This window comes from Winogradskyella sp. Asnod2-B02-A, assembly GCF_045063645.1.
GTDB lineage: Bacteria > Bacteroidota > Bacteroidia > Flavobacteriales > Flavobacteriaceae > Winogradskyella.
The window spans coordinates 1-57671 of the sequence record NZ_JBEFOG010000024.1 but is presented as its reverse complement, the minus strand read 5'-3'; the positions used below and the strand labels follow the sequence as shown (position 1 = coordinate 57671).

55 protein-coding genes (1 of these 55 running past the window's edge) are annotated in these 57671 nt (G+C 31.8%); 18 read left to right on the top strand and 37 right to left on the bottom strand.

What is annotated here, in order from left to right; all coding sequences use genetic code 11:
• The 9 genes from ACJJVO_RS00710 to ACJJVO_RS00670 all read right to left on the bottom strand — a co-directional run.
• On the bottom strand, positions 1-489 hold the 5' portion of the coding sequence (locus ACJJVO_RS00710) for an outer membrane protein (RefSeq protein ID WP_405569207.1). The gene continues 93 nt to the left of window position 1, outside the view; 489 of the gene's 582 nt are visible here — the first part of the coding sequence; it begins with the start codon at positions 487-489; the stop codon falls past the left edge of the window.
• Positions 490-493: 4 nt separating this feature from the next.
• Positions 494-1774: an adenylosuccinate synthase gene (locus ACJJVO_RS00705; RefSeq protein WP_405569204.1), complete on the bottom strand. Its 1281-nt coding sequence runs from the start codon at positions 1772-1774 to the stop codon at positions 494-496.
• Between the two features lie 12 nt (positions 1775-1786).
• Positions 1787-2239: a Fur family transcriptional regulator gene (locus tag ACJJVO_RS00700; protein WP_405569202.1), complete on the bottom strand. Its 453-nt coding sequence runs from the start codon at positions 2237-2239 to the stop codon at positions 1787-1789.
• 115 nt (positions 2240-2354) lie between these two features.
• Positions 2355-4562: a RelA/SpoT family protein gene (locus tag ACJJVO_RS00695; RefSeq protein ID WP_405569199.1), complete on the bottom strand. Its 2208-nt coding sequence runs from the start codon at positions 4560-4562 to the stop codon at positions 2355-2357.
• 100 nt (positions 4563-4662) lie between these two features.
• Positions 4663-5145, bottom strand: coding sequence for a DUF2628 domain-containing protein (locus tag ACJJVO_RS00690; RefSeq protein WP_405569198.1), 483 nt, complete (start codon positions 5143-5145; stop codon positions 4663-4665).
• A 229-nt stretch (positions 5146-5374) separates the two neighbouring features.
• On the bottom strand, positions 5375-6094 hold the full coding sequence (locus tag ACJJVO_RS00685; RefSeq protein WP_405569195.1) for a 3-ketoacyl-ACP reductase: 720 nt from the start codon (positions 6092-6094) through the stop codon (positions 5375-5377).
• A 144-nt stretch (positions 6095-6238) separates the two neighbouring features.
• A complete protein-coding gene (locus ACJJVO_RS00680) occupies positions 6239-6688 on the bottom strand; it encodes an SET domain-containing protein-lysine N-methyltransferase (protein ID WP_405569193.1) in 450 nt (149 codons plus the stop codon).
• A gap of 47 nt (positions 6689-6735) precedes the next feature.
• Positions 6736-7968: a M48 family metallopeptidase gene (locus ACJJVO_RS00675; protein ID WP_405569191.1), complete on the bottom strand. Its 1233-nt coding sequence runs from the start codon at positions 7966-7968 to the stop codon at positions 6736-6738.
• Between the two features lie 136 nt (positions 7969-8104).
• Positions 8105-8902, bottom strand: coding sequence for a TrmH family RNA methyltransferase (locus tag ACJJVO_RS00670; protein ID WP_405569188.1), 798 nt, complete (start codon positions 8900-8902; stop codon positions 8105-8107).
• 249 nt (positions 8903-9151) lie between these two features.
• Here ACJJVO_RS00670 and ACJJVO_RS00665 point away from each other — a divergent pair, with 249 nt between their 5' ends.
• The 3 genes from ACJJVO_RS00665 (at position 9152) to ACJJVO_RS00655 (ending at position 16057) form a co-directional block, all read left to right on the top strand.
• Positions 9152-13249 carry a T9SS type A sorting domain-containing protein gene (locus ACJJVO_RS00665; RefSeq protein ID WP_405569185.1) on the top strand — a complete coding sequence of 1366 codons (4098 nt, stop codon included), beginning with the start codon at positions 9152-9154 and terminating at the stop codon, positions 13247-13249.
• A 114-nt stretch (positions 13250-13363) separates the two neighbouring features.
• Complete coding sequence (locus ACJJVO_RS00660) at positions 13364-15154, top strand: T9SS type A sorting domain-containing protein (RefSeq protein ID WP_405569181.1); 1791 nt, start codon at positions 13364-13366, stop codon at positions 15152-15154.
• Between the two features lie 105 nt (positions 15155-15259).
• The gene (locus ACJJVO_RS00655) at positions 15260-16057 is read left to right on the top strand and encodes a DUF6503 family protein (RefSeq protein ID WP_405569178.1); all 798 of its coding nucleotides are present in this window, start codon (positions 15260-15262) and stop codon (positions 16055-16057) included.
• 137 nt (positions 16058-16194) lie between these two features.
• On the opposite strand, the gene ACJJVO_RS00650 is transcribed toward ACJJVO_RS00655, so the two are convergent.
• From ACJJVO_RS00650 to ACJJVO_RS00640, 3 genes are all read right to left on the bottom strand, one after another.
• Complete coding sequence (locus ACJJVO_RS00650) at positions 16195-17505, bottom strand: amidohydrolase family protein (protein WP_405569175.1); 1311 nt, start codon at positions 17503-17505, stop codon at positions 16195-16197.
• A gap of 12 nt (positions 17506-17517) precedes the next feature.
• Positions 17518-20490: an amidohydrolase family protein gene (locus tag ACJJVO_RS00645; protein WP_405569174.1), complete on the bottom strand. Its 2973-nt coding sequence runs from the start codon at positions 20488-20490 to the stop codon at positions 17518-17520.
• Positions 20491-20649: 159 nt separating this feature from the next.
• Complete coding sequence (locus tag ACJJVO_RS00640; protein WP_405569172.1) at positions 20650-21717, bottom strand: DUF3810 domain-containing protein; 1068 nt, start codon at positions 21715-21717, stop codon at positions 20650-20652.
• A gap of 145 nt (positions 21718-21862) precedes the next feature.
• On the opposite strand from ACJJVO_RS00640, the gene ACJJVO_RS00635 reads away from it, so the two are divergent.
• A complete protein-coding gene (locus ACJJVO_RS00635) occupies positions 21863-23326 on the top strand; it encodes an aminoacyl-histidine dipeptidase (protein ID WP_405569170.1) in 1464 nt (487 codons plus the stop codon).
• 127 nt (positions 23327-23453) lie between these two features.
• Here ACJJVO_RS00635 and ACJJVO_RS00630 read toward each other — a convergent pair whose 3' ends face one another.
• From ACJJVO_RS00630 to ACJJVO_RS00620, 3 genes are read right to left on the bottom strand one after another with little or no spacing between them, the layout of a single operon-like run.
• Positions 23454-24674: a peptidylprolyl isomerase gene (locus ACJJVO_RS00630; RefSeq protein ID WP_405569167.1), complete on the bottom strand. Its 1221-nt coding sequence runs from the start codon at positions 24672-24674 to the stop codon at positions 23454-23456.
• Positions 24667-25200, bottom strand: coding sequence for a gliding motility-associated peptidyl-prolyl isomerase GldI (gene gldI / locus ACJJVO_RS00625; RefSeq protein WP_405569165.1), 534 nt, complete (start codon positions 25198-25200; stop codon positions 24667-24669). Before gldI ends, ACJJVO_RS00630 begins: the two co-directional genes overlap by 8 nt.
• 11 nt (positions 25201-25211) lie before the next feature.
• Positions 25212-26246 (bottom strand): bifunctional oligoribonuclease/PAP phosphatase NrnA, encoded by a 1035-nt coding sequence (locus ACJJVO_RS00620; RefSeq protein WP_405569163.1) that lies wholly within the window; start codon positions 26244-26246, stop codon positions 25212-25214.
• Between the two features lie 88 nt (positions 26247-26334).
• On the opposite strand from ACJJVO_RS00620, the gene ACJJVO_RS00615 reads away from it, so the two are divergent.
• Positions 26335-26754 (top strand): nucleoside-diphosphate kinase, encoded by a 420-nt coding sequence (locus tag ACJJVO_RS00615; RefSeq protein WP_405569162.1) that lies wholly within the window; start codon positions 26335-26337, stop codon positions 26752-26754.
• A 52-nt stretch (positions 26755-26806) separates the two neighbouring features.
• Here the strand turns inward: ACJJVO_RS00615 and ACJJVO_RS00610 are convergent, their stop codons facing one another.
• Positions 26807-27466 (bottom strand): hypothetical protein, encoded by a 660-nt coding sequence (locus tag ACJJVO_RS00610; protein ID WP_405569160.1) that lies wholly within the window; start codon positions 27464-27466, stop codon positions 26807-26809.
• A 192-nt stretch (positions 27467-27658) separates the two neighbouring features.
• On the opposite strand from ACJJVO_RS00610, the gene ACJJVO_RS00605 reads away from it, so the two are divergent.
• The 8 genes from ACJJVO_RS00605 to ACJJVO_RS00570 are packed head-to-tail and all read left to right on the top strand — an operon-like array spanning position 27659 to position 32223.
• Positions 27659-28081 (top strand): DUF2141 domain-containing protein, encoded by a 423-nt coding sequence (locus tag ACJJVO_RS00605; protein WP_405569157.1) that lies wholly within the window; start codon positions 27659-27661, stop codon positions 28079-28081.
• Positions 28082-28092: 11 nt separating this feature from the next.
• Positions 28093-28716: a tetratricopeptide repeat protein gene (locus ACJJVO_RS00600; protein ID WP_405569154.1), complete on the top strand. Its 624-nt coding sequence runs from the start codon at positions 28093-28095 to the stop codon at positions 28714-28716.
• A 27-nt stretch (positions 28717-28743) separates the two neighbouring features.
• Complete coding sequence (locus ACJJVO_RS00595) at positions 28744-30099, top strand: histidine kinase (protein WP_405569151.1); 1356 nt, start codon at positions 28744-28746, stop codon at positions 30097-30099.
• An 11-nt stretch (positions 30100-30110) separates the two neighbouring features.
• Entirely contained in the window at positions 30111-30425 is a 315-nt protein-coding gene (locus tag ACJJVO_RS00590) for a 2TM domain-containing protein (RefSeq protein ID WP_405569148.1), read from the top strand.
• An 11-nt stretch (positions 30426-30436) separates the two neighbouring features.
• Positions 30437-30757: a 2TM domain-containing protein gene (locus tag ACJJVO_RS00585; RefSeq protein ID WP_405569145.1), complete on the top strand. Its 321-nt coding sequence runs from the start codon at positions 30437-30439 to the stop codon at positions 30755-30757.
• A gap of 11 nt (positions 30758-30768) precedes the next feature.
• On the top strand, positions 30769-31107 hold the full coding sequence (locus ACJJVO_RS00580; RefSeq protein WP_405569143.1) for a 2TM domain-containing protein: 339 nt from the start codon (positions 30769-30771) through the stop codon (positions 31105-31107).
• A 10-nt stretch (positions 31108-31117) separates the two neighbouring features.
• Complete coding sequence (locus tag ACJJVO_RS00575; RefSeq protein WP_405569140.1) at positions 31118-31438, top strand: 2TM domain-containing protein; 321 nt, start codon at positions 31118-31120, stop codon at positions 31436-31438.
• Between the two features lie 29 nt (positions 31439-31467).
• Positions 31468-32223 carry a LytR/AlgR family response regulator transcription factor gene (locus ACJJVO_RS00570; protein ID WP_405569137.1) on the top strand — a complete coding sequence of 252 codons (756 nt, stop codon included), beginning with the start codon at positions 31468-31470 and terminating at the stop codon, positions 32221-32223.
• Between the two features lie 77 nt (positions 32224-32300).
• On the opposite strand, the gene ACJJVO_RS00565 is transcribed toward ACJJVO_RS00570, so the two are convergent.
• Entirely contained in the window at positions 32301-33485 is a 1185-nt protein-coding gene (locus tag ACJJVO_RS00565) for an LETM1-related biofilm-associated protein (protein ID WP_405569134.1), read from the bottom strand.
• Between the two features lie 145 nt (positions 33486-33630).
• On the opposite strand from ACJJVO_RS00565, the gene ACJJVO_RS00560 reads away from it, so the two are divergent.
• The 5 genes from ACJJVO_RS00560 to ACJJVO_RS00540 all read left to right on the top strand — a co-directional run bounded on the left by ACJJVO_RS00560 (position 33631) and on the right by ACJJVO_RS00540 (position 40864).
• The gene (locus ACJJVO_RS00560; RefSeq protein WP_405569133.1) at positions 33631-34287 is read left to right on the top strand and encodes a DUF4331 family protein; all 657 of its coding nucleotides are present in this window, start codon (positions 33631-33633) and stop codon (positions 34285-34287) included.
• 23 nt (positions 34288-34310) lie between these two features.
• Entirely contained in the window at positions 34311-34868 is a 558-nt protein-coding gene (locus tag ACJJVO_RS00555; protein ID WP_405569130.1) for a DUF4331 family protein, read from the top strand.
• Positions 34869-34949: 81 nt separating this feature from the next.
• A complete protein-coding gene (locus tag ACJJVO_RS00550) occupies positions 34950-36227 on the top strand; it encodes a cell surface protein (RefSeq protein ID WP_405569127.1) in 1278 nt (425 codons plus the stop codon).
• A gap of 2 nt (positions 36228-36229) precedes the next feature.
• Complete coding sequence (locus ACJJVO_RS00545) at positions 36230-38452, top strand: TonB-dependent receptor domain-containing protein (protein WP_405569124.1); 2223 nt, start codon at positions 36230-36232, stop codon at positions 38450-38452.
• A 264-nt stretch (positions 38453-38716) separates the two neighbouring features.
• On the top strand, positions 38717-40864 hold the full coding sequence (locus tag ACJJVO_RS00540; protein ID WP_405569122.1) for a S46 family peptidase: 2148 nt from the start codon (positions 38717-38719) through the stop codon (positions 40862-40864).
• Between the two features lie 198 nt (positions 40865-41062).
• Here the strand turns inward: ACJJVO_RS00540 and ACJJVO_RS00535 are convergent, their stop codons facing one another.
• The 20 genes from ACJJVO_RS00535 to ACJJVO_RS00440 all read right to left on the bottom strand — a co-directional run bounded on the left by ACJJVO_RS00535 (position 41063) and on the right by ACJJVO_RS00440 (position 57539).
• Positions 41063-41800: an outer membrane beta-barrel protein gene (locus ACJJVO_RS00535; protein ID WP_405569119.1), complete on the bottom strand. Its 738-nt coding sequence runs from the start codon at positions 41798-41800 to the stop codon at positions 41063-41065.
• A gap of 176 nt (positions 41801-41976) precedes the next feature.
• A complete protein-coding gene (locus ACJJVO_RS00530) occupies positions 41977-42450 on the bottom strand; it encodes a hypothetical protein (RefSeq protein WP_405569117.1) in 474 nt (157 codons plus the stop codon).
• Between the two features lie 181 nt (positions 42451-42631).
• Positions 42632-42886, bottom strand: a complete 255-nt coding sequence (locus ACJJVO_RS00525; protein WP_405569114.1) for a hypothetical protein — start codon at positions 42884-42886, stop codon at positions 42632-42634.
• Positions 42887-43060: 174 nt separating this feature from the next.
• The gene (locus ACJJVO_RS00520; RefSeq protein ID WP_405569113.1) at positions 43061-43519 is read right to left on the bottom strand and encodes a VOC family protein; all 459 of its coding nucleotides are present in this window, start codon (positions 43517-43519) and stop codon (positions 43061-43063) included.
• Positions 43520-43632: 113 nt separating this feature from the next.
• On the bottom strand, positions 43633-44172 hold the full coding sequence (locus tag ACJJVO_RS00515; RefSeq protein WP_405569110.1) for an SMI1/KNR4 family protein: 540 nt from the start codon (positions 44170-44172) through the stop codon (positions 43633-43635).
• Positions 44173-44343: 171 nt separating this feature from the next.
• Entirely contained in the window at positions 44344-45636 is a 1293-nt protein-coding gene (locus ACJJVO_RS00510) for an ectonucleotide pyrophosphatase/phosphodiesterase (RefSeq protein ID WP_405569109.1), read from the bottom strand.
• Positions 45637-45797: 161 nt separating this feature from the next.
• Positions 45798-46511, bottom strand: coding sequence for a hypothetical protein (locus ACJJVO_RS00505; protein WP_405569107.1), 714 nt, complete (start codon positions 46509-46511; stop codon positions 45798-45800).
• A gap of 83 nt (positions 46512-46594) precedes the next feature.
• Entirely contained in the window at positions 46595-47185 is a 591-nt protein-coding gene (locus ACJJVO_RS00500; protein ID WP_405569104.1) for a hypothetical protein, read from the bottom strand.
• A gap of 192 nt (positions 47186-47377) precedes the next feature.
• Positions 47378-47947: an SRPBCC domain-containing protein gene (locus ACJJVO_RS00495; protein ID WP_405569102.1), complete on the bottom strand. Its 570-nt coding sequence runs from the start codon at positions 47945-47947 to the stop codon at positions 47378-47380.
• A gap of 180 nt (positions 47948-48127) precedes the next feature.
• A complete protein-coding gene (locus tag ACJJVO_RS00490) occupies positions 48128-48559 on the bottom strand; it encodes a hypothetical protein (RefSeq protein WP_405569100.1) in 432 nt (143 codons plus the stop codon).
• A 292-nt stretch (positions 48560-48851) separates the two neighbouring features.
• Positions 48852-49433, bottom strand: coding sequence for a hypothetical protein (locus ACJJVO_RS00485; protein ID WP_405569097.1), 582 nt, complete (start codon positions 49431-49433; stop codon positions 48852-48854).
• A gap of 25 nt (positions 49434-49458) precedes the next feature.
• The gene (locus ACJJVO_RS00480) at positions 49459-50427 is read right to left on the bottom strand and encodes a YHYH protein (RefSeq protein ID WP_405569094.1); all 969 of its coding nucleotides are present in this window, start codon (positions 50425-50427) and stop codon (positions 49459-49461) included.
• Between the two features lie 247 nt (positions 50428-50674).
• Positions 50675-51127 (bottom strand): hypothetical protein, encoded by a 453-nt coding sequence (locus tag ACJJVO_RS00475; protein ID WP_405569092.1) that lies wholly within the window; start codon positions 51125-51127, stop codon positions 50675-50677.
• 146 nt (positions 51128-51273) lie between these two features.
• A complete protein-coding gene (locus tag ACJJVO_RS00470; protein ID WP_405569089.1) occupies positions 51274-52101 on the bottom strand; it encodes a DUF1963 domain-containing protein in 828 nt (275 codons plus the stop codon).
• Between the two features lie 205 nt (positions 52102-52306).
• On the bottom strand, positions 52307-52729 hold the full coding sequence (locus ACJJVO_RS00465) for a hypothetical protein (RefSeq protein WP_405569086.1): 423 nt from the start codon (positions 52727-52729) through the stop codon (positions 52307-52309).
• Positions 52730-52895: 166 nt separating this feature from the next.
• On the bottom strand, positions 52896-53684 hold the full coding sequence (locus ACJJVO_RS00460) for a hypothetical protein (protein WP_405569083.1): 789 nt from the start codon (positions 53682-53684) through the stop codon (positions 52896-52898).
• Between the two features lie 256 nt (positions 53685-53940).
• The gene (locus tag ACJJVO_RS00455; protein WP_405569082.1) at positions 53941-54846 is read right to left on the bottom strand and encodes a hypothetical protein; all 906 of its coding nucleotides are present in this window, start codon (positions 54844-54846) and stop codon (positions 53941-53943) included.
• A 261-nt stretch (positions 54847-55107) separates the two neighbouring features.
• Complete coding sequence (locus tag ACJJVO_RS00450; RefSeq protein ID WP_405569080.1) at positions 55108-55626, bottom strand: YybH family protein; 519 nt, start codon at positions 55624-55626, stop codon at positions 55108-55110.
• Positions 55627-55841: 215 nt separating this feature from the next.
• Positions 55842-56339 carry a hypothetical protein gene (locus ACJJVO_RS00445; protein ID WP_405569077.1) on the bottom strand — a complete coding sequence of 166 codons (498 nt, stop codon included), beginning with the start codon at positions 56337-56339 and terminating at the stop codon, positions 55842-55844.
• Positions 56340-56516: 177 nt separating this feature from the next.
• Positions 56517-57539, bottom strand: a complete 1023-nt coding sequence (locus ACJJVO_RS00440) for a hypothetical protein (protein ID WP_405569075.1) — start codon at positions 57537-57539, stop codon at positions 56517-56519.
• Between the last annotated feature and the right edge of the window lie 132 nt (positions 57540-57671).

Sequence of the window (57671 nt, the reverse complement as noted above, 5' to 3'; positions counted from 1 at the left end):
GTCGTATTGCGCTTGTATCATAAATTTGTCAGTGAGATCATAAGATAAACCAGCATTAATATTTAATCCTGATTCATTTTGGTTATTTGTAGATATATTAGAATTGAAAACAGCAGCATTATGCACTACTTTAAAATACAGTAAACTATATCCTAATCCTATTGATGGATGTATTTTAGGAATGCTTTCTAAGTTTAATTCTGCAAAAATTCTAGGTTGTACAGAATATAGATTTACATCAAAGGGTTGATTTTGTGCTTTTTTAGAATTTTTTAAATAACCAATATTTAATGAACCACCTATACTAATAGAATTCAATTCTAAAAAACGATACTTAAATCCAAGATCGATAATTCCATTATAATTATCTCCAACAAAATTATTGTCAATAGGTAAGGGGTAGCTTAGCTCAATACTCATTTTTGAGTCTTGAGCTAAGCCTTTAATTGATATAAGGCCTATTAATAATAGAATAACCTTTTGTAGCATTCAATTAAATAGTCTTACGAATAATTGTCTGTTTTCTGTCTGGTCCTACAGATACAATAGTAATAGGAAGGTTCAATTCTTTTTCTAAAAATTCAACATAACCATTTAAGTTTTCTGGTAATTGTGATGCTTCAGTCATACCAGTTAAATCTGCAGCCCAACCTTTTACTTCCGTGTAAATAGGTGTTACGTTTTCTGCTTCAATATTATATGGTAAATGCGTAATCGTTTCACCTTTATAGTTGTAAGCTGTACATACTTTTAAGGTTTTAAAACCAGAAAGCACATCACCTTTCATCATAATTAATTGTGTAACACCATTAACTTGGCAAGCATAACGTAAAGCTACTAAATCTAACCAGCCACAACGTCTAGATCTACCTGTGGTTGCACCAAATTCGTTACCAACGCGTCCCATAGTTTCTCCGTCTTCATCAAACAATTCAGTAGGGAATGGTCCTGAACCAACACGCGTAGTATATGCTTTAAAAATTCCAAAAACTTCACCAATTTGGTTAGGTGCAACGCCTAAACCTGTACAAGCACCTGCAGCAGTAGTATTGGAAGATGTTACGAAAGGATACGTTCCAAAATCAATATCGAGTAAAGAGCCTTGAGCACCTTCAGCTAGAATAGATTTTCCAGATTGTTGAGCTTGATGTATATATTCTTCAGAATCAATAAATTTTAAGCCTTTTAACGTATCAATAGCTTCAAAGAAATCAGCTTCTAATTCTTTTAAATCATATTGAATATCTACGTTATAAAATTCAATCATTGCTTCGTGCTTATCTGCTAAAGCTCTGTATTTATCTTTAAAATCTGCTAATTCAATATCACCAACACGTATGCCGTTTCTGCCTGTTTTGTCCATGTAAGTTGGACCAATACCTTTTAAGGTAGAGCCTATTTTTGCTTTACCTTTTGCGGTTTCACTAGCAGCATCTAATAAACGGTGTGTAGGTAAAATGATATGTGCTTTACGCGAAATGCAAAGTGATTTTTTATAATCTACATTTTGCTCTGCTAATTTATCAAGTTCTTTTTTGAAAATAACAGGATCAATTACAACTCCATTACCAACAAGATTAACTTTGTTCTCATGGAAAATTCCAGAAGGAATAGTATGTAAAACATGTTTTTTGCCGTTAAAAACTAAAGTGTGTCCTGCATTTGGACCACCTTGAAAACGCGCAATAATATCGTAGTTAGAGGTAAATACATCGACAATTTTTCCTTTGCCTTCATCTCCCCATTGTAAACCAAGTAGTAAATCTACTGCCATTATATAATTGAATTAGTCGTCTTTTTTACGATTACCGTAAAAATATAGTGAATGATTAGTTATCTGAATATCAAAAACCTCCTCAATGGTTTTTTTGATGGATTGAATGCGAGGATCACAAAATTCTATAACCTCACCTGTATCTGTGAGTATTACATGATCGTGATTTTTATCGAAATATGATTTTTCGTAATGTGCTTGGTTTTGCCCAAACTGGTGCTTTCGTACCAATGCACATTCTAAAAGTAATTCTATAGTGTTATAAAGGGTTGCTCTACTGACACGATAGTTTTTATTTTTCATTTTGATATATAAAGATTCTATATCAAAATGTTCTTTACTATCATAGATTTCTTGAAGAATAGCGTAACGCTCAGGTGTTTTTCTATGACCTTTATCTTCAAGGAACTGTGTAAATACACGTTTTACAATTTCCTGATTACTTTCTTGTGTGGTTGCATTCATAATTATGATTACAAATTTAGGTAAATTTTAAATGAAATGAATGATAAAAACGAGTATTAAAAATGAAAGAAATGAACACTCTTTTAATAACTTTTTAAAAGCTCCAAAAAAGCAGTTAAACTCTACTCACTTTATCTATACCATTAATTTTTTTGAGTTTCTCAATAACTTTTTTAAGCATGGCTTGATTCTTTACTTCAACCGTAATATTGCCTATAAATACACCGTCGTCACTAGAAAAACTAAGACTTTTCATGTTTACGTGCATATTTTCAGATATCAGCTTTGTGATGTGATTGACAAGACCCATGTCGTCTATACCAGATAATTTGATTTGTGATGTATAAACTTGCTGAGACGAATCTATCCATTTAGCTTGTAAAATGCGATATGCATAATTAGATTGTAAGCTTACAGCATTAGGACAATTCTTTTTATGTACTTTAATACCTTCATTAATAGTAACAAAACCAAAAACCTTATCACCAGGAATTGGGTTACAGCAATTAGCTAAGGTGTAATTAAGTTTCTCTTCTTCTTTACCAAAAACCAACATATCATATTTAGAAGTAATTTCTTCTTTATGAATATCCTTTGGTGTGGTTGGTTTGTATATTTTATTTTTAAAGTAACTTACAAATGCATTACTACGTGATGATGCAAAGGCTTTTAATTTAGTGTTGTCAATAGTACCAATCCCAACACGATAAAATAAATCTAAAGATGTATTTAATTTAAAATAACTAACCAGTTCATTAATAGAATTCTCATTTAAAGCTATTTTAAGTTGTTTTAATTTTCGTCTTAAAATCTCTTTTCCTTCTTCTGCTATTAATTTAGTGTCCTCGTTTAATGCCGATTTAATTTTACTTCGTGCTCGTGCTGTTGTTGCATAATCTAGCCAATTGGCATTTGGTTTCGCATTTTCTGAAGTCATAATCTCAACGCGGTCACCACTTTGCAATTCATGACTTAATGGCATTAATTTTCCATTCACTTTTGCACCACGAGTCCTCATGCCAACTTCAGTATGAATACTAAAAGCAAAATCGAGTGGAGTAGCGCCTTTTGGGAGTGATTTTAAATCTCCTTTAGGAGAAAAGACAAATATTTCTTTAGAATATAAATTGAGTTTAAATTGTTCTACAAAATCTACAGCGTCAGCTTCGTGATTTTCTAAGGCTTCTTGTAAACGGTTAATCCATAAATCGAGATTATCCTCTTTTGCATCATTATTTTTATATTTATAGTGAGCTGCATAACCTTTTTCAGCAATTTCGTTCATCCGTTCACTTCTAATCTGAACTTCTACCCAACGGCTTTTTGGGCCAACAACGGTAATGTGAAGTGCTTCATAACCTGTAGATTTAGGTGAGGAAATCCAATCTCTAAGCCTAATTGGGTTAGGTGTGAAGTGATCTGTAACGATGGAATATATTTTCCAAGCTAAGAATTTTTCGTTGGCTAAATCCGATTTATAAATAATTCTAACGGCAAACTTATCATAAACTTCGTCAAATGAAACACCTTGTTTTACCATTTTTCTACGAATACTGAAAATGGATTTTGGTCGTCCTTTTATTTCGTAATGTAAGCCTTCTGTAGTTAAAGAATCGTCTATAACTTTTGAAAATGCTTTGATATAAGCATCTTGATCTTCCTTGCTGTCTTGTATTTTTTCTAGAATGTCATTATAGACTTCTGGTTCTGTATATTTTAGACCTAAATCCTCGAGTTCGGTTTTAATATTATATAGCCCAATTCTGTGCGCTAAGGGTGCATAAATATATAAGGTTTCTGAGGCGATTTTAACTTGTTTGTCTGGTCGCATAGAATCCATGGTTTGCATATTATGCAAACGGTCTGCTATTTTTATAATGATAACTCTCACATCATCATTTAAAGTTAATAGCATTTTTCTGAAATTCTCGGCTTGTAAAGACACATCCATGTCTTTTTTTAGAGATGAGATTTTTGTGAGTCCATCTACAATTCTGGCTACAGTTTCTCCAAAGAGCTGTTCCATATCGTCTATGGTGTAATCTGGATTGTCTTCTACCACATCGTGAAGTAAAGCCGCAGCAATAGACGTGGCATCCATGCCAATTTCTTGTGCTACAATTTTTGCCACTGCAATAGGGTGAAAAATATAAGCTTCACCAGACTTACGACGTTGGTCTTTGTGTGCATCTACAGCGACATCAAAGGCATGACGAATTAATTTCTTGTCGTCTTCAGTTAATGTTTGATAACTTACTTTTAGTAATTCTTTGTAAGCTTTGGCAATGGCTTTGTTTTCTAGTTCTATCGCTTCTTCCGTCATAGAACTAAATTAGTGAATTGCTTTTTAATGGGCAATTGTTTTTTTGAATGAAATTTGAAAATCAATTTTATATCAATAAATAATGTTTAGTTATTTTAAGTTAAATACTTGAGATAGATATTAAGCCTATAATTATTAAAAGCAATATAAAAGGGGCAAAACTGTTTACGCCTCCTTTTTTAGAAATCAATTCATTTTGTATTTTAGTGTCTTCATTTTCATTCAAGATTTTTCTAATTTCCTTTTTTGTTTTTGAGATATACAATCCGTTTGATAATGTAGCAAATAGAAAACTCCAAACAAACATGCTTAAAAAGTCAATTGTCTCATAAACTGCATAGGAAATCACTCCAAAATCTAATAGCATTTCTTCAATCAACATTTCAGCGAAAATAATTCCAAATACTATTACAATATGAATATACATTTTGCGATAGGCCATCCAAAATATACCAAGGAAAAATGCAGCGATATTAAATGTGAATTTTTTTCCACTGTCAATTTTTGCCATTTGTTCCAAATAGTAATCTGAATTTGACTGAAAATAATTCTCATATTCAATTTTGTGTTCCTCTGTTAGCATATTTTAAAAATTGTTACGGTTTTGAAGTCTTCTAATAAAACTATATAAATGCGCTGTGTTATGATTGTAAAATAAAATGGCAGACTACAAGTTATAATAATTTCTATTAATTATTAAATAAATCCAATTTGAGTTATAAATGAATCAGTTTAAAAAAAATGTTTTTTTAAATTAAACAACAAAACCCACATTTAATGCAGGTTTTGTATAACTTATTTTAATCTCAAACTTACGGATTAGTAGACCATAATGAGGCATTTGCCATCATAGCTCTACGTGGTAATTTTAAACCAGATACAATTAATTCTGCGAAATCTTCAGGTTGTAAAACGCTGTCTTCAGAGTCTTTATTTGCAATACCTAAATCTATAGACATATCTGATGCAATAGTACTTGGTGTTAAAGTGCAAACTCTAATATTGTTTTTGCGGACTTCTTTCATTAGCGACTGAGACATTCCGATAACGGCAAATTTAGAAGCTGAATATGCAGAAACCGTTGCATTACCTGTTAAGCCTGCAGTAGAAGATACATTAATAATGTCTCCTTCATTTTTAGCGATTAAATGCGGTAACACTTCTTTAGTTACATAATACATTCCCATAACGTTGGTTTGTATAATTTGACTCCATTGACTCACTTCCATGTCTATAAAAGAACCAAAAGCTGCTATACCTGCGTTATTTACTAAAATATCTACAGAACCTAATGTTTCAATAATTGTCTTAATGCTTTTTTGAACTTCTTCATAGTTACCAACATCAAAAACAGCATAAATAGCGTTAACTCCAAATGCCTTTAATTCTGCTACTGTTTCTTTTAAAACAGTTTCATTTCTACCTGTAATGGCAACATCGATGCCTTCTTTTGCAAAAGCTATAGCAGTCGCTTTTCCTAGACCTCTTCCGCCTCCTGTTATTATTGCTTTTCTATTTTTTAAATCTGTCATTACTTTTATGTTTTCTTTTATTCAAAGTTATAAAAAATGTGGGTCTTTAGTGTTATAAAAATGTGAAGTTAATGCCTTGAAATTTTAAAACATTCTAAAAGTGTGAGATACGTAATTTAGGTATTTATCGGAAGGCAATAAATGCTATTCTCGATGTTTTTTCCAATAGGGTTTACCGTAGCTACAAAACACTTCTTCTCCATATTCTATATCTTTTGTTGCTTTTATACAGACATTGTCGTCGTCGTCTAAAGTTATTGCTGCATTGTTTTTAAAATTACTTTGCGAAAATCCTTCTGCATCATTAGCATATTTGGCGTAGCAATCTATGTGCATGCTATCCATAATAGTACCATCTAGCAAATTAATAAAATATCTGTCCTTGCTTTGCTGTGCTCTTATTGCAGCTTCTTCATTATCAATAATTTCACCTTTAAATAGAGAGATTATTTCATCTTTATAGATGTCTATTGCTGTAAACAAACCTTTGCCAGCATTTTTAATTTGTGAAGTTTCAATATATAAATAATCGGACTCTGGTGCTTCAATAATATTGATGCTTATATAGTCTTCTTCTGCGTTAGAGCTATTCACGTTTTAATAAGATTTGTTAGCGAGTAGTTTAAATAAATTCAACCTTTTTATTTCTTTAAATTATTTATACGTTCTAAAAGCGTTGGATGTGAATAATGCATAAAGACATAGGCTTTATGCGGTGTTAAATTACTCAAACTATTTTTAGATAATTTTTTTAACGAGGTAATTAAAGGTTCTGCTTTATACGTGTTTTTTGCATAATCATCGGCTTGGTATTCAAAAACGCGCGACACGTAATTCATTATTAAACCTGTAATTTCCTGAATTGGCGAGTAGAGTAATCCAAAAGCAATCAGACCAACATGAAAACTCGGAATTTCTACACCTATGGCATTAGATAATAATGGATTTGAAACAAAAACAGAGAGTATAAAAAGTGTTAGTCCTGTGAGTAGGATGGAAGTCACTAAATTAAAGATGATATGTTTGCGTTTGTAATGGCCAACCTCATGTGCTAAAACGGCAACAATTTCTTCATCATTTAATTCATTAACTAAAGTATCATAAAGTGTGACACGTTTTTCGCTACCAAGACCAGAAAAATAAGCATTAGCTTTAGTGCTTCGTTTTGAGCCATCAATAATAAATATCTTTTCAAGATTAAAACCAACTGATTCTGCATAAGCTGAAATTTTATTTCTTAATTCACCGTCTTCTAAAGGTGTTTGTTTATTGAATAAGGGAACAATCAGTTTAGAGTAAAACATATTCATAAAAACAGTAAATAGGGTTACAATTCCCCAAGCATACAGCCAAAACTGATTACCTGTCATTTGATAGAACCAAACGATTAGCGCAATGATGCCTCCACCAAGAAGAACGGTCATTAGTAAACCTTTCAATTTATCTAAAAGAAAAGTCTTTTTTGTGGTTTTATTAAACCCAAATTTCTCTTCAATTACAAAGGTCTTATAATACCCAAATGGTGTGGTAATAATATCGCTAGCAATCATAATAATACCAAAGAAAATTAAGGCGATAATTATTGGGTTATCCGAATAACTTCTAGCAAAATTATCAACGTATTCAAAACCATCCAAAAGCAAGAATCCTAAAGTTAAGGCGAAAGAAAACAAGGATGTTCCAAGTCCGAATTTATAATTAACAGCTTTATAATTCTGCGATTTTTTGTATTCTGTTTCGTCATAAACATCGTTTAATTCTTCAGGAATTGGGTCGTTGTAATGTTTAGCATTAATAGCATCTAGCACTTTATCAATTATAAAGTTGATGATAATTATGGCTATGATGATGTAGAAGAGGGTTTGTGATGTCATTAGTATAGTTTGTGTGTTTTCTTCACTTCGAGTGAAATTTCTTTTTAAAAATTTTGTATCGAGAAGTTTATTTGTAATGGTGGTTTTCGATACAATTTTATCGTTCCTCGTAAATCACTAGAACTGACGTTTTTTTTTATTTAAAATCACGTTGGCGTTTCGCTTCAAAAATAAGAATTCCTGCAGCAACAGAAACATTCATAGAATCAATTACTCCTTGCATAGGAATACTAATGTTTTTCGTAGCAGCTTCTCGCCACTCTTCAGTTAATCCAGTCGCTTCTGTACCAACCACAATAGCTGTTGGTAAGGTATAATCTTGTGAATGATAAGGTTCTGATTCTTGCAGTATTGCAGAATAAATATTGAAATTGTATTTCTTCAGAAAAGCAATAGCGTCCTCCGAGCTAGCCATGGCAATTTCAGTTGTAAATACGCAGCCAACACTAGAGCGAATAATATTAGGGTTATATAAATCTGATTTCGGATTTGCAATAATGACAGCATCTACATTTGCAGCATCTGCTGTGCGTAGTAACGCACCAATATTTCCTGGTTTTTCCGGTGCTTCTGCAACTAGTATTAAAGGGTTTTTAGATGTGAGTTTTAAATCTTCGAGTGTATGTTTTTTTGAATTTACAACAGCAATAACACCTTCCGTAGTATCTCTATGTGCTAATTTCTGAAATACTACTTTTGAAATTTCGATAATCTCAATTCCATAACTACTCACTGATTTGGCTTCGCTTTCCGAAAACAAATCTGGTAAAAACAAAAGCGTTTCAACTTTATAGCCACCTTTTATGGCTAGTGATAATTCGCGTTTGCCTTCAATTAAAAATTGATTCGTTTTTTTGCGCTGCCTAGACTTTTCCTTTAAAAGTATAAGTTGTTTAATTATTGGATTTTGTGTGCTTGTAATAGATTTATTCATAATTATAGTTGGTCTCAATAGCGTAACGCAACAAATTTAAGCGAATAAATTGAAATTAATTTACTTTATATTAGTAGGTGTTTTTACGTTTAACTTGTTTTATAAGTGAGACTTAGGTTTCTATCAGTGAAAAATCGCAGATGGATGGTGTTTTATTATTCATCTTGAAAGCTTTCCTGTTTTAATATCTTACGAAAGATTACATCTATATTTTTTTTATTAAATTGAACCATACTAAACCATTCCCTCATGAAACAAAAATTACTATTATTTTTTATCGGAATCTGTATTGCATTTTTTGCAACAGATAGACTTAATGCACAATGTACCGTTATTAGTCCAGACTATTTAGAAGATTTTACCTCTATACCACCAGAATGTTGGGATAGTGCTGACAATGGTGATGCCACCACAGGACCAACCGATTTTGGTAGTGGTTTATGGGGAACAGACGGTTTTCTTAACAATGGAAATTCGGGTGCTTATAGAATAAATTTGTGGCAAGGTGTAAAAAGTGATTGGATTTTGTCTCCTGAGTTTGATTTGTCAGGCGGTCCATTTCAGGTGGATTTTGATTTTGGTATAATGCAATATGCGAGTAGTACTGAAGCAGGTACTTTGGGTTCAGACGATCAAGTTCAGCTATTAATTACTGCAGATAGTGGAGCAACATGGGACATACTTTTAACGTATGACTCAAATTCAGTGGTGCCTGTAACAGGTGAACATCCTATAGTTGATTTATCAGCATATAGTGGACAAACAGTGCAGATTGGATTTTTAGGATCTGAAGGGACTGTTGATGATACTAACGATACTGATGTATTTGTAGATAATTTTAGAGTAAGAAGTGTGGTTACTTGCTTTGAGCCTATAGAGATAAGTACTACTCAAGGTATAGGTTCTGCCCAAGTAAGTTGGACAGAAACAGGTACTGCTACCTCTTGGAATATTGAATATGGCCTAGCAGGTTTTACTTTAGGGACAGGAACGTTGATTTCTTATGTTTCATCTAACCCTTATATTCTTACAGGTTTGGTTCTTGACACCAATTATGATGTGTATGTGCAATCAATTTGTGGACCAGAAGACGAAAGCTCTTGGTCGCTACCGCATCAATTTTCATTTGGTTATTGTGAATCTAATCCTACAAGCAATGACGGTGAAGGTGTTACAAATGTAACCATTGGAACTACTGATTTTCCGAGTTTAGGTGATTTAACTTATGAAAATCATACAACTAATGTAGTTAATGTTTTTCAAGGCATTAACAATACAGTAACTATAGATTTTGGGCATTCGTTCACTTATGGTACTAATATTTGGATAGATTTTAATGATAATTTAGAGTTTGAAACTAATGAGTTGGTTTTTCAGGGTGAATCAGAAGGTGTTAATAATCCTCATACTTTAGACGCTTCCTTTGTAATGCCAACAACGGCAACATTAGGTGAACACCGAATGCGAATTGGTACAGCAGATCTTTTACAACAAATACCAGATCCATGTTTTAATGGTGATTGGGCTGTAACTTTAGATTTTACAGTGAATATTGAACAATTAAATTGTACAGCTCCAGAAGCTGATTATGCTGTTGTTATTGATTGTGATACCGATGCCTTTTTTATAGATGTAAGTGTTACTAGTTTGGGTGATGCTTCATCATTAGAAATTTCAAATACCTTAAATGATGAAACTATTTTAGTTACTACAACGGATACCTACCAAGCAGGTCCTTTTCCTTTTCTAAGCTCAGTTAAAGCCATTGTAATTAATGTACAAGATAATAATTGCACCATACAAAGTGAATATTATGAGATTTTAGGATGTCCACCACCAAATGACGAATGTGAGTTTGCTACAGTTGCAACAGTTAATGAGGCATTAACGTGCGATGCGTTGACTTCAGGTACAATTTTAGCAGCAACAGTATCTAGTATGCCCAATAGCAATTGTAATGTAACCCCTAGTGCAGATGTATGGTATTCATTTACTTCAACTAGCGAAATACATAGTATTTCTATTATAAACATAGAAGGTGGCACATTTGATATAGACCATGCATTATATGAAGGTAGTTGCGACACCTTAACAGAATTATATTGTGCAACCACCACGTCTAGTAGTACGCCAAATCTTATCATTGGAAACACCTATTTTTTAAGGGTTTTTACAAGTGCTGATCAACCAGAAACGTCAACCTTTGATTTGTGTATAAGAGAAACACAGACTAATTTTATATGTGAGAATGCCACACCTTTTTGTTCAGATGGTAATGGTTTTGTTACCTCTAATGTTACTGACGTACCAAGTGTTGGCACTGTTGCTTGTTTGGGTTCAACACCAAATCCACTATGGAATATTCTTGAAATTGATGATAGTGGAGATATTCAAATTGAAATTAATCAAATAGGTAATTCAGGAGTTGGTTTGGATGTAGATTTTGCATTATTTGGTCCATTTGAAACTCTTGCTGGTGCTTGTAGTGAGATCATTTTTGTAGACTGTCCTACATGCCCTAATAACACTAATGATCCAAACTTTTATCCTTACGGTAATATTGTGGATTGCAGTTTTTCTACATCTTCCGTAGAGAATTTTACAATTATTAACGCGCAAGCAGACGAAATATATTTATTGCTAACAACAAATTATTCTGGCATTGAAGGGACTGTGTCTCTAAATCAAACTAATTTTGGGGAAGAAAACTCAGGGTCTTTAAAGGCCGATTTTGAAATTGATTTAGGGCCAGATCAAAACTTATGTGATGTAGATTCTTATGTGTTAGATGCATCGACTCAATATGGTGATACTTACGAATGGTATTTTGATGGGTTTATAATCCCAAATGAAGAAAACCCAACACTTACTGTCACAGAATCGGGAAATTATGGTGTTATAGTCTTTAATGATTTGTGTGCTTCTGAATATTATGAAGAAATTACAGTAACGTTTAGTGATTGTGATGATGTTGGTATTATAAATGTAACTGCTTTTTATGATGGCAATGCGAATACGGTTTTAGATGCTAACGAATTATATTTTTCAAATGGCTATTTTACTTATGAAGCAAATAACGATGGTGTAATAAATACCGTTGATTCTTCTACTGGAACCTTCACGATTGCAAGTTATGATGAAACAGACACCTTTGACATTAATTACTATTTCTATAATGAATATACTGATTGTTATGATGCCTCAACAATTTCATTTCAAGATGTTAGTGTAATGTTGGGCGAAAACGCTACGGTAGAATTTCCAATTGTTAATGAACAAAGTTGTGAGGATATTGCGGTTTATGTAATTAATCAACAAGCTCCAAGACCAGGATTTACACATACTAACTTTTTAGTCATTAAAAATTTGGGTGTAGTAGAATCTTCAGGAACGGTTAGTTATACCTTAGATGAAGACTTAATACTTTACAGCACAAGTACAGGTAGTAACTACACTGTTACACCAAATGCAACTGGCTTTAGTTTAGATTTTGTGAATTTACTACCAGAACAAACGATAAGTGTAGTTATTTCATTGCAAACACCAGCAAGTTTAGAAATCGGTGAAATAGTTACTAATACGGCAATCTATACAACTTCTACAAACGATTTAGTATCAGAGAATAACGAGTCTTCTATTACTGAAGAGGTAATAGGCTCTTACGATCCTAACGATAAAATGGAGTCTCATGGAAAAGATATCTTGTTTGATGATTTTGCAGTATCAGATGAATATTTATACTACACCATTCGTTTTCAAAATGTGGGTACAGCAGAAGCTATAAATGTAAGGATTGAAGATATTTTAGATGAGCAATTAGATGCCTCTACTTTTCAGATGTTACGCTCTAGTCATGATTATATAGTCACTAGAACAGCTAATAATTTAGAATGGAATTTTGATAATATCAACTTACCAGCAGAACAAGATGACGCAGATGGCAGTAATGGTTTTGTGTATTTTAAAATAAAACCAAACGCAGGTTATGCTATTGGAGATGTAATTGAAAATTCAGCATCTATTTATTTCGATTTTAATGCACCTATCATTACAAATACGTTTCAAACTGAATTTGTAGAAACATTATCGGTAACAAGTTTTGAATCAGTTAATTTTACTATATATCCTAATCCAGCAAAAGATGAGGTAACTATTCAATTAGCAAATTCTAATTTTGAAACAGGAAAAGTAAATATCTACAACATTCAAGGAAAAGCAATTTTGAAACAAATAACGCTTGAAGAGAACACATCAGTCATTGATATTTCAAGTTTAGAAAGCGGCTTGTATTTTGTAGAATTAACTATAGGAAACACTTCAACCGTTCAGAAGTTAATTGTGAATTAAGCTGAAATAATATTTAATAAAAAAAGCTTCAGATTAGTTCTGAAGCTTTTTTTTTATTAGAGCGATTTTAATTGTTATATTCTTATATCTTTAAAGAATCAAAAGACCTCCATCATGACAAAAAAACTACTTTACCTATTTCTATTCTTAACAATCAGTATAAATTCATTTGCTCAGGTGGCGAATCAGCCAAACGATTTAGAAGTTTGCGATGATGACAATGATGGTTTTGCTTTATTCGACTTAACTTATGCAGATGCTCAAGTTTTAGGAAGTCAAAGTGCAATAGATTTTACAATAACATATCATGAAACGCAGAGTGATGCTACCTACGGTACTAATGCGATAAACGGTTCGTATATGAATATAATTAGTGGGTTTCAGATACTATATGTACGATTAGAAGTTAATGCTACTGGGAATTATGCGCTTACTGAATTAGCCTTAGTTGTAAATCCAACACCTATAGTTACGGGATCAACCCCTTTGGAGTTGTGTGATGATGATGCCGATGAGATTGCTGTATTTGATTTAACTGTAAAAGATACTGAGATTACAAATGGTAATACAGATTGGTCCGTAACTTATTATGAAACCAATGCAGATGCACAAGCACAGACCAACGTTATTACAAATCCAACGGCATATACAAATAATTCAGTAAATGGATATGGAGCTAATCCACAAACTTTATTTGTTGTAGTGACTGATATTAATACAGGTTGTGTAGATTACACCACATTAACCATACGTGTTTTACCAAATCCTTCTGGTGCTATGGGAACTCCAAGTGATATTATGCTATGTGATGATAATAATGATGGAATTACCGATTTTGACCTAACACTAAACGAGGGTGAAATAAATCCGTCAGGAGAGCCCTATACGCTATCTTATTTTATAAATGAAGCTGATGCCTTAGGTAATTTTGCTCCAATTTCAGATCCAACTAATTTTACAAACGTAAGTAATCCACAAACTATTTATGTTAGAGTTGAAAATCTATACGGCTGCTATGCACTTACTAATTTTGATATTTATGTAAATACGTTGCCACAGTTAAATTTAGAAAGTAGCTATGGTTTTTGTGTCGGAGATTCAGTGGTCTTAGATACAGAATTATCTGCTTCAGACTATAGTTTTCAATGGGCAACTGATAGTGGTCCTATACCAGGTGAAATGCAAGCGTCTCTTACGATAACACAACCTGGTTTGTATTATGTAACGGTTGTTGCTTTTTCTGGGTGTGGAACAGTTTCTACTATGATTAACGTAGAGGAAGTGGTTTGTACAGATACGGATAATGATGGCGTAATTGATGCCGATGAAGACATCAATGACAATGGTAATCTAAACGATGATGATACCGATGGTGATGACATTTCAAATTATTTAGACGATGATGACGATGGTGATGGTGTTGCTACTAGTGTTGAAATCAATATTGTATTAGGACGGTCTAATAACACAATACACCAATTTGTAGATACCGATGAAGATGAGATAGAGAATTATTTAGATGACGACGATGATGGTGATGGTGTTCTTACTATTGATGAAGATTATAATAACAATGGCGATCCAACAGACGATGATACCAATAACAATACTATTCCAGATTATCTTGAAAGTTCAGTAGCTTTAAGTTTGAATGAATTTAATGTCACTCGCTTTAACATGTTCCCAAATCCAGCGAAAGAAAACGTAACCATTCAATTGGCATCGTCTAATTTTGAAACTGGAAGCGTAAATATTTACAACATTCAAGGAAAAGTGATTTTGAAACAAATAACGCTTCAAGCGAATACATCAGTCATTGATATTTCAAGTTTAGAAAGTGGCTTGTATTTTGTAGAATTAACTATAGGAAACGCTTCAACCGTTCAGAAGTTAATTGTGAATTAAATTCAACCTTATTTAATACTTAAAGAAGCTTCAGAATTTATCTGAAGCTTTTTTTGTAATGTATTGTATTTATTCACGTCAAAACAATCTAATTAAAACCATATCATGAAAAAAATAGTATACGTATTACTCTTAGCAATCTTATTTACAGCTTGTAAAAATGAACCTAAACAAGACTCTAAAATGGTTGATGAGGTAAAACAAGAAGAAATTACCACAAGTATTTATCCAGAATCTATAACTAAAGTTTTTAATGCTCATGGAAGTATTGATAACTGGAACAAAATGCAATCGCTTTCTTTTTCTATTACAAAACCAACAGGAATAGAAAAGATTACTAAAAATTTAAAAACAAGAGCCGAATTAATTGATACACCAGCTTATACACAAGGATTCGATGGAGAATCTCTTTGGATTAATGAAAAAGATGGTAAAGCATATAAAGGCAACGCTAAATTTTATAAAGGTCTAATGTTTTATTTCTACGCGATGCCATTTGTTTTAGGTGACGAAGGCATTACATATGAAGATACGGAACCATTAATTTTTGAAGGTAAGACCTATTCAGGTATCTTAATTACTTTTGAAACAGGTGTTGGTGAATCTTCAAATGATCAATATAAGATTTTTTACGATGCTAAAACTGGTCAGATGGAGTGGTTAGCTTACACAGTAACCTTCGGAAAAGCGGAAGGAAGTCCAGATTTTCATTTTATAAGATATAATAATTGGCAAACGGTTAATGGACTTGTAGTGCCTAAAAGTATAGATTGGTACAACTATAAAGATAATTTACCAACAGAAAAACGAAATACCGTTGAGTTTACCGATGTTCTACTTTCTGAAAAAGCACCAGATGCTAATATGTTTGTAATGCCAGAAACAGCTAAGATTATTGAGTAATAATGAATTTAGTATTACGATGAGTAAAGTGCTATAATTAAGAGAAAATGAGATTATAAATGTTTACTTCATTCTGAATGATACTGAATGATACTGATTGATAAAAAAAAGCGAGCCTATTGGCTCGCTTTTTTCAGTTAATCTTCTTGATTAGGTTTCTCTGAAAACCGTTTCCAAAGTTCTGTTTGGTGGGTTTCTAGACTTAATTGTCGTCCATCAATAAAAGCATGAGTTAATTGATTGGTTCGCATATCTAAGGCATCACCTTCACTTATAAATAGTGTGGCGCTTTTGCCAACTTCAAGAGTACCATACATATCATCAATGCCCATAATTTTTGCAGGATTCTGTGTAATTAGCTGCAAGGCTTGGGCTTTTGTTAAGCCATGTGCTACCGTTGTACCAGCGTAAAATGGAAGATTACGAGAATTCATGCGTTCCATCTGTCCGCTTGGTTCTAAAGCTACTAAAACGCCAGCATCTACTAATGGTTTTGCGAGTTTGTAAGAGGTGTCATAATCATCATCTTCTAATTCTGGTCTTGAGTGAATTCGTCTTAAAAAGACAGAGACATCATTTTGTTTTAAAAAACTAGCGATATTTCCGGCTTGGTAGCCACCAACAATAGTGATATTAGAAACACCTTGAGACTTCGCAAAATTTACAGCATCAGTGATGCCTTTTTCATCATCAGCATTAATGTATAAACGTTTAGAGCCATCAAATAAGCCAGCTAAAGCTTCAAAAGGTAAATGTAATTCTGACTTATTCCCTTTATTATAACTTTTAGATTCACTGAAGTAATCCGATAGTTCTTTTACTTGCTTAGTGTAATCCTTATTTGGCTTTAAACCTGGATCTTCACCTAACCACCATCGTCCACGACTAAAACTACTTGGCCAATTGACATGGATACCATTATCCATTTTTATAGCTGCATCTTCCCAATTCCAAGCATCATACTGTACCACAGATGAGCTGCCAGAAATACGTCCACCTCTTGGTACAACTTGTCCCAGTAATACTCCATTAGGTCGCATGGACTCAGTAACTTTAGATTCTGTGTTATAGGCGATTATACTTCTAATATGTGGATTAAAAGTACCCATTTCAGATAAGTCATTAGAGGCTTTTACAGCATCGACTTCTACTAAACCTAGAGTGGCATTAGCCACAATAAAACCTGGATAGACGTCTTTTCCTTTGGCATCAATAATATCCATGGCTTGTCTGGTAAGTGGAGTCGTAGCTTCTGGTCCAATGGTTATTATTTTCCCGTTGCTAACGACGATAATACTGTTTTCTATTACAGTACCATTACCAATATGAGCAGTTGCACCAACAATCGCAAAATCTTTGGTTTGCTTTGGTGCAGGTGTTTGCTGTGCGAATCCTAAAGTAACACACAACAAAAACAATAGACTATTTATTTTATTTAAGTTTTTCATTTTAAATCGTTTTTATTGGTGTGAATCCATAGTGTCACAATGCATTAATTTCTCTTCTTTCTTTACTACAGGTTGCGTCTTTAAACCCTTATTTTTATCTTGAAGCATTAAGTTTGTGAGTTCGCTTTTTTCTCTTTTAATAGCTTCACGCATTTGTTTATCCCTAGCTAAATCAAAATACGTTACACCTTCAATAATTGTTTTTTCAGCTTTTGCATAAATGGATAAAGGATGATCGCTCCATAATACCACATCTGCATCTTTACCTGCTTTTAGACTTCCTACTCGGTTATCAAGATGTAAAAGTTTTGCAGGATTTAAAGTGACAAATTTCCATGCTTCTTCTTCACTAATACCTCCATATTTTACAGATTTCGCAGCTTCTTGATTTAAACGACGTGACATTTCTGGATCGTCACTATTAATAGCCACCGTAACTCCTGCGTTATGCATAATAGCAGCATTATAAGGAATAGCATCATTTACTTCGTATTTGTAAGCCCACCAATCACTAAATGTAGAACCACCAACGCCATGTGCTTTCATTTTGTCAGCTACTTTATAGCCTTCAAGTATGTGTGTAAATGTGTTAATTCTAAAATCGAATTGCTCTGCAACTTTCATCAGCATATTAATTTCACTTTGTACATAAGAGTGACAAGAAATAAAACGCTCACCATTTAGAATTTCAACAAGTGTTTCCATTTCGGCATCATGCCTAAAAGGTTTACCACTTTTCTTTAATTGGTCATAAGCTTTTGCTCTTGTAAAATAATCGACAAATACCTGTTCAACTCCCATTCGAGATTGTGGGAAACGCGAATTTGTTCTGCTTCGAGATTGTTTTACATTTTCACCCAAAGCAAACTTTATAAACTTAGGAGAATTGTCATAGATTAAATCGTCTGCAGCTTCTCCCCATTTTAGTTTGATGATTGCTGAGCGTCCACCAATAGGATTTGCAGACCCATGTAAAATTTGAATAGAAGTAACTCCACCTGCTAAATTGCGGTAGATGTCAATAGATTCGTCATCTAAAACATCTTCAATAGTCACTTCTGCTGAAGAATTTTGACCTCCTTCATTTATAGATGACGCAGCGATATGAGAATGTTCATCAATAATACCAGCTGTAACATGTTTTCCTGTCGCATCAATAATTTTTGCATTTTTACTTGAAAGGTCTTTTCCTATTTTTGAAATTTTACCGTCTTTAATTAAGATATCCGTATTTTCTAAAACACCTTCTTTTTCGTTAGTCCAAACCGTTGCATTTTTGAATAATAAAGTTTCTGATTTTGGTTTCTCTGTAAAACCATAGGCTAAATTAGGGTAGGTGATAGGACTCATAAAAGGTTCATCAGAATTATCATTAGCCTTCTTTTTATCCCCTTTTTTATCGGAAGCTTCGGTTTTATTTTTAGTAGCATAGAATGATAATTCATTACCATTTGGTAAAATTGCTTTACCGTTTAGCGAATTATTATTTGAAGCATTAGCCACAATTCTTACAAATTCTTTTTTAGTACTATCTGCAGTTTTAAAAGTGAGGTTGATCCAATCGTCCTTATAATTTAGTTTTGCACCTAAAGTTTGGTCACCACTTACAAGTTTAGCTGTTGGTTTACTTGTGCTTTTTGAGATGGTTAGTTTATAGTCATCACCAGCGAGTTTAAAATCATAGTCACCATCGATGTCTGTTGTATTCATATCTGCAATAACGTTTGCTGTACCTTGTACCCAATTCTCATAGAGTTTGGTTTTCTTTTCAAAAATATCGCCATCTGTGATTAAAAAATTCGCATAGCTTCCAGATTTTAATGTCCCTAAAACATCTGATTTTCCTAATAAAGATGCCGGAATTGTAGTTAAGGCTTCCAAAGCTTTTTGTTTTGAAAGTCCCATTTCAATAGCTTTTAATAAATTAGAAGAAAAGGTTTTGTTTGATTTTAAACCATGCGTCGTTAAAGCGAATTTAATATCATTTTCAGCCAATAATCTTGGATTATGTGGTTGTTGATTCCAAGATCGCATATCGCTTAACGACAATGTACTCGCCAAAAAAGCATCATCAACATCGTAAGCCAATTGAAAATCGATAGGTAGAATTATTGTGGCATTTGTGCCTTTTATTTCATCAATACGTTCGTATTCATCTCCACCACCAACAATAGTGTATTGAATATTAAACGCATCTCCAACTTTATCTGCTCGCATTAAATTAGCTCTACTACCAGCTTCAAAAATTTGAAGTAAGTTCTTGTTTTTGTTTAACGCTTCTAACGATAAATCTTTGGTGTCAATGTTACCTGCTTCGTACCACTTGGCATCATTATACATTTGGCGCAGTAAAGCCATGCTTCCCATAATTGAAGATGGATACGATTGACGTGAGGTAACACTTTTTCTAAATGATAAATGTTGTGTGGTTTCACCATCAACAACTCGCATAGAATTGTCAGCGTTATTATTAAGTGCAATTAAGGCACCTGTACCTCTAACAACACCGTCTGGCATATGCGTATTCACAACTCCAAAACCTAATTTGTGAAGCTCTGATGCAGATTTTTCATCATATTTAAAACTTGCCATGACGTCTTGTTCTGGCATAATGTGATCATTCCAATAATAGCCGCTTCGGCTTGCTCCATATTGTGGACCGTTGCCTCCTCGTTTTGGTTTTTCAACACCAAATGTGGTGTATATGTCAATAAAAGAGGGATAAATGGTTTTTCCTGAAAGGTCAATTTTTGTGGTATTCTTCGGAATATTTACTGATTTACCAACACTTACAACTTTACCATCCTTAATAAGAAGAGTGCCATTGTCTATTATTTCGGTTGGTGATACGTGGATCGTAGCATTTGTAAACGCTGTGTAGTTAGAGTTGTTTGCAATGACTCCAGAATTGCTGGGAAAGTAATCTTGTGCAAATAACGAAAAACTGCACATAAAAATGAGCAGTCGTAACAGAACTTTAATCATATGTTTTTGGTTGGTTAGATTGAATTCTAAAGATAGGAATTATAGCTAAAAGGGTATTCATTATTTCAATACTTTAACATTTTCTAACTTAAGTGAATCCTTTTTAATTAGGGCTACTAGAGATTTAGCGTTGCGTAAAGTTAAGTTTTTAATTGAGAATTATAACGGTTTATCCTCATAATAATTAACCAAAAGCGCAACAACATAACTGTAACTTTTCATACCAGCAGATTGATTGTTTGCTTTTAAAAAACTATCAAATGTTTTTTCAAAGATTGGTTCTATTGGATTCTCGTAAGATTTCCAGAAATCTTGAACTTCTTGGTAGTTTTTTAAAATACCTTTATTTATTGTTAGAAGGATAGTGTCGTAAATATCTGGTTCTCTTTTATATAGTTGCGCTAAACAATACCGAAGCGCAAACGTATAACCTGAGTATTTAAAGTAAATGTCTTCATTATAAATGGCAGCCAAACTACCTATAAAATTTGCTTCGTTTTCGGCAGCATAACCCAATTGATGAGCTGCTTCGTGACAAGATGTGGTTGGAAACTTATAGGTTGAAATTAAGCCATTAACTTGAGCTTCGTTTGTAAATGGATTTAGGTATCCTGAAAACCCCATGTAAGTTAAAGGCACGCTGTAGATCGATTTCTTGATGCTTTTTGGATGATATTCAAGATGCGGATACACTTCAGAAAGTGTTTTGTAGCCATCTTTTACTTTACTGAAAATTTCAGATTTAGTGTAAGGCAACTCAACTTTTAAAGTATCATTTTTTGCTAATTGATGGTGTATACTATTTGATTTTTGAATTAATTTTTCTGTAAACGAAATGAGTTGTTCTGTGGTGTATTCTGCCTCAAGATTTAAAGATTTATAAAGAGGCTGTCTGTAATAATTATAAGCCCAAAGAATATGAAACGCAAAATAAGCGATTGACAACGTTGCGCCAATATCTAGAAACCAGTTTTTGGTGTCTTTAATGATGCGTTTTCTATTTGTAATTAGCCATCGTATTATATAGATTCCTGCTAGTGTGTAGAAAATATCTCCAACCGAAAATGGCACCCAACCAAAAACATAGCGACTGAGTTTAGACAAGAACACATAAAGGCCATTGCTGTAAAATTGCTCAATAAATTCAGGGAAATGCTTCAGAATAGCAATTAATGCAATTTGAATTCCCAAGAATATAACTAAACCTAATTTTTTGTTATTGAGCATAGACCAAAAATAGGAAAAAGATGGGAGTGATTTATGATTTTTCTTGTATAGAAATAGAACTCTAATGAGATTCTGAAACAAGTTTAAAATGACCACATAGAGTTATCCTTATTTTGTAAATTTGCTTTTTTAAAATTATATAAATATGAGTTCAGAAATAAGAGCCTTAGAGCCAAAAGAATTATGGAATAAATTTGCAGATTTAAATGCTGTACCACGACCTTCAAAAAAGGAAGAACGTGTAATTAAATTCATGAAAGATTTTGGAAAGCATTTAGGTTTAGAAACGATAGAGGATGAAGTAGGGAATGTGATTATCCGTAAGCCAGCATCAAAGGGCATGGAAGACCGTAAGCCAATTGTAATGCAAAGTCATTTAGATATGGTTCACCAAAAAAATAACGACACCGTTTTTAATTTTGATGAGCAAGGTATAGAAATGCATATTGAAGGTGATTGGGTAAAAGCTAATGGTACAACACTTGGTGCAGATAATGGTCTTGGAGTTGCAACGATTATGGCCATTTTAGAAAGTGACACTATTGCACATCCTGCTTTAGAGGCCTTGTTTACTATTGATGAAGAAACTGGCATGACAGGTGCTAAAGGTCTTAAAGGAGGTTTACTAAATGGTGCTATTCTTTTAAATTTAGATACTGAAGAGGATGATGAAATAGGAGTAGGTTGCGCAGGTGGAGTGGATGTTACTGCAACACGCGAGTATAATGAAGAAGATACGCCTGAGTTTAAAATAGGATATATAATTACAGTAAAAGGCTTACAAGGTGGTCATTCAGGAATGCAAATTCATGAAGGTTTAGGTAATGCTAATAAATTAATGAACCGTTTATTATTTGATGGTTTTGAGAATTTTGGACTTCGTATTTCTGAAATTGATGGAGGAAGTTTACGTAATGCTATCCCAAGAGAAAGTAATGCAATTGTTGCCATTGATGCGGTACATGAAGCTGCTTTTGAAGCGGAAATGAAAGAATTTGGTGATAGCCTAAAAACTGAATTTAAAACGATGGAGCCAGATTTAGAAATTGTTGTTTCTAAAACAGAAACTCCAGAAAAAATTATGGATTTAGGAGTTCAAGAAGGTTTAACTAGAGCTTTGTATGCGGCTTGGAATGGTGTATATCGTATGAGTCCAGATATTGAAGGTTTAGTAGAAACATCTAATAATATCGCTAGAGTTATAGTAAAAGATGGCCATATAAAAATTGGTTGTTTAACACGTAGTTCTGTAGAAAGTACAAAACTAGACTTAGCAAATACATTGCGTTCTGTTTTTGAACTTACAGGTTGTGAAGTTGAGTTTTCTGGTGATTATCCAGGATGGGCTCCAAATATGGATTCGGACATTTTAAAACTAATGGTGCCAATTTATGAGCGTTTAAATAATGGGGAAAAACCTCATGTTGCAGCTTGTCATGCAGGTTTAGAATGTGGAATTTTAGGAACCAATTACCCTGATATGGATATGATTAGTTTTGGGCCAAATATTAAAGGAGCACATTCTCCGGATGAACGTGCTCAGATTTCTTCTGCTCAGAAGTATTGGGAATTTGTATTAGAGATATTAAAAAATATACCTAAAGCTTAGTTCTAAAGGGATGAGGAACTTCACCTTATTGTTTTAGGAAAAATAATATTGAAATTAGTGCAAAAAAAAAAAAAGACCTGTTAAGTTTTTAAACTGAACAGGTCTTTTTATTAATCAGTGATATTGGCTATTTTTTAATTCCAGCTAATTCAATATCAAAAACAAGGTTTGAATTCCCAGGTATTACAGGAGGATTTCCTCTTTCTCCATAACCTAAATAGTAAGGAATATAAACTCTTGCTTTGTCACCTATTTTCATATTGAGCATTGCTTCTCTAAAACCAGCAATTAAACCAGCGGTTTCGTTGTAAGGCATATCAAAAGGTTTGTATCCACCACCTTTATCTTGTCTTTCGTCATATTTTCCATTCATCTCTGCAATCGATTTCCATGTCGTCCAAAATAGATCTCCATTTTCTAAATAACCAGCACAATCAATCTTTACACGATCTGTAGGTTTTGGTTTTACACCATTGCCTTCGTGTGTAAAAATCATAGCCATACCTGTTGGAGATTCAATTTTACGTCCTTTTAATTCTTCGTTCTTTTTTAAGAATTCAATTTTTGCTAAATCTGCTTTAGCTTTGGCTTCTTTTCTAGCCTCTTCCGCTTTAGCTTGTGCTTCCGCTTTAGCTTTAGCAGCTCTTTCTTTAATTTTAGGTAATTCTTCAGTGAATACTTTAGGTGCATCGAACTTTTTTGCTGCAGCACCTTTTCTAATAATAGTTACTTTCTCAATAACAACATCTTCTAAAGGTTTGTTAGTTTGAGGCTGTACTTTAACATTAGAGATGGTATCTAGCACATTTAAGCCTTTTACTAATTCACCAAATACAGCATGACAATATACTCTAGGATTTGCACAATCTTTTAGATTGCCTTGCTCATCATAGCCATCTAACCAAGGTGTTGCTTTTTCAATAATAAAAAACTGACTTCCGTTAGCATTAACACCAGGATTTGCCATAGATAACATTCCAGGTTTATCATGTCTTAGATTTTCAACAAGTTCATCTTCAAATTTATATCCAGGATCACCACTACCAGTACCAGTTGGGTCACCACCTTGAATCATAAAATTATTCATAACACGGTGAAATGTTAGCGAATCATAATAACGTTTTCCTTTAAATTCTTCTTTTACTAAGGGATGATTTCCCTCTGCTAGTGCAACAAAGTTGGCAACGGTTACTGGAGCCTCTTCAAAGAATAATTTTGCAACCATGGTATCTTTTGAGGTTACAATTTCGGCATAAAGCCCATCTTCTAAATCAGGATAACGTTCTTGGCAAGATATATTAGCCAATACTACTAGTACAACGAATGCTGTAAGCGCTTTTTTAATCATTTTTTTCAATTATAGTGTTTAAAGTTACTTCACAAATTAATGGAACATTAGTTCCTATTTTATATTCATCTCCATAATAACCAAATGCTTTTTGGGATGGGAATATAAATGTAGCTGTTTCGGTAGGTTTTAAGAGTTTTAAACCTTCTCGCAAACCTGTGAACAATTCTTCTTTGTCCATTACATAGGTTTTATTGGTGTTTGCGTAAATTTCGTCGCCTTCAAGATTTGAAACATCAAAAGTGAAATTTATGACGTTCCCAAATTTTGGTTGAATGGTATCACTTTCTATTTTGGTGTTGTAATAATACCAAAAACCACTTTCTGAGGCAATGTAGTCTCTATCTGGATTACTTTTTATTATACCTTGAATTTGTTTATGCTCTAGTTCATTAAGCTTTTTGTTACGTTCTGCAGATGCTTTTAAGAATGAACCAGATTGTACAGATTCTGGCATGCGAGCTTCTGGAGATTTACAGCTAAAACTTAGTAAAGCGATGATAAATACGATGAGTAGGTTTTTCATATTAATTAATTTTAAAGCCCATTTTGGGTATGGGACAACTCTTGTTTATACAGTGGTAATATACTAATAAAATTATTTATAGTTGTTGGCATATCATCATCACTACGTCCACCTGCGGCATTTGTGTGTCCTCCTCCGTGAAAATGTGCTCTAGAAAATTCGTTAACCGAAAATTCTCCTTTACTACGTAACGAGATTTTTATAATGCTATCTTGTTTGTTTTCAATAAAAATCGCAGCAAATATAATGCCTTTTAAGGATAATGCATAATTTACAAATCCTTCAGTATCTCCTTTTTTAAAGTTGAATTCATCTAATTCAGCTTGAGAAAGCGTCATGTAAGCTGTTCTTAATTCAGGAATTACCTTTAGGTTTTGCATTGCTCTACCTAAAAGTTGTAAACGACTGTAACTGTTAGTATCGTATATATTATTATGGATTTGAGAATTCTCAGCACCTTTTTCTATTAACTGTCCTATGACCTCGTGGGTTCTGCTTGTTGTTGCCGGAAAGCGGAAAGATCCAGTATCTGTCATAATACCAACATAGAGGCATGTAGCAATATTTTTATCTATTTTGTTGGTGTCACCAAGCATTTCAATAAAATTATAAACCATTTCGCAGGTTGAAGACATTTTTACATCCGAATACATATACTTGGCATAATCATCTGGTTGTTGATGATGATCTATCATTATTTTAGTAGCTTCAGATTTTTCTAAAACTTCAGCCATTTGATGTCCCGCTCTATGAAAGGCATTAAAGTCTAATGTAAAAATAAGATCTGCTGTTTCTATGAGTGGATTACTTGTGTCTGGGTTGTTTTCAAACTTTAACACAGAATCATCTCCTGGAAGCCATTTTAAAAAATCGGGATAATCGTTAGGTGCAATTATAGTTGCATTGTGATGATATAATTTTAAGTAATGATATAAGCCTAGTGTAGAACCCATTGCATCTCCGTCTGGATTTCTGTGCGGAACAATCACAATGTTCTTAGGTGTACTTAAAAGTGCTTTTATTTCTGAAATCTGTCCTTTATTCATAGTTGACGAAGATACAATTTTTTAATATTTGAAGTACTTGATTAATTAAAGAAATACATTACTTTTGCACCTCATTAAAAAAAAATACATGGCAACTAACAGAACATTTACAATGTTAAAGCCTGATGCTGTTGAAAAAGGACACATTGGCGCAATATTAGAAAAAATTTCAGCTTCAGGATTTAGAATCGTAGCAATGAAATTAACGCAAATGACCAAGGCAGATGCTGAGGAATTTTACGCAATACATAACGAACGTCCATTTTTTGGAGAGTTAGTAGAATATATGACTCGTGGACCAATCGTTGCAGCAGTTTTAGAAAAAGATAATGCTGTAGAAGACTTTAGAACTTTAATTGGAGCTACTAATCCTGCTGATGCAGCTGAAGGTACTATCCGTAAATTATACGCAGCTTCTATTGGAGAAAACGCTGTTCACGGAAGTGATAGTGATGACAATGCAGCTATTGAAAGCGCATTCCATTTTGCTGGAAGAGATATGTTTTAAGCTATATCTTTTATAATATTAAAAAAGACCATCTGTAATAGATGGTCTTTTTTTATTTCCATTTGTTGTGTTTTTTATTGAGTAAAGGCGCTTTGTAAAATGAACTTACTTGTAATTCTGTCATTAAAGATTTGAGTTTGTCGTCTGTTAAATCTCCGTCGAACATAACCGTTTTATGCTCATGGTTTCCTAATTTTTCGCGTATAAATATGCCTGAAAGGTATAAGTTTTTCCAAATAGGTTTTAGGTCATTAATTTGATTTTCATTCTCTATTAAAAATTTGAATTTCTTTAATTCTTCGCCTTTGGTATACAGTTTTATTTCTGCCAAACCATTATGTATAATATCTTTTGCAGAAAATGATTTTCCTTTTATATGATTATAATTTATGTAGATAGATTCTAATTCTGCATAGAATATTTTTGTGGAATTTGTATTGTTTTTAACTTCTAAATAGTCGTCAAAGAATTCCACAGTACCAGTAATATCTTTTTCCTTAACCCAATCTGAAAACTGTTTTCTTATATATGGACCAATAATATATTTGTAGCCAATTAGTAGAATGCCAATAATAAAAGGATTTATTTTTAACTCAATAACTAAGTAAGCACCAGCCATAACGAGTATAAAAGATGTAATAACAGTGACGACAAAGCTGTCTTTTTCCTCCATGCTTTTTTTGTATGTAACAAGTTTAAATGTTGCTTTCATTATTTAATACATTATTTTTAAAGCTGAGTCACTTTAGTAATACAAGTGTAATACTTTATTGAAAAGTTACGGTTTTTGAATAGAATTATATAATAATCACAGTTCATCATATAAAAAATACATTTCAGTAATATCCGTTTTAAAAACCAAGACTTGTATTCGATATTTGTATCAAATAAAAATTAAACCACCATGAATACACTTACCAAAATCATTATTGTTTTTATTATTGGTTCTTTAGGATTTCAATTAGAAGCTCAAGACAATTTCACAATTACGGTGAATGTTGAAGAGGCCAGTAGTAACGATGGTAAAATGTTTATAGCGCTTTATAATGCTGAAAACAGTTTTTTAAGTACGTCTTACAAAGGATCGAAAAGCGCCATAAAAAATAATCAATGTACGGTAACTTTTGAAGATATTCCTAATGGAGTTTATGCGGTTTCAATTTTTCATGATGAAAACGATAATGGGAAAATGGATACTAACTTTTTTGGTATTCCTTCTGAAGATTACGGATGCTCCAATGATGCCAAAGGTTTTATGGGACCACCACAATGGGAAGATGCTAAATTTCAATTAAGAGAAAACAAATCAATAACTATAACACTTTAATATTTATAATAATGAAAAATATAATCATCATCGCATTACTGGTAATATCAGGAATTACTAGAGCGCAAACAAATTTTGAAAAAGGAATGACTAAAGCCGTTACTCTTTGGCAAAATGGTAACATGGACGATGCCGAGAACATGTTTGAACGTATAGCCAAAGCTGAGCCCACAGAATGGTTACCTAGTTATTACATTGCTCAGATTAATAGCTTAAAAAGTTGGAACGAGAAAGACGGATCAGTAATAAAAGCACAGTTAGATAAAGCACAAGAACATTTAGATTTGGCCATGACTATCAGTGAAGATAATGCCGAAATAATAGTAATGCAAGCTCAAATTTTAACCAACTGGGTTGTTTTTGATGGGATGACTTACGGTATGAAATATGGAGCAAAAATTAATGAATTATATAGCAAAGCTTTAGTGTTAGATCCTGAGAACCCTAGAGCAGCATTCTGTAAAGCAGATTGGAGCTTAAATAGCGCAAAATATTTTGGTCAAGATACAGCACCATTTTGTAAAGACATTGAAGCATCGCTAAAACTTTTTGATACCTTTAAACCAAAGAGTGAACTTCATCCAAATTGGGGAAAGGAACGCGCTGCGCAGATATCTGAGTCGTGTAAAGAGTAAATCTATCTTGTAATTGAAAGAAAACAAATGAAGAAATTATTTAAAAGTTTAATATCTGGTTTTGTTGTTGGTCTAGTTATTATGATAATTGATCAATTAATCAGCTACCTTTCTGGAGCTAAAGTAGTGTTTGATGCTAATTTCTTCCGTTCGTTTTTGTATTACTTAATTTACTCAATTCCGCTAAGTTTAGTAAATACTTATTTCTTTCATTATATAAATTATGAAGTAGAATGGAATCGTTACAAGAAATATAAATTAATTATTGGATTCTTTGGATCAATTGTAATTACACTTATAGCTATTTTCTTAGTAAGAGCATTCCTTGAAATAGGTATTGAAGGAGAAACATGGGAAGAGTTTTTAAGCTCTGAAAACTCACAGTTTTATTTTAGTGCGCTCTTAATAACCTTGGTGATTTCTTTGTTTTTTCATGCTGTTTATTATTATAAAGAACTACAAAAATCTAAAGTAAAAGAGCAAAAGGTTATTGCAGGTACTGCAAGTGCAAAGTTTGACGCTTTAAAGAATCAGTTAGATCCACATTTTTTGTTTAACAGTTTAAATGTATTAACAAGTTTAATTGAAGAAAACCCAGAAAATGCACAAAAATTTACAACGTCTTTATCTAAAGTATATCGTTATGTTTTAGAACAAAAAAGCAAAGAGTTAGTCACTGTAGATGAAGAATTGAAATTTGCCAGAACCTATATGTCGCTATTAAAAATGCGATTTGAGGACAGTATTATTTTCGAAATTCCGGATAAAGCTACAAATCCAGACAGTAAAGTTGTACCACTATCATTACAACTTTTATTAGAAAATGCAGTAAAGCATAATATGGTAACATCGAGTAAACCATTGCATATTAAAATTTACGAAGACGGAAATAATCTTGTGGTTATGAATAATCTTCAGCCCAAACAAATTGTAAAGAAGAGTAGTGGTGTTGGGTTAGAAAATATAAAACAACGTTACCAACTACTTTCAAATAGAAAAGTCATCATCAATCAACGAGAAAAGGATTTTGCAGTAGCAATACCTATGCTCTCAAAACAAGTATCAATAATGAGAACAACTCAGAAATCAAAAGAGCGCCTAAACGACGATTATGTTAGAGCTCGTAAACGCGTAGAAGAATTAAAAGGGTTTTATTATAGTTTAATTTCCTATGTATTTGTTATACCGTTTTTAATATTCATTTGGTACACATATTCAAAACATACCATACAATGGTTTTGGTTTCCAATGTTTGGTTGGGGTTTAAGTTTGGTAATTCAAGCTTACAGAGTGTTTATCGATAATGGAGCTTTAGGAGGTGATTGGGAGAAACGCAAAATTGAAGAATATATGCGTAAACAAGATAATAACCGTTGGAATTAATACTTAGCAAAATGGAAACAAATAATACGGATTTGAAATATTTAAAGGCAAAAAATAGAGTTGAAAAGTTGAAACGGTTTTACAACCATTTAACTGTATATATTATAATTAATTCAATAATTACTGGGTTTAAAGTATATAATAATTTAGACAGTTGGGAGAGTTTTAAAAACGAATTATTAAGTTTTGATGTCTTAAGCTCTTGGACGGTTTGGGGATTAGTTTTAGTAATACATTTTATTTCGGTTGTGTTTTTTCAAGATTGGGAAGAACGTAAAATAGAAGCGTATATGAGGAAAGAAAATGAAACAAAACGTTGGGATTAATATATAGAATTATGAAAACACTAGATTCTGATTTAGACTACATAAAGGCAAAAAACAAAGTTGAAAAACTAAAACAATTTTACGTGCATCTTACGGTTTACTTTATTATAAATACCGTAATTACAACAGTTAAAATAAGGCATAACTTGAAGAACGGTGAAACATTCAATGAAGCTTTTTTTGACTTTTCAACTATAATTACTTGGTTAGTTTGGGGAATTGCAATTGGGTTACATGCGTTTTCAGTTTTTGGACTTCCTCTTATTTTAGGTGAGGATTGGGAAGAACGACAAATTGAAAAGTATATGAAAGATGAATTACAAAACGATTAAAGAAAGAAATAATGGAAAAATATCATATAGAACCTTACGAAGAAGAAAGAAGAACCAGTGATTTTAGAAATGAAGAAGCGTATTTAAGAGCAAAGAAAAAAGTAGATGCCATAGTTGGTTTTTATTGGCATTTAGCCGTTTATGTGGTTATCAATATCTTCTTAATTATTCTCATAGGTGTTAATGCTGGCTTTTCAGGCTTTGGTCCTTATGCTACAGCTGTATTTTGGGGAATAGGATTAGTATTTCATTTTTTGGGTGTTTTTGGTACAAATTTTCTCTTCGGTAAGAATTGGGAAAATAAAAAAATTCAAGAATTTATGGATAAAGAAAATGAACATTGGGAATAATTCTAATATTATGACAAAAGAACTTAAAGAAAAGCAGCAACTAATAAATGCAAAAGATAAGGTTAGAAAAATAAAGATTTTCTATATTCATTTAGCTGGTTATATTATTGTTGTGGCATTGCTTTTATATAATTTATATATTGTAGCAGGACCATATAAAAACAACATTATCAGTTTAAATCTAAGTGTCTTATTTGCTTGGACCATTTTTATAATTATCCATGGAATAAATGTTTTTAAACAAAAACAGATTTTTAAGAAAAGTTGGGAGGACAAGAAAACAGAACAATTTTTAAAAGATAAAGAAGAAGAAACCACCTTTTGGGAATAGACAGATTAGTTATTAAATAAATTAAAAGAATGAATGTAATCATAATTGAAGACGAAAAACCATCAGCAAGACGACTACAACGTATGCTAAAAGCCTTAGAAATGGATGCTGAAACAATGTTGCATTCGGTAGAAGAATCTATTGAATGGTTTCAGAATAACGAGCATCCAGATTTAATTTTTTTAGATATTCAATTGAGTGATGGTTTGTCTTTTGAGATTTTTGAAGCTATAGATATAAAATCGGCAGTGATTTTTACAACCGCTTATGATGAATATGCTTTGCAAGCTTTTAAATTAAATAGTATTGATTATTTGTTAAAACCCATTGATGATGAGGACTTACAAACGGCTGTCGAAAAATACAAAGGAAGAACACCGCAAAAGCAATCGGTTACCTTAGATTTTAATGATATTAAAAACCTATTAGTTAATCCTATAGAACGTGAATACAAAAAGCGTTTTTCGGTAAAAGTGGGTCAACATTTAAAGCTCATAAATATTGAAGATATAGAATGTATCTATAGTGAAAATAAAGGCACTTATGCCTATACAAGTGAAGGTCGAAATTATCTTTTAGACGCAACTTTAGATCAATTAGAAGAAGACTTAGAACCCAATGTGTTTTTTAGAATCAGTAGAAAATTTTATATAAACATCAATGCCATAAAAGATATGGTGAGCTACACCAATTCTCGACTTCAAATAAAACTAAACCGTTTTAACGAGCAAGATATTATAGTTGCAAGAGAACGTGTAAAGGATTTTAAAAATTGGTTAGAATAATACCAGTTAATTTTTAAGTAATTAAAAAGAAAAGATTAGCTGTTATAGTTCATTAAAAGCTATCTTAATAAAATAAATTAATCGTTTTTCTTTTGGTCATCTATTCTATTGTCATCAAAAGCAGATGGTAATAATTTAGGGATAAACTTTATAAAAAGCGGTAAAAGTAACATGCCTCCAGGTAGCATAAAAATAGCCAAACTAGGAATAGATTTAAAGATATCTAATAATTGAGTTTGAATTTTTTTCTGTTCATCATCAGTAAGGTTTCGTTGTGTAGATTGCGCAAGTAGTGTCATGGCTTCCTTACTTTCTGATAATTCTTTTATTAAACGCTTACTATTTCGGGTAATAAGTTTAGCAACGACTTTACTACTATTGTCATAAAAACTCTGTGCAAGATTTTTAGAACTTAAAAAGGCTACATCGTCTTTGTGCTCATCATAAAATAAATTAATATCATTCATAGACTGCGCAATGATATCAGTATCTATGGTTAAATCATTTTTTAAACGCACTAAGAATTCTCGTTCTTCTGTGTCAATTATTTTATCTGTCCAAGACGCCATACAAACGAGGTCTATGACATATAATTTTTCAAAAGGCGCATCTATAAATGAAACCGCATCTTTATAAGACGGCAATTCTGCATTCTTTTGTCTAATAGAGTCTTCAAATAGTTTTATGAGGTTTTCGTCGTATTCTGTTTTTTCAGATTTATGATCAATAACAGAGAATACAATCGTTTCTAATGCAGATTCAAGATTGTTGACATAGTTTTTTATGTCATTTTCATTCTTTAAAAATCGCTGAAAACCTAAAACGTCAACAAATAAAAGGGCATTAATTAAAAAATAATTAAAGTTTTTGGTGATAAAATTATCATCGATATGAATGCGCTTATGAATCATTTTTTCTAATAAACTATCTGGAGTTTTATCTCCAAACAATTCTTCAAAAAACGAGCGTTTTTGATCGCTAATAGCTTTGTAAAATCTAATTAAGCTATCTATAAAATCGTCTTGAGATTTCTCCTTTGAGTAAACAAAATAATAGGTGAGAAGCAAATTAATTTTACAGCGCTCTTCTTCAGTGAGATCAAATGGTTTAACGATATCTAAAACCACTTTAATGTTACTTCCATAAATAAATCCAGCTTGTTTTAAGCGGTTGTAAAACTCATAGGTATCAGTCTCAGCGTAGTTCGTTTCTGAGACTTGATTGAGTAATTTTTTTATCCAGCCATTAGCTGATGGATTCATAACATCTTATTTGATGTAGCAAAGGTAAATTTTTATACCAAAACTCCATGATTTTATTTCGTTAACAAAATTTTAACAAAACCGCCTATTTCATTTTTTCGTAGGTAGATCAGAGACACAATTAATTAACAAAAATCTCAAAATTATGAAAAAAACAAAATTTTTAATTTCAACAGCAGTACTAGGTATTGCGACATTAGTAGCAATTGCTGCAGATCACATTGATGCGCCTGCTGTGCAAGGTGGTACAAGTGATATCACAGATTTTTACGCCTTTGAAGGTGAAGACGATTCTAACATTGCATTTGTAGCCAATGTACAAGGACTGTTAGGTTCTGGGAGTGATACTCAAAACGCAGCCTTCGATGAAAATGTTCTAATAGAATTTAACATTGATACCAATGACGACAAAATAGAGGACTTAGTGATCCAAGCCACTGCAAGAGATGGTAAAATGTATTTTTTCGGACCAGTTGCTCCATCTCAAACAGGTTTAAATAGTACAATTGCTTCTACAACAGCAAACCAAGCATCCGTAGATATTTCGGCTTATGGAGAAAGCGCAACGATTGAAAATGCTAATGGCATGAAATTTTTCGCTGGCCCTAGAGATGATCCTTTCTTTATGGATTTTGCACAGTATGGACAAATTATAGCAGGTAATGCTTCAAGTTTTAATAGTCCTGGTACAGACACTTTTGCAGGTACTAATGTTATGTCTATAGTAGTTGAAGTGCCAAAATCTATGATTGGTGGTTCAGGTACAATTAATACTTGGGTAGAATCTAAAAGAAAACAATAATTAAATTTTAAAAATTAGAACAGATGAAAATTAAGAATATAAAACTTTATACCATTGCAATTTTAGTGTCAGTGACAGCTTTAAATTGTAATAACGACGATGATATTAATATATCAACAGAACCAACTTTTAGCGGAACATATGCACAAGAAGATCAAATGGGAAGACCAGCAGTAAACACTGTTTTTGTGTCTAGCGGAATGAAAGATGCTTTTAATACAACAATTCCTTCAGAACAAGGAGCGTCTTTTCAATCGATGTTTCAAACCAATTTAGAAGGATTGAGTCCTGCTTATAATACACCTACAGATGCAAATGCTTTAACATTAACATCTGCTCAATTTACAGGTTTATTGGCTACAGATGTCCTAAACGTGTCTTTAGATGGGACAACTACTTTCTATGATGGAACCAACGTATTAACAGGTAGAGCTTTAGCTGACGATGTTATTACTGTAGAACTGTTACTGATTTTTGGTGGTGAAGACTTCTCAGAAAATCCAGGACTGTCAAACGATAATGTAGATGCTAATGATAAAGCATTTTCAACTTCATTCCCTTACTTGGCTTCGCCTTGGTAGACTATAAATCTTAAAATCTTGAAGTAAGGTTAATGCGTTACTTCAAGATTATTTTAATAAAAAACTCAAAAACCTATAACCATGATACTCAAAAAAATCTTTCCCTTTATTTTATTAGTAGCAGTGTTTAGTTGCAATTCTAAACAGGTGACTAATGTAGAAGACTACAATACGTATTTAACAAACACAGTAAGCCAAACTGAATTATTGGCATCAGCACAAATTTGGACAGACAAAATAGAAGCGAGCCCAAATCAATTTCCTTACTTAGGAAAACGCGCAAGTGCGTATTCAAAGCTATTTAGTGCAACAGGTAACATAGATTACTTAAAAAAAGCCGAGTATGATTTATTGGAAGCCATAAAATTTACCAATGAGAAAAACGGTTCTTACCTAAAAAGTTTAGCTGCAAATTATATTTCTCAACATCGTTTTAAAGAAGCTTTAGAAAAATTGAAACGAGCTGAAACTATAGGTGATAAATTAAACGGAACAAAAAAAATGCTCTTTGATGTGCATTTAGAATTAGGAAATTATATTGATGCAGAATCTTACTTAGTAGATATAAAAAACAATTCTGATTTTGATTATTTAATTCGTTTAGCAAAATGGGAAGACCATAAAGGAAATTTAGAGGGAGCCATTGAGAATATGGAGAAAGCTACAAAAATTGCAGAATCCTCCAATCTAAAAGGTATGAAACAATGGGCTTACACTAACTCGGCAGATTTTTATGGACATGCAGGCGATATAAAAAAATCATATAAATATTTTCTGAAAGCTTTAGAGTTAGATCCTACAGATGCTTATGCTAAAAAAGGAATAGCTTGGATTGTATATTCTTATGAGAATAATGCAGAAGAGGCTTTACATATTTTAAATCATGTTTCAAGTTATTACCAAGCTCCAGATTACGAATTACTAAAAGCTGAGGTTGCAGAATTTCAGGATAACATAAACTTAAAATCTAAATCTTTAGAAAATTATCAAGTAGCTGTTAGCAATAAGCAATATGGTGACATGTACAATGCGTATAATGTGACGCTTTTTACCGACGATTTATTATTACCAGAAATTGCTATGGACTTTGCAACCACAGAAGTGGAAAACAGACCAACACCATTGTCTTACGATTTATTAGCTTGGAGTTATTTTAAACAAGGTAATGTTGATAAAGCAAATCAAATTATTGAAGAATTTGTAGATGGTAAAACTTTTGAGCCAGCCGTATTATATCATGTTGCTGAGATATATAAAGCTGCTGGTAAAATGGAAGAATTAAAACCTTTAAAGAAAGAGTTAATGGCTAGTTTGTATGAATTAGGACCTTTAATGGAATCTAAAATCAACCAACTATAGATATGAAAAAGCAAATTTTAGCAACCCTAATATTTGGGTGCCTTTCATTAATAGTAACGGCTCAAAATCTAAAAGGATTAGTAGTTAATGAACTCAATCAGCCATTAGAAGCTGCATATATTTATAATCAAACTGCAGAAAGTCATGCACATACCACAGAAAATGGTGTATTTGTAATTGTTAATACAAGCATTGGTGATTCTATTAGAATTGGCTTGTTAGGTTATAAAACAAGATTTATAAAGGTAGATAATACAGAGAATCTTAAGATTACTCTCGAAGAAAAAACGTTTCAATTAGATGAAATGGTAATTACTGAAGAGCTAAATACCGTAAGCACAATTTCTCGACTAGATTTAAACGTAACACCTGTAAATTCTTCTCAAGAAGTATTACGTAAAGTACCTGGATTATTTATTGGTCAGCATGCAGGAGGAGGAAAAGCAGAACAGATATTTTTACGTGGGTTTGATATAGATCACGGAACAGATATATCACTTTCAGTAGATGGCATGCCAGTGAATATGGTGTCTCATGCACATGGTCAAGGGTATAGCGATTTGCATTTTGTAATCCCAGAAACGGTAAACAAAATTGATTTTGGTAAAGGAGCTTACTATGCACAACAAGGTGATTTTAACACTGCTGGTTATGTAGACTTTAAAACAAAAGATTACTTAAAAGACAGTGAAATCTCATTTTCTGTAGGTCAGTTTAATAGCTTAAGAACTGTTGGTTTATTTAATTTAATGGAGAATACTAAAAACCAAAATGCTTATGTGGCTATGGAATATATTGCTACTGATGGTCCTTACGATTCACCACAAAATTTTAATCGTTTAAACCTTTTTGGTAAATATGTAGTGTTTTCACCAGAGAATGATAAACTGACTTTAACGGCATCACATTTTACAAGTCGTTGGGATGCTTCTGGTCAAATTCCTCAGCGCGAAGTTGATAATGGCAATATTTCAAGATTTGGAGCTATTGATGACACAGAAGGTGGTGAAACAGAACGTACTAATTTCAATGTTACGTTAGATAAATATATTAATGATAACACAAAACTTAAAGCTAATGCATTTTATGCACACTATGCTTTTGAGCTGTATTCAAATTTTACCTTCTTTTTAGAAGACCCAATAAACGGAGATCAAATAAAACAAAAGGAAGACCGAAACATATTTGGTGCAAATACGTCTATTTCTCACACTACATTTTTAGGTGAAACAGAATTAGTACTAACATCAGGTATAGGTATTAGACATGATATTTCTGATGATGTAGAATTGTCTAGAACTTTAAACCGAAGTACAACTTTAGAAAACATTCAATTAGGAAATATTAATCAAACTAATATTGATGCCTTTGTTAATGCTGAATTTGAATTTGGAAAATTAAAAATAGCACCAGCTTTAAGGTTAGACTATTTTAAGTTTATGTACAATGATGCGCTTCAAACTAATTACGAAACCTTATCTGAAACTAAAACAATTGTAAGTCCAAAATTAAATTTCTTCTATAATGCACAAGATAATTTACAACTGTATTTAAAATCTGGATTAGGATTTCATTCTAACGACACTAGAGTAGTTGTAGCTAATGGAGGAGAAGCTATTTTACCACGTTCTTATGGAGCAGATTTAGGAACCATTTGGAAACCGTTTCCGAAACTAATTGTGAATTCTGCACTTTGGTATTTGTTTTTAGAACAAGAGTTTGTTTATGTAGGTGATGCAGGTATTATAGAGCCAAGTGGAAAAACAAGACGTTACGGATTAGATTTAGGGTTGCGTTACCAGCTTAATGATTGGTTATTTGTAGATACAGATGCTACTTTAACCAATGCTAGAAGTATAGATGAGCCAGATGGTGAAGATTATATTCCTCTAGCACCAGACTTTACGTTAACAGGTGGTCTATCTGTTGATGATTTTAAAGGGTTTTCAGGTGGTTTGCGTTTTAGATATTTAGATGATAGAGCTGCAAATGAAGACAATTCTATAGTTGCAGAAGGATATATGGTTACAGATTTTAATGTGAATTATACGTGGAACAATACCACCTTTGGCTTGGCAGTAGAAAACTTATTTGATGTGGATTGGAATGAAACACAATTTGCAACAGAGTCTCGCTTACAAAACGAAGCAGCATCTGTAGAAGAAATTCATTTTACACCCGGAACACCTTTCTTTTTAAAAGGAACAGTTAGTTATCGGTTTTAAAAGCTTTCAATAAGTTAATCTGTGGGGAAGCAGATTGGTTCTTGTTGATTGTTAACTAGCAAGAAAGATGCCTCTAAAGTTAGGGTTTAGATGTATCAAATCATAAGTTGATTATGATGTTTTTTGAGTTTTTTTGTTAGGGAAAGCACCTGCTCGAAAGAGTGGGTGTTTTTTGTTTTATGGGATGGTAGTTTTAACACTCATACAACTATTAAAACCACATAAAATTCATTATTTTTAGCACGATAATAAAAACAACTAAACATGAAGAAAATATCCCTTACAATTATTGCCTTTATCATCTCATTTACGTCCGTAATGGCAGATGAAGGCATGTGGTTTTTAATGCATATAGAGCGCTTAAATTATCGCGATATGCAAAAAATGGGTTTACAATTAACACCCGAAGAAATCTACAGTATTAACAATCAAAGTTTAAAAGATGCTATTGTTCAATTTAACGGAGGTTGTACGGCAAGTATAGTTTCAGATAGTGGCTTGGTATTAACGAATCATCATTGTGGTTACGATGCCATTGCAGAATTGTCTACAGCAGAACAAAATCATTTAAAAAATGGGTTTTGGGCAGGTTCTCAGGCAGAAGAAATGAAACCAGAAAGTCTATATGTTCGCTTTTTTGTGAGAATGGACGACGTTTCTAAACGTATGTTAGCTCAAGTTAATGACAGTATGAGCGAAAAAGAACGTGAAGCAGCACTTAACAAAGAGATTGCTAAAATTGAACAAGAAAATAGTGAAGGTGGAAAATATACCGTTTCTGTACGTTCATTTTATCAAGGTAATGAGTTTTACTACTTTGTTTATGAAGATTATAAAGATGTACGTTTAGTAGGTACACCTCCAGAAAATGTTGGTAAATATGGAGGAGATACAGATAACTGGGAATGGCCAAGACATACTGGTGATTTTTCGTTATTTAGAGTTTATGCAGATAATGAAGGTAAGCCAGCAGAATATTCTACTGATAATGTGCCTTTAAAAGCAAAATATCATTTACCAGTAAATATAGATGGTGTAAAAGAAAATGACTTTGCTATGATTTTAGGTTATCCAGGTCGTACAAACCGTTGGATGCCTGCACAAGGTGTTGAGCAAAATGTGAAATATGCATATCCTGCTTGGGTAGAGGGTTCTAAATTAAGCATGGATGTGATGAAGAAATACATGGATGCAGACGAATCTGTAAATTTAATGTATGCCTCTGCTTATGCAGGTATTGCTAACTATTGGAAAAATAGAGCAGGTATGATTAAAGCATTAACGGAGCATAAAACCGTAGAGAAAAAGAGCAAAACCGAAGCTAAATTTGAAAAATGGGCGAAGAAGAAAGATAATAAAGCCACCTATGGAAAGGTTATTGAAAATATCAATAATTATTATAGCTTAACTAACGAAAAAGCAAAGCAAACCAATTATTTATTAGGGATTTTACGTTCTAGTAAATTTTCTGTTTTGCCATATAGAGTTGGATCTGGTTTAAAACAATATGTGAGTGCTAGTGAAGCAGAACGTAAAAACTTATTGCCAAGATTAGAAGCTTTTATTGAAAGTAATTATCAAAATTACCATTTGCCTTTAGAAAAAGAAATTTTAGCAAAACAACTAGGTTTATTAGCATCAAAATCTAACTATTCGCTACCAGAATTGGTTGCTGAAGTAGGGCAAAAAAACAATAATGATTTTACTGCTTATACTAATGCTATTTTCGATTTAAGTTTATTTTCTTCAAAAGAAAGAGCCTTATCATTTTTGCAATATCCTGATGAAGCAATTTTAGAGAATGATCCTTTATTTAAATTATCTAATCAACTATTAGATAAGTATAGAGAAAGTCCAGAAGCATTAGAACAACCAGAAAATGATTTTGAAGCCTCATTTAGATTATTAGTAAAAGGTTTACGTGAATCTGGATTAAGCGATATAAAATATCCTGATGCCAATTCTACATTACGTTTATCTTACGGAAAAGTGAGAGCTTTACCAGCAGATAAAAGAAACGATGCTAACGAAAACAACTACACAACGTTTCAAGGTATGATTAAAAAATACAAGCCAAACGATAGTGAGTTTGATTTAGATCAAGGTATGTTAGATATTTACGAAAAGAAAGATTACGGTCGTTATGCTAATGAACGTGGTCAATTACCAGTAAATTTCTTAACAGATAATGATATTACAGGTGGTAACTCTGGTTCTCCTGTTGTAAATGGAAAAGGTGAATTAATTGGTTTAGCCTTTGATGGAAACATTGAAGCTATGGCAGGTGATGTAATTTTTGATAAAGATTTACAACGTACCATTAATGTAGATATTAGATATGTACTTTGGTTAATAGACAAATACTCTAACGCCAAACATATTGTTGATGAGTTAACGATTATTAATAACTAGTCTATAGCAATTAACACAAATAAAAAGCGACCTGAACTTCAGGTCGCTTTTTTTATGTAATAATGTTATTTAGTTCACTTTTAAAGCAATGTACTTTATGTCTAAAATTACGCACAGAATGTTCAACTTGTGATTATTCTCACTCAATAATGTTTTTTTTTAGTGTTACGACTAATTTTATGCAATTTTTAATGGGTTTTATAATACTAATCCAATTCCTAAATTAATTGTGGTAGGTTCTTTTTCATTTTTAAAGTCAATATATTGAGTTAAATCCGAATCAGGATCGTTGTTCTTTATGGCATTAAAATATTGATTGATTTTTAGAAGAATAAAGCCTTTTTTATCTGCTGAAAATGATATGTTTTTTTTTAATTGAATAAAAGCACCAAAACTTACAGAATTATAATTGTCCTTTATGTTCTTGTCATAACTCACTACAGAATTTTCATAGAATACTGGGTCATTAGGATCAATAAAATTAAATTGAGAAAGATCGATTCTGGTCTCGCCTTTTTCTTTTGCTGCAATTAAAAAACTTGTAAATCCTCCAATACCTAATTGATACGATTTGTCTTTAGAAAAATGAAAGTTAAAATTTATTGGTGTTTGAATTTGGCTAATATTGCGGTTGCCTTTATTAGTAGTTGCGGCAACTTTATCTTCTACAGAAAACCGATCGAGATAATAACCGATTCCGAAATCTATAGATAATTTTTCGTTAAGTGAATAATTTAGGCTGGGTAAAATATAAGCTCCTATATTTATTGAAGATTTAATTTTAGGACTTCCATCAACATCAGTATTAGTGAGTTCACTTGTTTTTGGAATTGAAATCGTTGGTCCTAGTGATAATTGAAAATTAATTTTGTTGTCTTGGGCATAAGTCTTAATGCAAAAGCACATCATAATAATTAGTAAAAATCTTAGTGTCATGGTTGGCTTTAGTTTTATGTGAGTTATTAGGAATGATTAGTTGCGAGGTTAAGTATGTAATTTAGCAAATAAAAATCTAAAATAACTGAACTCAACAAACTAGAGAAGTAAAATTTGATAGTTTCTAAAAAGATTAGCTACCACAATAATCGAGATATAATTTGAATTTTAAGATGTTATTGTTCCATTATATATGTTTTGAAAGCATTAAAATTCACATTAGTAATTTCTTTTTTTGAAGGATAGCTATGACCGTAAAGTCCTAGATAGATTGGAATAGGTTCTATCGCTTTTTCTCCCTTTTCTTTAGCTTTTAATTTGATTGGTAACAAAACGTCTCTTTCTACTGCAATACTGAAATCTGACCATCCATAATTATATTCAGATTTACATTTTCTGCAAGTCCATTTTTCATTTGAATTTTCAGGTCCGTTTTTAAGCGTTTCGATTTCAAAATAAGGTTTTACTTTTTCAATTAATAATGTGGTGTCCCAAGCTTTAAAAGAAGCTCTATAGTTAATACAATTTATTCCAACTATTTGGAGAAACCTTGGATATTGGCAAGCACATGAATTTCCTTGATAGTAATATCCAATAGCTTTTTCTAGTAATTGAGATACTTTATTATATTTTATTTTAAAATCGTCCACAGGTTTTGGTCAATTATTTATTAAAGTCTGCTTTACTGTAATTAGTTGCAATAATCTGTATTAGATGTGGTTGTGTATGATTTAGGGATATACCTAATCCCAGTTAAAAGAATAAAGAAACTTAGAAATGATTTTGGTAAGTGGGAGAGTACTAGTTATAAATTATAGCAGTGTTTTTGTTTTATTCCTTTTTATTGTATTTTTTATGTACAACATTTTTCTTTTCTAAAATGGCATAAAATTTTCTTGGTGATATTTTGAGATCTTTGGTGATATCACTTACTTTTTTCTTTCCTTTTTTATAGAGTTTTAAATTCTCATTTACCTTTTTATTAAAGTAATGAGTTTCCAACTTTTTAACAATTTGCAATTCCGTCAAATTTGATTCATTGGCATAGTTTTCAATTTCCGATTTAATTTTTGATAAATTACTCATATAAGTTTCGTTTTTAACTTTTTGCCTCAATAAATGCTTAAGTTTATGTTGGGTTTATTGTGTGTTAATGAACTAAAGATAGTGAATTAAATCTTGTGTGAAAAATCCATAAGGATTTTCATGAGTAGGCGAGGAGTCGTTATTAATAAATCATAGTATTAAAAGCGGTTTGTATTACGTTATGCTATTTTTATTTATCCATTCTTCATATGATACTATTCCTAACTCTGGTTTTGCTTCGCCATCCAAAATTGCAATAAATTCTAAATAGTGACCGTCAGGATCAGAAAAATAAATTGCTATTGCAGGCATCCATGCAAAAACCATAGGCATATCTGTTCCATTATTTAAAAAGTTATAAGGTTTTAATCCGTGTTCATTTAAAAAATCAGTTGATTGGTTTAGAATAAATTCTTTATCGCAACGAAAAGCAAAATGTCGTTTTTCTATTTCTGATTTTGGCTTTTCCCAAAGTCCCAACATGGCTTCTTTTGGTTTTCCAATCCAAAAAAATGCGACACGCCTTTCTTCTTCAAAATGACATAGTTTTAGCTGTAGTACATTTTTATAAAAGTCTATTGATGTTTCTAAATTCTCAACAAATAAGTGAGTTTCATAAAGTCCTTTTATCATATTTTTTGATATTTATACTGTTCGCTTTTTGCTGTTAATAAGTCAAATTTAAAAGTTTACTGGACTTACAAATGTGCCATAAGTGAGATTGCGTAACTAGTGGTTTGTGCGTTTTAACCACGCTGTTTTTCGTGTTCTTTAGCTAATTCCGTTATCATATTTTCAAAATCTGAATATTGTATTTCAAATTCATCATAAACTTCGTGGTCCCAGAGTACAATAGGATAATTATTGTTTTTACAATTGACCGTTGTATCAAAACATAAAAGTCCCCAATCACTCCAATTGGCAAATGGAATTCTACCTGTATCAATTAAATCTTCACTTGGGTAACCATTAAAAATCATTTTCATTATTTCTGCACGCCAAGTTTTAATAGGATTTGAGCAAAATGAACAATCTGAAATGTATAATTCGTAAAAGTGTTTATATTTTAGAAAAGCTCTGTAGCTCAATGGTAATTTGTGTCCGATTTCCTTTTCTAATTCGTTTAACTCTAAATCTGTTACAGTACTTTTAATTGGCAACCACTTATTCCACTCTCGGTTTTCGAGATTTGTTTTATCAGCCATCTCAGATTCAATTTTAATAGGCAATGAATTTATCTCGTTAGCAATAAGTTCGTTTAAATATTTGTCAATTATTTCTTCCAATTTTGTGTGTTTTTAATGATTTACAATAATTGTTTATGGTTAGTTACGTGGTTAGGCAGCTAATTTAGCAAACAAAAATAAATGCGATAAAATCCTGAAGAAAATTTACAAATTAGCAATGACCTAAGCAATTAATTGTACCCAATGTTTCCTGCAGGCTTTATTCTTAACTCAATTATCTTCTTTCAAAACACTTTTTATTTCATTTATGTCTCCATCTATCGATTCAGGAATTTTCAATCCTAAAATTTCACACATTAATGGATAGATATGAATGTTTTTTATAGAAGGTATTTCATATTCATTTTTAAAAGCTGGACCATTTGCATAAAATATGCCATGCATCTCTTTGTATTTGCTATCATAGCCATGAACGCCAAAGGTTGTAACACCTTCTTTGATAAGCGCATCTTTACGTCTTTGATTCCAAAAATGATAACCGTAATCTGGTATTAATTGTATTGCTCCCCAATTTTTATTTGTTGGGATGTACTCAAAACCTGGTGTGTTTTCAGTTTTATAAGCTTTGAAATTATTTTCCTTTTGTCTTAAATAGTGTAGTACAGAATCTATTTCAACCTCTTTTTTTGGATGAATATTTACTATTGTACCATTTTCAATTGTCATGAATAAGTCGTCGTTTTCGATAGAATCTATTGGTATTATTTTGTGAGTAGACTGATTTCCCATGCCATGGTCAGAAACGATGATAATATTTACAGGAAGCCCAGTTTCTGATACTCCTTTAAACAAATCGCCTAAATTTTTATCTAATTCTAACAATGCTGTTTTCATTTTATCGTCATCATTAGTACCATATTGGTGTCCCAGATTATCCATGTCACCAAAATATAAAGTGATTAAGTGTGGTCTGCTTTTCTCCTCTAAATTCAACCAATTTATAGTTTGATTAACGCGTTCTTCATTTTTAATGCTATTATCAAATTTATAGTAGTATGTTGGTCTTATACCTTGAATGGCTGCTTCTGTACCTACAAAGAAATAACTGGCAGTTATAATATCTGCTTTATTTGCCTCAACCCAAATAGGTGAACCTCCATAAAAACTCCCGTCATCTGCCATTTTTGGATTCCTCTTATTAAATAGAGTGTCTTTTTTATAATCATAAAATATATTTCCTATTATGCCATGCTTGTCTGGATAAAGTCCTGTAGCAATGGTATAATGGTTGGGAAATGTTTTAGTAGGAAATGAGGGGATTAATGATTGTGACTTAACGCCATTTTTAATGAATGCACTTAAATTAGGTGGATTGTATTTTTCTACATAATCCCAACGAAAACCATCAAGTGAAATTAATATTAAGTAAGGTTTTTTTTCAACAACGTTTGAATTTGTTTTGGTAATAGAACCAGGTGAACTTGTTATTTTTCTATTACAGGAAAACAATAATATCATTCCCATAATAAAAACAGATATTATTATTATGTTACGTTGTTTCATTTGAGTTCGTTTTTTAGGTTCTAAGTAGCATAGTGCGTGTATGTGTTAGTTGCAAGGTTTAGAAACTAATTTAGCAAATATAATAGAATATAAAATCAGAGCGTATTTTTTGTAAGGTATCTATAAACCAGGTAATTAATTATGAATGGTGTTGTAAGAAGTTATTTAAATCTATTTTTCTTCTTTTTAAAGTAATTTTGAACATTTGGTTTTTGTTCAGTTTGTCTAAATTCAAAAATTTTGTTTTCAGATTTTATTTCATTTGTTCTGAATTCCGTTTCACTTTTTATGACAAAACTTGAGTCCGATTTTATAATTCCATTTAGCTCGTATAAATAAGCTGAATTAAAAGAATCTTTTGTTGGATTTTGCATTTCAATTCGGTAAAGTTGAATTTTAATACTATCCTTTTCGATTTGAGCTAATCCTTTACTTCCAATATCATCAGGTCTAAATCCGCAAATACGTTTAGTCCTTTTTTCAATAGAATTTTGCGATTTCAGCATCAATTCAATTGTTTTATGTGCACTTTCGTATGTGTTGTCATAGTTATCTTTTTCTGCACAATAATAATGTGAAAGTCCATTAATTCTGCCAATTTTGACTACAAAACCATCTTCATAGATAAATAAAACGGATAGATGTTTTATTTTATTTATTCCAGTTTTTTCTATGTATTCGTCAATAAAAGGTGGTGAATTTTCGCCATATTCAAATTCTGATTCTGCAAAATAATATCCATTTAGTTTTAATGATTTTTCTGTTAATGAATTGTCCTCAAAATCAATTAGTTTGTCCTTATGATGCGTCTTAAAAATTCCACAAGAATTAATTGTAAAACAAACCATAAATAAGATGAATATCTTGTATTTCAATTTTTTAGTTTTAATTTCTTACGGCGATTACGTATAACAAAACAGCAATATCCTACGATTAATTCTAAAAATAGCAATTATTTTTAGACTGTTTTGTGCACGGTTTTTTTTTGTTTTATGATTTCGAATATTCCCAAAGTTAAAATTGTTAATATTACGCCTTGAAAGAATAGCGTTCCAATGCTTAATGCGAATAAATCTATTAATTCAACATTACCATTTTCTAATTCAGTATTTCTGTTTCCAGGTAAATAATCCCGATGAAAACTAGTCACAATAATTACAAAACGCTCAAAATACATTCCGCTTTTCATTCCAAATGCGACTAAAATCACATACCAAAATTTTGATGCCAATTTTTTAATAAATAGAGTCAGAGGTAAAATTATAGCGGATACAAACATTATCCAATATGCCCAAGCATAAGGACCAGTTGCTCTATTAATAAAAGCATATTCCTCAGGGTTTTCAGTCGTTGCCATTCCAATTAGATAGAAAGTCCAAGTAATTATTGTGTAGAAGATAATTGTCCATCTAATTAAATTAAGGACTTTTTTTGTTTCAAATCGGTTTTTAAAAATCAATTCAACATAAATTAAAGTCAGAATTATAGGAATTAGGCAGTAAATCAGATTAGCATCAAATATTGCAACAATCCTTTTATATAGTTCCATTTTTTTTTTTTTTTTGTTTTCAGTAAGCTGCTTCTCTAATTTTGCCTAACTGTTTTTTGTATGGTTAGTCGCGTGGCTCAGTAACTAATTTAGTGAAAATGGAACGAACCAAAGGAAATTCTTAAGGAATTTCCAAGTAGGCTATAAACAAGCAATTAATTATACACCTTGCTAGCCTATAGCTTTTTGTTTTCAGTCCTTCTCTAAGTGGTTTATTAAAGTCATTAAAATCTTTTCGTTAGCTGGAATAAAATAATTCATAAGTGAAAGATATTTCGGATTGTTTTTATATCCAATTCCAAATGATTTAACTTTTGTATAACCATCCTCCATTTCGTCAAAATAAATAACATTATAAAAGTCTTTTGCTTCCTTTTTCATAAATTCAGGGAAATTATCGGTAATTTCTGCTTGAAGTGTTATCAATCTTTTAGGGACGTAATTTATTATGTGAGTAACAATTGTGGTACTGTCTCCTATTTTTCCTTCTTTGTTGTAGTTTGATTTAATAAATCCACCAACACTTAAATCTATTTCAGCAAGCGGTGCCGCCCAACTTTCATAACCTTTTTTTGTGGTGTATGAGTTCCAAACTGAATCAATTGGTGATTTCACCATGAATTCTTGTATTAAAACTAATTCTGGCGTTTTGGTAGAGTCAATTATAGATATTACTCTTTTTAGTTCAGGTCCCGCTTTATCTTGTCCAAAAGTAAATGAAGTTATAAGGACAAACAGAAGTATTATCAGTGAGTTTTTCATGTCAATTAATTTATTATAGTTCTTGTGTTTCCTTAAATTTTTGGCAACGGTCTAGGATGTGATTTCGTTGTGTGTTTAAGCATTAAAGTTAGCAAATAAATAACAGATAGGAAGTTAGCGAGGGCTTTTGTAATTAGGCTAGAACTAGCAATAAATTATAAACGTTGTTGGCAACTGGATTTATTTTTTTATTTCCAATTCGTTAATATTTATTTTCAGTTTTACAGTCTTTCGATTTTTGTAAATCCCGTATTCTATTTCTATTTCTATTTTTTTTTCATCTTCGCTAGTCCATTCTACAATCTTTGGATTATAAAAAGGTCCGATTTCGAAAAGATTTTGATCCGGTTTTTCGTCAATTTCAGAAACTGCAATTAGCAAATTATATGAAACTTCCGAATTCGGGAATCCTGCGCTTCCAGTTCCGTTGTCAATTATAAATAATTTTACAGATAAAAAGTTGTCTTTACTAGCTTCAATTAATTGAGAATTATTCAGGATTTTAATCAGCTGAGTGTTGTCAATTTTTTCTATTTTTAACTCATCTTGTCCGAAAGATATTTGTGTAAAACACATAGTTAAAATCATTGTCAAAGTTAGAATAATTCTCATTTAGTTCGTTTTTTTTAGCTTGTTGCCAGCGTGTTTGTGTATGGTTAGTTGCGGATTTTATTTACTATATTTTCGGTTTATTACTTGACTTTAAAGATAAAAAACTAACTTTGAGTAAGCTCTAAAACCGTTATTATTTATACACGGTGTTATGTGTAGTTTTTTATTTACTTAATTTCAAAGTTTTGTGGTCAGTAGGCTTTATAGGTAATTATTCTTTTCAGGATTAATTTATTAGAGGATAATTCCAAAATTTCATATTCGTCATTACTTAAATTTCCAATTTTTATTGTCAATATGCTGTCTTTCTTTTAAAAGAAAAAATCAGTAAACCTAACAACAGTATTGCACCAATAATTAAATAATATTTTAAATAACTACTAGTTTCTGTGGTGATATTAAAAGATGAAGTAGTGTTGTCTGTAATTGCTTCTTCCTTTTTTCCGTCTTTGTTTAAATACCAATGATAGTTTTTTTGAGAGTTATTCTGTTCAAACATCATGGTGTTTGAAACTTTACTAATATCTGAACCCTCGAATATTAATGTGTAACGTGTGGCATGGTTATGTTCTTCATTATTCTTTTCAAGAACAACTTTTAATAAATGTAATTGTTTGTCTTTTGTGTCAAAAATTTTTAACTTCTCTTTGGTGTAACGTAAAAATATGTCATTAATATCTTCTATTGTTTTAGCATTATTATAATTAGAATCGAATGCAATTAAGGCATTTCGAATACTCCATGAAAATTCAGCATGAATTATAGTTTGAGTACCTTCTGTTGTAATATCAAAATAAGCAATATCAGAATCATGTGCATACGTAAAAGGTATACACATGATAAAGAATAAACATGATAAATATAATTTATACATATTTGATTCGTTTTTTAAGATTTTTTTAATTCCCTGGCCCTTGTTGGAAGTCATTAGAAGGTGTTCCTCTAAAGTATCTTGGGATACTTGGAAAAGAATCACCATCAGTCAATATATAATAAAATGTACCATTAGGAAACTCAGGGGTTACACCTGTTCTTCCATTCGCCTCATCAAGAGTTCCAAGTCCATCAACATACTCGTAATCTGCAGAATATGCACCATTGTACTCAGAGCAAGGTGCCGATACACCATCTCCAGGTCTATCACCTGTTAATAATTCATAACTTGAGGTCATTTCTATAACAGCAGAGCTACTATCATCAGCATCTGTATATGCGTATTTATAATAAATAGGATATCCATCAGCAGCCCATCCAACTTGTACCATTTCAGTTCCGTCTGCATCTGCAACTAAATCATATAATGTTGGTGTACCATGATGATGATATTTACCAGTAGGCTGAACATGTGAGTAGTTACAGTCTAAACCTATAGGAACATTTAATGCTTCTAAATTCCAATCCCAATTTACATCAGGATCCATAACTCCAAGTTCACTATGTGGCCAAGGTTCAGCTGCAATAGGGTCTAATTCTACACCGTCTAACAAGATTCCAAAAATATATTCAGGACCATTATTGCCCTCTAGCGAAGTTAAATTTCCCGAAAGTACAGGATTTGTAGTTATTGTATAAGTTTCATTCTGTTCGGTAATATCTCCATTAATGAAGGTCCCTACTAAATGATCAGGAATACTATTAGATGTGATAACTCTATCAGATCCATCAATACTAATTGATACAGATGAATCATAAGCTAATTGTGTATCACAAACACCACTTCCTTCTGCCAAGTCTTGTTGAACACAATCAGTAGTGTCTGTATCTGTATCCGAGTCATCATCAGTATTACAAGATACCATAGCTAAAGATATCACAAAAAATGATAAGACTAAGGTAATAAAGCGCATTGATATTAGTTTAATTTTCATAAGTTTATTTTTTAATTATATATTATTCTTTTAGATGTCCTATCTCTAACGAACTTGCACAATTTAGTTGTTTTTTTGCATTTTATGAGGTTTTCTTTTTTAAAAATGGCATACTGTTTTGTGTATGATTTCGTTGCGTGTTTAAGAACTAAAGTTAGCAAATAAATCACAAATAGAAAGTCCGCGAGGACTTTCGTAAGTAGGCTAGAACTAGCAATGAATTATACACAGTGTTGGCAACTGGATATTATTCTAAATAAAAACTATGTTCTTCTTGGTTGGATTCAATTAAATTAATTAGCCTTTTAGTTGGTTCAATTATATGTCCATCTTTATTCCAAAATTTCCATTTTTCTGGATCAACAGTATTTTCTATGTATGTATATTCGCAATCACTTCCGCTCGTACTATCATTTACTTTAATAACTGTGTCATATTCTCCTTCAGCAATTTTAATACTCTCTTTGGTTTTGAATGTCCAAGTTCCAATCCGATAAGAATATTTTACTTCCGTACCAACTGCTCCGCAAAATGTATATGATGCGTTTTTTTTCTTTCCAACTGTTTCAATAGAGTAGAACCCTTTTTTTGATTCAGATGACTTTTTATTTTCAGTTTTACAGCTAAAAAGTAAACTAACAACGAGTAGAGATAATATTATTCTAAATAAATTATTATTCATTGCGATTCTGTTTGTCATCTTATTGCCAACGATTATGTGTATGGTTAGTTATGCTGTTAAGTAACTAATTTAGTAAACAAAAACGAACGCGAGAAAATTCCGAAGGAATTTTCCAAATAAGCAACGACCAAAGCAATTAATTATACACGATGTTGTGCTTAGTTTTATGAATTTTGAAATGTTAAAATAGTCTTGTTGAATTCTTTTCTTTCTAAGTCTTGTTTTCTAATTCCAAAATATCCCATTGAGCAAATATGGAAGTTATCCCAAAATTCAGGAACTGAATTCTCAGTAGAAAATTGAAATAAATTAATAAAATCATTCCTTAGAGTATCAATTTTTTCTTGATTTTCGCTAATTGTTTTAAAAGAGAATTCAACACCTAAATTTCCGCAAGCCCAGTCAATTTTGACATCTCCTTGCATTGGATAAGTATGACCTAATATTTGATTATTTTCATAAGTCATAAAATCTTCTTCGACTTCATATAAATCCATATATGATTCTTGATCATTTAAACTCAAGGATTCTATTTCTAAAGTTTCTCCAGAAGGGAAAGTGTAAATGTTTTCAAAAAGCATCTTAAACTCACTTGCTCGATATTCTTTATTGAGTTCTTTTGGAAAATCTCTTCTACTTAATTCTGCATCATTAGAGTATATCACTTTGTGGTCAAAACTAAATTCGTCTGGATTCTCTATAAAGAAATATAAGTAACCTGACTTTGGTAAAATTTTATCTAAATCAAATACATTAATTTGCTCTAAATTAATTTGAGCTAAAAAAGTCATTGGCTTGTCTTTGAATATTGGCCATTCAGTTTTTATTGGTAAGTCTGGGTTTCCTCCAAATTTAGATGTTCCAACTTCACTTTCGTTTTTACTTTCTTCGACTTCTATGTTTATAGCAGGAATTAGATATGATTCAATTTTATTTCCTTTTTCCCATTTAATCTTATGAAGTAATTCTAGATATTCTTTTTTAGTCCTCATTTTTTTAGTGTCTTTTTTCTCGTAAGCTCAAAGAATTAATTGGATTTTAATTTTTTTAGTAAATTAAACACAACGGTCTAGTGTATGATTTCGTTGCATGTTTAAGCACTAAAGTTAGTAAATAAATCACAGATAGAAAGTCTGCGAGGACTTTGGTAAGTAGGCTAGAACCAAGCAATTAATTTATACGGTGTTGGTAGTAGTTTTAGTTTTTAAAAGTTCTGTCTGTAATATTTTCATCAAACTTATCAAAAGTATTCTGGACTTTCTTCAGATCTATTTCACCATTTAAATCAAAACATTTATTCTTATACAAGAATTTCACATGATTTTTCCAATAAGTATAAGTAGATATTTCAATAGTTATGTCTTCCTTAAGAAATTTATATTGAGTATAATCATCATCTCTATAATCAGTACCATTATCATTTTCCCTAATAAATATAATTTCATCGTCACTATCTAAATTATATAAGGTCAACCAACCTTCTCCAGCATTCCTGTCATATTTGAATACTTTTGTATCATCAATATATACAAAATCTTTTTTTAATTTTACTTTTTGAGCATTCGTAAGATTGTAACAAATTATTGTTGTTAATAGTAAAAAGATATTTCTTAATTTCATTGTTTCAAGTTTTATTATTTTAAATATTAGGTTTAATTACTGCTAACGTGATTGTGTATGGTTTCGTTGCGTGTTTAAGCACTAAAGTTAGTAAATAAATCACAGATAGAAAATCCGCGAAGACTTTGGTAAGTAGGCTGAAACCAGTAATTAATTTTATACGGTGTTAGGCAACGTAATTTTCTTTCCAGCCATTAGTTTTCGCAATCAATTCTGGATATAAACAAGATGAATTTCCGTCTTGCGAAACCAAAATTTTTATTGAATCTCCAATTGATTTGTTATTTGTCAAAGCAAAATTATTAGTTCTTGATTTCGCTACGTTATTTCCATATTCATAATGTACATCCATTGATGAACCGAATTTCGAAAATGTGAACCCTTTATTATGGCTTATTGAAATTATTTTTCCCTCCATAATTCTGCCTGTTTTATACAATAAGAGTTCTTTAGTTATTCGTGCGAATAGAAGATAACAAAGGATTAGTCCAATTAAAAGAACAACTCCAGCTATGTAATACATAAAATCCATACTAAACGAATACTGCTCAAATTCCGTTGGTGTTGATACTCCGTTCAAATGTTTAATTGGAATTAAATCGCCAATTTTTAAATTATCAGTTTTTTCTGGTTCAAAAACACTAAACTTTGATTCTGTTTTCTGTCCGTTGTTGTCAAATTCATAAGTCAGAATTTGTGGATTATTCCCATTGATAGTTATGTTATCAATTCCTTTAATTCCAGTTAGAATGGCATTTGTTTTTATTCCATCAGATTGAATTTTTTCGGCGTTTTCAATAAAAGGAAAACTATTCCCTAATGAATTCATCATTAAGCCCATTGGAAGAAAAAGAAGTAATGCAAATGCAATTCCTTGAAAAGCAAAAAGTAGTAATATTGGTCTGATTTTGGCTCTTTGCCAAATGGTTTTGAAATTGGTTTTTCTATCTGTCAATGTCGTTTCTCTTTATGTTGCCTAACGTGATTGTGTATGGTTAATTGCGTGTTTGAGCAACTAATTTAGTAAACAAAAACGAACGCGAGAAAATTCCGAAGGAATTTTCCAAGTTGGCAACGACCAAAGCAATGAATTATGCACATTGTTGTAGCTAGTTATTTTTATTCGATTTATTGAATTTCTGTTTGTAATTCCATGTTCTAGAGTCAAATTTGTCAAAACCATTTTTCAGTAAAAGAGATATATACTATCATTACCTATCATCTTTTTTAATTATTCCTGAAGCAGTTACTTTATCAGTATATATGATATGTGTACATTCATTTTGTTCTTCAGGAAATTTCTTATATAAAAACATATCATGGGATAAGGTAGTATTATAGATATTATCCTCTCTTTCAATAGTGCTGATTTTTAACCCTGTACCGTCATTATTTAACATGCTTCCCTCACTAAATACATGGTTAATAGACATGATTTTTTTAGAATCAAAATTAACAGAATCTTTTAACAAGTAACCTCCAATTCTTACTTTGTCAAAAAGGGGTATAAAAGAATTATGTACATTTCCAGTTAGAGTAACTATTTTGGTGTTTGGATTTTTAATATGGATGTTGCGTATTTCCCTGTACATGGATGAATCTCTGGGTGAAGATGGGTAAGGATTATCAATGAATTTTAAAATAATTCCATCATTTTTAATGCTTTTGTATACTAAATCAAGCCATGCTACACCATTTCTACCGTCAAAATTTTTTCCACGAAAGAAATCCAATTCTTTTAACTCGGAAATTGACATCTCGTCTGACAAGTTATTCATAAGTGAAGCACGAATTTCCATAGCCATTATCACGCTGCCTTCGTGTTTAGCAATCAGTTCACATAGTCCATAAGCAAATTCAGCAGGTTCATTTGTTCCGTGCATTTCCCCAATCATTAATATTTCAAAATTTGCAATTTCATCGTATATCTTGTTGCTCAACTTTGATAAGCTTTCAATAGGTATCGCATTCTTTTTTAAATCCTTTTGCTCTTCTGTCATTTCTACAGAATAATCAATAGGATTCGATGTTTCATCAGGTGCTGTTTGTTTTTTGGAATTATCTTTACAAGAAGTTAATCCAATCAGAATAATTAATAGAAATAAGATGTTTTTCATAAAATATTTAATTTTTGCAAATGTAGAACCTGTTTTGTGAATCTTGATTTTCTAATTGGCTACGGTCTTGTATATGGCTCGTAGCGTGTAAATTAGAAAATAATTTTCGGATTAAGCACAAGCCAGATTTTTAAATTTTACTATTTATCTTTTTTATTGGAAAATCGTCAAATTTAAAAATTTGGCGACTTTCCAAATATGCCTTAACTTCGATTAAACAACTAACTAGCTATGAGCTATATACGTTGTTGTGGCACGTTTTTATTTTTCCTCTTTTTTCAAAGGTGAATGATGCTCGTGAACCAATTTCCAACCATTCTCTGTTTTTACAAATAGTAGAGTAATTTGGTCATTAACTACCACAAGGTCTTCTCCGAATTTAAAATGAAAATCAGAATGAAAGGTTACGTTTGCAACATCTCCATAAACTGCAACCTTAAAATCGTTTGAATCGAATTTTACCACTTCGGTTACAGAGCTAAAAATATTTCGTTCGTATGTTTCATTTGCTTCACCACCATTGCGTAGTTCTCCATTTTTGAATTCTGTAAACTTTGGACTGTAAGCGTGTAAAGAAATAAGCCTTTCAATATCTCCTTCTTTAATACTTTGAACAATTGCGTCATAGGTTTCCATTACTTCCTTTTTTGCTTCAGGAAACTCATCATTGATTAAATCAATTTTCACTTCTACAACTTCAACTTTTTCTTCTTTTTGTTTGCATCCTGTAATTACAATTCCGAAAATCATAATCAATACAAATGTCATTTTTGATTTCATAATTTTATATATCATTGGTTAATAGTTGTTTACAAGATACAAATAATATTATGAAGATTGATTTCCGCAATGTGCTACAACGGTTTTTTGTAAGATTAGTTGCGTGTTTAAGTAACTAATTTAGCAAATAAAAACCGAATAGAATATTCCGCAGGAATATTCGTAAGTAGGCTAGAACTAGCAATTAATTTTACACGTTGTTGTGCATAGTGTTTTTATTCATTCCGTTTGTAATTCCGTCCAGTTTTAAATCCGCAATAAGCTAAAAAAATCAGCAATAATATTTGGAAGTAAAAAAGAGCACTTGACAAAATTCCTAGATTATTTTCTTTTGGTTCCATTTCAGGTTCAATTTCTCCAGCGCTTAAAGGCGGATAAATCGTCCAACTCGTGGTTTGTCTAATAAATGCGTCTAAAATTGAATCTATTCCGATTAATACTAAAATCAAAAGTATTGTCGAAATCATTAAAATCAGATTTGCGGTCAAGTTTTTAAAATTCCTGCGTAATGTTCTAACCAAATAAATTCCGAAAAATACCAGAACTCCAAGTAATAGAATGAAATGTAAATTCGCAATCACGAAATAAGTGTCGTGAATATTTATATCAAGAGTAGAGTCAGATTTTAATCCGTCGATTCCGAAAATCAGCGTGTTCAAAATCAGAACGAGAATTGTCGTTCCAATCAGCCAAAATATTTCTTTTTTTCTCAAGGTTTTAATTCAGATTACGGTTTTTGGACATTATGCACAACGTGATTGTGTATGGTTAGTTGCGTGGTTAAACAACTAAGTTAGTAAACTTTAACGAACCCGTGAAAATTCCGCAGGAATTTTCGCAAGTAGGGAAGAGCCTAGCAATTAATTATACACGGTGTTAGGCAACGTAATTTATTCAATTTCAAAAATATCTCCATTCGTAAATAATTCGGAATGTACGTTTAGTTTAATATGAAAATCACTCCTTTGCCAAAATCTTGTTTTAATTTGATAATCCTCGTTATTAGTTACATCTTTAAATTGGTCAAAAAGATTCGGTGTTAAATCATTATTGGTCATTAACCAAAATCCATCGTATTTATGTTCAATAATTCTGTCAGTCCATCCGGAAATCGAAGAAGGACTTATACTATTTATCGAAAATTTACATTGAACTAACCATTTAAATTCATTGTTAGAGTTTAATCCTCCAACTTTTTCAATTACTTCAAAGTCACGACCTCTGTCAGAAGCTCTTGTTTTTCCAATTGGGATAATACTCGTAATATTGGATTCTTTTTGAAGAAGTAATTCACATATTCTTTCAAATTGTCTGTCTTTGTCGCCAAGTAATTTTCCCCATTCAAAATGAATAGGTGCTTTAAATTCAAAAAATGGTTGAGAGGATTCAAGTTTATTACTTAAAATAACTCTTTCCTCTTCTTCTTGGCTGTCTTCTAAAAGTCCAGCAATTAAAAAGTAAGCTAAATTTGTAGCTATTATTAAAAAGTGATTTGAATTGTCAGGATTAATTCCGATATATGTTTTGACATCTGTTAAATGATATTCATAGTCGATTTCATCCATTACTGAATTCAAACGCTTGTAGAAATCAATATTGTAACTATAGATTTTTGAATTAGCTAAACAAAGTAGGTATTTTTCTCCTTCGAATATTTTTTCTACTTCAATTCTATTATTAAGTGTCTTTTTAAAATCTGATTTTAATTTGCTCGTATCAACAAAATTGCAAACTATTCCTAAATATGCATCCTTACTTTTAAAAACTCCTTTTGTTGTTGTTAAGATTTGAACAGATTCAAAATCGTTTGAAGTGTCCTTACTTTTAGTTAATTCTTCAAATTCAAATTGTTCAGTTATTGAATCTATAAAAAACCTTATATCTTCTGAAGTTAAATCTTCTTCTTCTTCCATCTATGTTTTGTATTATACTGATATAGGTTGACCTTTTTTTGTTAATATTATCACGTTCAAAAGATTTTTTTTAGCCGTTTAGAAGGCAAAAAAATAGTTTGAACTAGGTCTGTTCTTAAATCGTAAGCTCAG

What these genes read in the sequence shown, in the direction of transcription:
- ACJJVO_RS00570 (WP_405569137.1), top strand. Translation starts at nt 31,468, where the DNA reads ATGAATGTAATCATAATTGAAGACGAAAAACCATCAGCAAGACGACTA.
- ACJJVO_RS00450 (WP_405569080.1), bottom strand. Translation starts at nt 55,626, where the DNA reads ATGAAATCAAAAATGACATTTGTATTGATTATGATTTTCGGAATTGTA.
- ACJJVO_RS00645 (WP_405569174.1), bottom strand. Translation starts at nt 20,490, where the DNA reads ATGATTAAAGTTCTGTTACGACTGCTCATTTTTATGTGCAGTTTTTCG.
- ACJJVO_RS00555 (WP_405569130.1), top strand. Translation starts at nt 34,311, where the DNA reads ATGAAAATTAAGAATATAAAACTTTATACCATTGCAATTTTAGTGTCA.
- ACJJVO_RS00580 (WP_405569143.1), top strand. Translation starts at nt 30,769, where the DNA reads ATGGAAAAATATCATATAGAACCTTACGAAGAAGAAAGAAGAACCAGT.
- ACJJVO_RS00670 (WP_405569188.1), bottom strand. Translation starts at nt 8,902, where the DNA reads ATGAATAAATCTATTACAAGCACACAAAATCCAATAATTAAACAACTT.
- ACJJVO_RS00585 (WP_405569145.1), top strand. Translation starts at nt 30,437, where the DNA reads ATGAAAACACTAGATTCTGATTTAGACTACATAAAGGCAAAAAACAAA.
- ACJJVO_RS00615 (WP_405569162.1), top strand. Translation starts at nt 26,335, where the DNA reads ATGGCAACTAACAGAACATTTACAATGTTAAAGCCTGATGCTGTTGAA.
- ACJJVO_RS00665 (WP_405569185.1), top strand. Translation starts at nt 9,152, where the DNA reads ATGAAACAAAAATTACTATTATTTTTTATCGGAATCTGTATTGCATTT.
- ACJJVO_RS00675 (WP_405569191.1), bottom strand. Translation starts at nt 7,968, where the DNA reads ATGACATCACAAACCCTCTTCTACATCATCATAGCCATAATTATCATC.
- ACJJVO_RS00575 (WP_405569140.1), top strand. Translation starts at nt 31,118, where the DNA reads ATGACAAAAGAACTTAAAGAAAAGCAGCAACTAATAAATGCAAAAGAT.
- ACJJVO_RS00545 (WP_405569124.1), top strand. Translation starts at nt 36,230, where the DNA reads ATGAAAAAGCAAATTTTAGCAACCCTAATATTTGGGTGCCTTTCATTA.
- ACJJVO_RS00605 (WP_405569157.1), top strand. Translation starts at nt 27,659, where the DNA reads ATGAATACACTTACCAAAATCATTATTGTTTTTATTATTGGTTCTTTA.
- ACJJVO_RS00440 (WP_405569075.1), bottom strand. Translation starts at nt 57,539, where the DNA reads ATGGAAGAAGAAGAAGATTTAACTTCAGAAGATATAAGGTTTTTTATA.
- ACJJVO_RS00685 (WP_405569195.1), bottom strand. Translation starts at nt 6,094, where the DNA reads ATGACAGATTTAAAAAATAGAAAAGCAATAATAACAGGAGGCGGAAGA.
- ACJJVO_RS00660 (WP_405569181.1), top strand. Translation starts at nt 13,364, where the DNA reads ATGACAAAAAAACTACTTTACCTATTTCTATTCTTAACAATCAGTATA.
- ACJJVO_RS00620 (WP_405569163.1), bottom strand. Translation starts at nt 26,246, where the DNA reads ATGAATAAAGGACAGATTTCAGAAATAAAAGCACTTTTAAGTACACCT.
- ACJJVO_RS00700 (WP_405569202.1), bottom strand. Translation starts at nt 2,239, where the DNA reads ATGAATGCAACCACACAAGAAAGTAATCAGGAAATTGTAAAACGTGTA.
- ACJJVO_RS00535 (WP_405569119.1), bottom strand. Translation starts at nt 41,800, where the DNA reads ATGACACTAAGATTTTTACTAATTATTATGATGTGCTTTTGCATTAAG.
- ACJJVO_RS00610 (WP_405569160.1), bottom strand. Translation starts at nt 27,466, where the DNA reads ATGAAAGCAACATTTAAACTTGTTACATACAAAAAAAGCATGGAGGAA.
- ACJJVO_RS00705 (WP_405569204.1), bottom strand. Translation starts at nt 1,774, where the DNA reads ATGGCAGTAGATTTACTACTTGGTTTACAATGGGGAGATGAAGGCAAA.
- ACJJVO_RS00600 (WP_405569154.1), top strand. Translation starts at nt 28,093, where the DNA reads ATGAAAAATATAATCATCATCGCATTACTGGTAATATCAGGAATTACT.
- ACJJVO_RS00695 (WP_405569199.1), bottom strand. Translation starts at nt 4,562, where the DNA reads ATGACGGAAGAAGCGATAGAACTAGAAAACAAAGCCATTGCCAAAGCT.
- ACJJVO_RS00470 (WP_405569089.1), bottom strand. Translation starts at nt 52,101, where the DNA reads ATGAGGACTAAAAAAGAATATCTAGAATTACTTCATAAGATTAAATGG.
- ACJJVO_RS00520 (WP_405569113.1), bottom strand. Translation starts at nt 43,519, where the DNA reads ATGATAAAAGGACTTTATGAAACTCACTTATTTGTTGAGAATTTAGAA.
- ACJJVO_RS00480 (WP_405569094.1), bottom strand. Translation starts at nt 50,427, where the DNA reads ATGAAAATTAAACTAATATCAATGCGCTTTATTACCTTAGTCTTATCA.
- ACJJVO_RS00490 (WP_405569100.1), bottom strand. Translation starts at nt 48,559, where the DNA reads ATGAGAATTATTCTAACTTTGACAATGATTTTAACTATGTGTTTTACA.
- ACJJVO_RS00565 (WP_405569134.1), bottom strand. Translation starts at nt 33,485, where the DNA reads ATGAATCCATCAGCTAATGGCTGGATAAAAAAATTACTCAATCAAGTC.
- ACJJVO_RS00455 (WP_405569082.1), bottom strand. Translation starts at nt 54,846, where the DNA reads ATGAAAAACATCTTATTTCTATTAATTATTCTGATTGGATTAACTTCT.
- ACJJVO_RS00525 (WP_405569114.1), bottom strand. Translation starts at nt 42,886, where the DNA reads ATGAGTAATTTATCAAAAATTAAATCGGAAATTGAAAACTATGCCAAT.
- ACJJVO_RS00500 (WP_405569104.1), bottom strand. Translation starts at nt 47,185, where the DNA reads ATGGAACTATATAAAAGGATTGTTGCAATATTTGATGCTAATCTGATT.
- ACJJVO_RS00640 (WP_405569172.1), bottom strand. Translation starts at nt 21,717, where the DNA reads ATGCTCAATAACAAAAAATTAGGTTTAGTTATATTCTTGGGAATTCAA.
- ACJJVO_RS00650 (WP_405569175.1), bottom strand. Translation starts at nt 17,505, where the DNA reads ATGAAAAACTTAAATAAAATAAATAGTCTATTGTTTTTGTTGTGTGTT.
- gldI (WP_405569165.1), bottom strand. Translation starts at nt 25,200, where the DNA reads ATGAAAAACCTACTCATCGTATTTATCATCGCTTTACTAAGTTTTAGC.
- ACJJVO_RS00690 (WP_405569198.1), bottom strand. Translation starts at nt 5,145, where the DNA reads ATGCTAACAGAGGAACACAAAATTGAATATGAGAATTATTTTCAGTCA.
- ACJJVO_RS00595 (WP_405569151.1), top strand. Translation starts at nt 28,744, where the DNA reads ATGAAGAAATTATTTAAAAGTTTAATATCTGGTTTTGTTGTTGGTCTA.
- ACJJVO_RS00590 (WP_405569148.1), top strand. Translation starts at nt 30,111, where the DNA reads ATGGAAACAAATAATACGGATTTGAAATATTTAAAGGCAAAAAATAGA.
- ACJJVO_RS00635 (WP_405569170.1), top strand. Translation starts at nt 21,863, where the DNA reads ATGAGTTCAGAAATAAGAGCCTTAGAGCCAAAAGAATTATGGAATAAA.
- ACJJVO_RS00630 (WP_405569167.1), bottom strand. Translation starts at nt 24,674, where the DNA reads ATGATTAAAAAAGCGCTTACAGCATTCGTTGTACTAGTAGTATTGGCT.
- ACJJVO_RS00655 (WP_405569178.1), top strand. Translation starts at nt 15,260, where the DNA reads ATGAAAAAAATAGTATACGTATTACTCTTAGCAATCTTATTTACAGCT.
- ACJJVO_RS00550 (WP_405569127.1), top strand. Translation starts at nt 34,950, where the DNA reads ATGATACTCAAAAAAATCTTTCCCTTTATTTTATTAGTAGCAGTGTTT.
- ACJJVO_RS00495 (WP_405569102.1), bottom strand. Translation starts at nt 47,947, where the DNA reads ATGAAAAACTCACTGATAATACTTCTGTTTGTCCTTATAACTTCATTT.
- ACJJVO_RS00510 (WP_405569109.1), bottom strand. Translation starts at nt 45,636, where the DNA reads ATGAAACAACGTAACATAATAATAATATCTGTTTTTATTATGGGAATG.
- ACJJVO_RS00540 (WP_405569122.1), top strand. Translation starts at nt 38,717, where the DNA reads ATGAAGAAAATATCCCTTACAATTATTGCCTTTATCATCTCATTTACG.
- ACJJVO_RS00465 (WP_405569086.1), bottom strand. Translation starts at nt 52,729, where the DNA reads ATGAAATTAAGAAATATCTTTTTACTATTAACAACAATAATTTGTTAC.
- ACJJVO_RS00475 (WP_405569092.1), bottom strand. Translation starts at nt 51,127, where the DNA reads ATGACAAACAGAATCGCAATGAATAATAATTTATTTAGAATAATATTA.
- ACJJVO_RS00560 (WP_405569133.1), top strand. Translation starts at nt 33,631, where the DNA reads ATGAAAAAAACAAAATTTTTAATTTCAACAGCAGTACTAGGTATTGCG.
- ACJJVO_RS00485 (WP_405569097.1), bottom strand. Translation starts at nt 49,433, where the DNA reads ATGTATAAATTATATTTATCATGTTTATTCTTTATCATGTGTATACCT.